We start from the raw sequence: 55,772 nt of genomic DNA on the forward strand, positions 1-55,772 counted from the left end.
CACACCCGCGGACTTCAACGCCTCCATGGCATCAGCGCCCGACATCGGCTCGTCAGTAGTCACATCCATCGATACTGCTCCATTCATCAGGAGCCACTGCTACACAAACCATCTGACACGCCCTGACCGCCAAGGCGATGATCGCGCCGATGACGACGATCAACGCCAAACCGGTCAGCGGACGCAGTGCACTGCTCTTCATCAACCAGCCCTACCCCGACAGGTTGAAGTTGCCGTTGGAACCGTAGATCGACAGTGACACCAGCAACGTCACCGAAACCACCACGATCAGACTGGTACGCACCGCGTTACCCACCGCCACACCCACCCCCGACGGGCCACCGGAAGCGAAGTAGCCGAAATAGGTGTGGATCAACAAGATCGTGATCGCCATCAACACCGCCTGCAAAAACGACCACAACAAATCGATCGGATTCAAAAACGTGTCGAAGTAATGGTCATACAGCCCACCAGACTGGCCGAACAACACCACCGTGGTGAACTGGCTGGCCACGAAACTCAAAATCACCGCGATCGAATACAACGGAGTGATCGCGATCATCCCCGCGATGATGCGCGTGGACACCAGATACTCCACCGGGCGAATCGCCATCGACTCCAGCGCATCAATCTCCTCATTGATGCGCATCGCGCCCAACTGCGCAGTCACCCCCGCACCGAACGTCGCGGCCAAGCCGATACCGGCCACCACCGGCGCAGCGATACGCACATTGATAAACGCCGCCAAAAACCCCGTCAACGCCTCGATACCGATATTGCCCAGCGACGAATACCCCTGCACCGCCAACGTCCCACCGGCAGCCAACGTCAAGAACCCGACGATGACCACCGTGCCGCCGATCATCGCCAACGTGCCCGCCCCCATCGAGATCTCGGCGATCAACCGCACGATCTCCTTGCGGTAATGCACCGAGGCATGCGGAATCCCACCCAAAGCCTTCAGGTAGAACAGCATGTGGTCGCCAACACGGCTCAACCATTGGACGGGAAGCTTGACGCTGCGGGTGGTCGGCGGATGCGTTGTCGCGACGATCGTCGCTGTGCTCATCACAGGCCCCGGCTATCCCGTCGTCATCCGGATACCGATCGCCGTGACGAGCACATTGATCACGAACAACGCCATAAATGCATACACCACGGTCTCGTTGACCGCGTTACCGACCGCCTTGGCCCCACCCCCGCTGATGAATACCGATCGCCGTGACGAGCACATTGATCACGAACAACGCCATAAATGCATACACCACGGTCTCGTTGACCGCGTTACCGACCGCCTTGGCCCCACCCCCGCTGATGACCAACCCGCGATAACACGCCACCAACCCCGCAATCAGGCCGAACAACGCCGCCTTCACACACGAGATGATCACCTCGGGCACCCCGGTCAACAACGTGATCCCCGCCGCGAACGCCCCCGGATTCACATCCTGAATGAACACCGAAAACGAATAACCACCCAGAATGCCGATCACCACCACGAAACTGTTGAGCAACAACGCCACCAACCCCGAGGCCAACATCCGCGGCGTCACCAACCGCTGCACCGGGTTGATCCCCAACACCTCCATCGCGTCGATCTCCTCACGGATGGTGCGCGACCCCAGATCGGCACAAATCGCCGTCGAGCCCGCACCGGCCACGATCAACACCGTCACGATCGGGCCGATCTGGGTCACCGCACCAAAGGCCGCCCCCGCCCCCGACAAATCCGCCGCACCCAACTCGCGCAGAAGAATATTGAGCGTGAAACTCACCAACACCGTGAACGGAATCGCCACCAACAACGTCGGCGCCAACGCCACCCGCGCAATGAACCAACACTGCTCAACAAACTCACGCCACTGAAACGGCCGCCGAAACACAAACCGCACCGCATCAGCCGACATCGCAAAAAACCCACCAACAGCCTGCATCGGCCCCGCAAAACTACTCAACTGCGGCAACCCCGGCGACCAACGCTCCGGCCCACTACCCCGCGCCACGACGATCTCATTCGTCAATGGACGGCTCCTCGGAGTGTTTGTTTGGCGGCGGCCAAGCGACAGGCAGATGTATCGACCGGGAGACTCGCATCTATCTGAGAGCGGACGCGCTGAGCGTCCCGCTTAACGGGAGGTCCGATCAGCGGAACTCACGCCCGAACAAGCGGCGCGCCATGGCACGCTGTACCGGTGGCACAATCACCCCCAGGACAATTCGAAGCTGACCTCCGCGAGATCAAGACCGACAGGGGCACGCTTCGTTACTACGATGTTGGCGACGGGCCGGCGGTGTTGTTCCTCCACGGTTCGGGGCCCGGTGTAACGGGTTGGCGGAACTTCCGCGGGGTTCTACCCACCTTCGCCGCGCACTTTCGTTGCCTGATACTGGAGTTCCCCGGGTTCGGCGTGAGCGACGACTTCGGAGGGCACCCGATGATCGACGCTCAGGGAGCGGTTGCCCCGTTCCTTGATGCAGTGAAGATCGATCGCGTCCGGATCGTAGGCAACTCGATGGGCGGTGGCGTCGGCATCAACTTCGCGATCAACAATCCGGACCGCATCGACAAGCTGGTGACGATCGGCGGGATCGGCACAAATGTTTTCAGCTCCGGACCAAGTGAGGGCATCCGACTGCTGCAGGAGTTCACGGACGATCCCACCCGGCAGCGGCTGGTCGATTGGCTCAATTCCATGGTCTACGACCAGAATCTGGTTACCGAGGAGCTGATCGAGGAGCGGTGGAAGTTGGCCACCGACCCCGAGACGTTGGCATCGGCGCGGCGTATGTACAGCAAGGCGGCGTTCGCTCAGATGATGGCGGCCATGAAAGCGGCCGATGTCCCGATGCCGTGGGCGCAGATGCACAAAGTGGCGGTTCCGACGCTGTTGACGTGGGGTCGGGATGACCGCGTCAGCCCACTGGACATGGCGCTGATCCCGATGCGGACAATTCCCAATGCGGAGCTTCACGTGTTTCCCAACTGCGGCCATTGGGCGATGATCGAGGCCAAGGCGGCCTTCGAACGCACCGTCCTCGCGTTCTTGGCCGGCTCCTAGCGGGTCCGCGCGTAGCGCACGAACCGCCAAAGATAGGCGGGCAGACCTAGGGTCGGTACACGGCTGGGCCAGTCATCGGACCGGAAATAGGCATCGGATCCTCCGTCGACGAAGATGACACTGCCGCAGAGGAATTCGGCGGCGTCAGACAGCATGAACTGCATCCAGTCGGCGAGCTGGTCCGGGTCGCCGTAGTGGCCGACGGGCAGCGGGAAGGATTCGACCGCCCTGGCCTCTTTCGGCGTCGCCAACTGCCTCTCCAGAAGCGGCGTCAGAATGGCGCCGGGCGCAACCACGTTGAGTCGGATGCCATTGGCGGACCAGTCGGGGGTGACGGCGACTCTGCGCGCCCAACGTGTCACCGCGATCTTGGACGCGGCATACGCCATCGCGGGTGCAGAGCCGCCAAACAGGCGCACCGCGCGCACTGCCCGATCGACGTCGCCGGCCAGCAGCGCGCGGATCGCGCGCCGCGGTACGGCCGGCGTCGTCGTGGTCGAGTTGCTGCCGACGACCACTACCTTTGCTCCCCCGGCGGCAAGGGCGGGTCGCCATCCGCAGAGCAGGTCGACGACGCCGAAGTAGTTGACCTGATAGATGGTTCGTGACTGATCCTTGCCCGGACTCGGCCCAACACCGGCGGCAAGGACCGCGCCGTCGAGGTGTCCGCCCGCCCGCGCCAGCACCTCGGCGCATGCAGTTCGGCGTCCCTGCGGGGTGGACAGGTCGGCGGTCACTTCGGCGGCGTGCCGATCGACACCGATGACTGTGTGCCCGGCCGCCCGCACTTTCGCAGCAGTGGCGGCGCCCATTCCGGAAGCGGATCCAGTGACCGCAAAGGTTCCCACGGTGGCCTGTATAAGGGCTGTCTGGGCTTATCTGGAAACAATCGTCCGCCCAGTGGGCACTGTGCGGCTTCCGCACGTTACCTGTTCGAGGACTGGCTTCGCCTTCTCGCGACCGGACGATCGTACCCTGGAACAGGCTGGGCCAGAGCTCTTTCCGCGGTGGAAAACGCGACCTGGGTCACCTACCGTTGAGTGGCACCCGCGTCCACCGGCAAGGTGACCGCGGTGATGTAACGGGCCTCGTCGGAGGCCAGGAACAGACAGGCATTGGCCACATCGACCGGCTCTACCCACGGGATGTCGAGCATGTTCATGGTCTTCGCGGCTTCGGCGAACTCGGCCCGCGTCGGTACGCGATCCAGATCCGGGCGAAAAGCCCTCGACACCGCATCGTTCTGGATCAACGGAGTGTCGACGTTCGTCGGATGTACAGAGTTGACCCGGATGCCGTGCGGGGAAAGCTCATGAGCGAGGCTGCGCATCAGTCCCACCACGCCGTGCTTGGCGGCCGTGTAGTGCGCAACGCCGAGCAGTCCGCGCAAGCCGGCGATGGAACTCACGAGAATGACCGATCCGGCACCGCGGGCGATGAGATGCGGTGCGACGACCTTACAGGTGTGCCACACACCGGTGAGATTCACGTCCAGCATCGCCTGCCACGCGGCTTCGGAGAGTTCCGCTGTCGATCCGCGCGATGTGATGCCCGCAGTCGCACAAGCGATGTCGAGGCCGCCGAACGTTGCGACACCTCGGTCTACGGCGTCGCGCAATGCGTCGGTGTCCCGGACGTCGACGATGGCCGTGATGACCCGTCCACCTGCTTCGCGGACCAGGCGCGCTGTCTCCTCGAGGTCGTCGGGCGTCGACGACGGCACGACGACGGTCTCGACGGGCGCGCAGATGTCCAGCGCGATGATGTCGGCACCCTCCTGGGCGAACCGCATCGCCTGTGCCCGTCCGATACCTCTTGCCGCGCCGGTGATCACCGCGGTCTTACCAGCGAGCCGCTGCGTCATGTCGTCTTCTGGGTCAGGCCGGCATCGACGACCAGCGCGGTGCCGGTGATGTAACGGGCGTTCTCCGATGCCAGGAACACGGCGGCGTTGGCGACGTCCACCGACTCCACCCAAGGTACCGGTAGCAGGTTCCGGGCCGCCAGCACTTGCGCGGCATCGGCCTCGGTGGGGTGCTCGAGGTCGGGGCACAACCGTTTGTAGGTTGCCTCGTTGCGCACCATGGCCGTTGCGACTGCGCCGGGGTGCACGGTGTTGACTCGGATGCGGCGGGGGCCGAGTTCGTTGGCCAGCGTGCGCGCGAGACCGACCACCGCGTGCTTGCTCGCCGTGTAATGGGCCGTGTTGGGGGTGCCGCGTAAACCGTTGGTGGAGCTGATGATCACCACCGACCCGCCCGATTCTCCGATGTGGGGAAGAGCCGCTTTCACCGTGTGCCAGACGCCAGTGAGGTTGATGGCGATCGTGGCTGACCACGCCTCTTCGGTGAGTTCCCATGTGGGCGCGCCCGCGGTGTGCACGCCGGCGTTCGCGATGACGACGTCAAGCCTGCCGAGTTCCGAGACCGCGTCATCGACCGCCGCTCGGATCGCCTCTAGGTCGGTTACGTCGGCGGTGGCGGCGACGCATCGCCGGCCCCGGGCAGTGACACTGCCTGCGGTCTGCCGTAATTCGTCGTCGGCGTCGGCGACGTCGAGGGCGATCACGTCGGCGCCTTCCTCGGCGAAGCGTTCACAGTGCACCCGGCCGGTGCCACGAGCAGCGCCCGTGACGACGACGACCTTGTCGAGCAGACCGGTCATCACGGGGCTTTTAGCAGGTTGAATCCCTTGTACCCGGCCGCGGCGATGTCAGCGCAGATGTCGTTGTAGGCGGCGAATCCACCGATGAACAACATGAAACCGCGCGGCTTGCCCGGCACGTTGGCGCCCATGTACCAGGAGTTCGCCTTGGTGAACAGGGTCGCCTCGGCTCGCTGCGTGAGCTCGGCGTTCCAGTTGTCGACGGCGTCGGTGGTCGCCTCGATGGCGGTGTAGGAGTGCTCGTCAAGATGACGAATGGCGTCGGCCACCCAGTTCACGTGTGCCTCGGCGTGCAGGACCATATTCGCCAGGACGGAGGGCGAGCCGGGCCCGGACAGGATGAACATGTTGGGGAAGCCGTCGACGCCTAGGCCCAGATAGGTACGGGGCCCGTCTTTCCAGTTGTCGCGCAGGCTTTCACCACCTCGGCCGACGATGTCGATCTTGCCCAAGGCACCCGTCAAGGCGTCGAATCCGGTGGCCAGCACGATCGCATCGACATCGAAGTGGCTCTCCGTCGTATTGATACCCGCGGCGTCGATCGAGACGATCGGTGTTTTACGAACGCTGACCAACGTCACGTGCGGGCGATTGAAGGTCTGGAAGTAGTTGGTGTCCGTACAAATCCGTTTGGTGCCAATCGGATGATCGTTGGGGATCAGCAGCTCGGCGACCTCGGGGTCCTCGATGACGGCGCGCACCTTCTCCTCGTAGAACTTGCGAGCCTCCTCGTTGGCTTCGAGGTTGATCATCTGATCACTGAAGGTCTTCGAGAACAGCACACCGCCGAGTTCCCAGCGTTTCTCGAAGGCGGCGCGCCGCTCCTCGGGCGTGACCTCCATGGTCAGTTTCGGGTGCGCGATATGCGGTGAGCCCCCGCCGCTGCGCCACGACAGTCGACGCCGCTCGCCGTACGTCGCCTTGATCTTCGCCATGTCCTCGGCCGTGAGCGGTTTGTTGCCCGCCGGCACGCTGTAGTTGGGAGTGCGCTGGAAGACGTAGAGCGCTTCGGCCTGTTCGGCGATGATCGGAATCGACTGGATTCCCGAGGATCCGGTACCGATCACCGCGACACGCTTGCCGGTGAAGTCGACCTCCTCGTGCGGCCAGTGCGCGGTGTGATAGACAGCGCCGGCGAAGGTGTCCAACCCCGGAAAGTCAGGCGTCAGCGCGGCGGACAGCGGGCCGGTGGCCATCACGGTGAACCGGGCCTCGATCACCTCGCCGGCGTCGGTGCGGACGGTCCAGCGCATCGTCTGCTCGTCGAGTACCGCCGACGTGACCTTGGTGTTGAAGGTGATGTCGCGTCGAAGATCGAGGCGGTCGGCGACCCAGTTCATGTAGCGCAGGATCTCGGCCTGGCTGGCGTACTTCTCGCTCCAGTCCCATTCCTGCTGCAGTTCCTCGGAGAAGGAGAAGCAGTAGTCCACGCTCTCCACGTCGCAGCGTGCACCGGGATAACGGTTGTGATACCAGGTACCGCCGACGTCGGGCGCCGACTCGAACACCCGCACCGACAGCCCCTGCGAGCGCAGCTTGTGCAGGGCGTACATGCCGGCGAATCCCGCACCTACGACGACGGCATCGACCGTCGACAGCGGTGGATCCGCACGACCATCCGTGTTCGGCTTCACACCTGGCACATTAGGCCGCTGCTGGGCGCGGCGGGGCCGATGTCCCGACCACCGGACGGTGCGGCCGAGGTTTCCCGACCATCGGACGCGGCCGACCTCCGGCGGGCACCGATCCGTTCAACTGTCGACTCATGCCGGAAGTTGAGATCGATCTGGACGGTCGGGTGCATCGGGTGACCTGTCCGAGCACCCGGACCTTGGTGGACGCCATGCTCGACGCGGGAATCGATGTCCCCCACTCCTGCCGTGAAGGCCATTGCGGGTCATGCGTCACGACCGTTGTCGAAGGCGATGTCGACATGCCTGAATGCGACCTTCTTGGCGCCGACGAACTGAGCGAGGGCTTGGTCCTCGGCTGTCAGGCCAAACCGTTGTCTGATCGTGTGCGCATCGAGTACTAACAGTAGGCGAGACATTTCCGCTGACCGGGATTGGCATCACCGCCTCGGGCTTGACGGTGGACCATCAAAGACAGCCATTGACGTAAGGACCAGACCATGACCGAGCGGGTAATTGACCGGGTGCACGCCATCGCCGACCAACTGCGCGAGCAGGCCGTCGAAGCGGAGAAGATCGGGCGGCTCACCGATGCCACCGTCAAGTCGATGAAGGCCGCCGGGTCGATCCGGTTGCTGCAGCCGCGGAAGTACGGCGGATACGAGGTGCATCCGCGCGAATTCGCCGAGACGGTGATGGCCACCGCGGCGCTGGATCCGGCCGCCGGCTGGATCAACGGTGTCGTCGGTGTCCATCCCTACCAGATGGCCTACGCCGATCCCCGCGTCGCCGAGGAGATCTGGGCCGATGACGTCGACACCTGGATCGCATCACCGTATGCACCGCAGGGTGTCGCCAAGCCTGTGGACGGTGGGTACATCTTCAACGGCCGGTGGCAGTTCAGCTCCGGTACCGACGCGTGCGAGTGGATCATCCTCGGCGCGATGCTCGGCGATGCCGACGGCACACCGCTCATGCCGCCGCAGATGCTGCACATGATCCTGCCGCGCAAGGACTACGAGATCGTCGACGACTCATGGGATGTGGTCGGTCTTCGCGGTACCGGCTCCAAGGATGTGATCGTCAAAGATGCCTTCGTGCCGACCTATCGCACGATGGATGCGATGAAGGTGATGGACGGCACCGCTCAGCTCGAAGCGGGTATGACCGAGCCGCTGTACCTGATGCCGTGGTCGACGATGTTCCCGCTCGGTATTTCAGCGGCGACTATTGGTATCGCGGAGGGGGCGCTCGCCGCTCATCTGGACTACCAGCGGGAACGCGTGGGCGCCAACGGGACCGCCATCAAAGACGACCCGTACGTGATGTACGCCGTCGGTGAAGCCGCTGCAGACATCAATGCCGCGCGGCAGGAGTTGCTGGCCAACGCCGACCGCATCTACGACATGGTGGCTGCCGGCCAGGAGGTCAGTTTCGCCGACCGTGCGGCGGGACGCAGGACCCAAGTGCGCGCCGTCTGGCGGGCGGTCTCGGCCGTCGATGAGATCTTCGCCCGGTCGGGCGGTAACGCGGCGCGAATGGACAAGCCGCTTCAGCGCTACTGGCGCGATGTACACGTCGGCCAGGCACATGCGATCCACGTGCCGGGTACTGTCTTCCACGCATCGGCGCTCAGTTCGCTCGGGGTGGACCCGCAGGGTCCGCTGCGGGCGATGATCTAGATACCGGGAGCATCCGAAGGAGCATGATGACCGACACCAGCCTGCTCAAAAGCCTTGGCTATGTCACCGTCTCGACCACTGATATCGACCGTTGGCGCCAATTTGCTTTCAAGACACTCGGTTTCGCTGAAGGAAGCGGCCCCGATCCGAATGCCCTCTACCTTCGGCTCGATGAACGGGCGGCACGCATCATCATCGTGCCCGGCGACCGTGATCGTGTCATCACCGTCGGTTGGGAGGTGCGCGACCATGCCGCGCTGCAGCGGGTAGAGGCCGCACTGGACGCGGCGGGTGTGCCGTTCAAGCAACTGTCCCTCGAGGAGGCGGACGCCCGCCGCGTCGAAGAGGTCATCACCTTCGAGGACCCCGCCGGGACGACGCTGGAGGTGTTCCATGGCGCAGTGCTCGACCACAGCCCGGTCGTCACCCCGTACGGCGCGAAGTTCGTGACAGGTGATCAGGGTCTGGGCCACGTGGTGGTGCCCGCAGTGGACGTCAACGGCTTGTTCGAGTTTTACACAGATGTCCTGGGCTTCCGGTCTCGCGGCGCGTTCCGCGTACCCGTTCCCCCGGAGTTCGGCCCGATACGCGTGCGGTTCCTCGGGATCAACGAACGACATCACAGCCTGGCGATCTGCCCGGCGGCCAGCCTCAACGATCCCGGCCTGGTCCACCTCATGGTCGAGGTGGACAGTCTCGACGCGGTCGGCCAGGCGTTGGATCGGGTGAACGCCGACGGATTCCAGCTCTCATCGACGTTGGGCAGGCACACCAACGACAAGATGGTGTCGTTCTATGTGCGCGCGCCAGGTGACTGGGACATCGAGTTCGGCACGGACGGCATGCGCGTCGACGAAACCTACTACACGGCTGAGGAAATCACCGCCGACAGCTACTGGGGTCACCAGTGGGTCAGTGATCTTCCCGCCGCGATGCGGTCATGACGCCGGTAAATCCAGCCGACGTCACCCCGGTGTCGGCGTCGGAGGTCACGTCCTGGGATCACGAAGCCGACGTGGTCATCGCCGGCTACGGAGTGGCCGGGGCCGCAGCGGCGGTGGAGGCCGCCCAGGCCGGAGCCGAAGTGTTGGTGCTAGAACGCACCGGCTCCTGGGGCGGCGCGGCTGCGATGGCAGGCGGGTTCATCTATCTCGGCGGTGGCACCCCGCTGCAGAAGGCCTGTGGCTTCGAGGATTCCGTCGAGAACATGACAGCGTTCCTCAACGTCGCGATGGGCCCGGGCGCCGACGAGCACCGGATCGCCGACTACTGCGCGGGTAGCGTCGCGCACTTCGAATGGCTCGTCGACTGCGGCGTGCCGTTCAAGGCCGAGTTCTTCGGTGAACCCGGTTGGGAGCCGATGGGCGATCAGGGCCTGATGTATTCCGGCGGCGAGAACTCCTATCCGTTCAACACCATTGCCACCCCGGCCCCGCGCGGGCATGTTCCGCAGATGTCGGATAAGAAGCAGGGCGAGGCCAGCGCCGGGTTCATGCTGATGAAGCCTCTGGTGGACACCGCGACGGCGGCCGGCGTCCGCGCCGTGTACGACGTCCGCGTGCAATGTCTGATCACAGAATCCGACGGCCGAGTCGTCGGTATGCGTGCGCGCCGCTACGGGAACGAAATCAACGTCCGGGCCCGCAGGGGCGTGGTGCTGGCGACGGGCAGCTTCGCCTACAACGACGCGATGGTGGCGCAGTACGCGCCGCGGATCGCCGGCCGACCCGCCGCCGCTATCGAGCAACACGACGGTCAGGCGATCCGGATGGCGCAGGCACTGGGTGCCGACCTCGCCCATATGGACGCCACCGAGGTCGCCATCTTCATCGATCCGCAGCAACTCGTGCGCGGCGTGCTGGTCAATGAACGCGGTCAGCGCTACGTCGCCGAGGACACCTATCCGGGTCGCATCGGACAGCTCACGCTGTATCACCAGAACAACACCGCATACCTGATCATCGACGGCGACGCACAGGAGGAAGCGATGGCGTCGCTGTCGCCGCAGATGATGATGCGCCCGCCGACCTGGGTCGCCGAGACCGTCGCCGACCTCGAGGCCGAAATCGGGCTGCCGCCGGGGGCGCTGCAGGCGACAGTCGCCGCCTTCAACGAAGGCGCTGCCCGGGGCGAAGACCCGCTGCTGCACAAGAAGGCGGAATGGCTGCGTCCGATCGGCTCACCCGTCGGCGCCATCGACCTACGCGAGAGCACCGGCGGGTTCACGCTCGGTGGCCTGCACACCACGCTGGACGCGGAGGTCTTGCACGTCAACGGCGAACCCATTCCGGGTCTGTTCGCCGCGGGTCGATCCACGGCAGGTCTTGCCGCATGGGGTTACGCCAGCGGTGTGTCGCTGGGCGACGGCAGTTTCTACGGCCGCCGGGCGGGCCGCTCGGCAGCAAAGGGCTGAGCCTCTCGTAGCCGTGCTTCTGTCGTAGCCGTACCGAAAACGTGCACGGCTAGAACCCGGGTGCCCGTCGCGAGCATCCGTGCGAAGGATTCGACACGCCGGGCTGCGGAGCGCGTCGCCGACCCGAGATAACGCTTCGTCGACCCTCGATGATGCCGATGGCGCACGCGTGAACGACGCGACGATGCACCGACCTGCCCAGATGGCGCTCGTCGCCACCCCTGGCCTGCCTCATCACCGCGACGAGAAATCAGAAGTCACTGAGCGCGGCGGTGTCGGTGCCTGTGGGGGCGCACATATTTCCGCAAGCTGTGTGACAGCGCGCACAGGCATGTGGTAGAACATCATTATTCCTATTAGTCATATTCCAAACTGGAATGCAGACCGCCGGAGGGCTTCATGACAACGACAGTCGAACAACCCACCCCGAGTGCCGTGATTGATCGCGTCTCGCTGGTCCTCGATGCCTTCGACGGACCGGGCCGGCTGACCCTCGCCCAGATCGTCCGCCGCACCGGCCTGCCTCGCTCCTCGGCTCACCGCATGCTCGAGCGCCTCGTCCAGTTGCGCTGGCTGCGCCGCAACGGCCGCGACTACGAGCTCGGAATGCGACTGGTGGAACTCGGCTCGCTCGCCGTGCACCAGGACCGCATGCACCGCGCAGCCATCCCACTGCTGCACGACCTGCACCGCGCCACCGGCCTCGTCGTCCATCTCGCGGTGCTCGACGGGTCCGACGTCGTGTACCTCGAGAAGATCGGCGACAGGATGACCACCGCCATCCCGACCCGCGTCGGCGGCCGCCAACCCGCACACTGCGCTGCGGTCGGCAAGGCGATACTCGCTGATACCCAGTCATCGGACACGGTCGATCTGTCGGCGGGGAAGACGAAGTACTCGATAAGCACCCCGGCTCAGCTCAACGCCGAGTTGGCTCGAGTCCGCGCCCACGGTGTTGCCTTCGACAAGGAGGAATCGTTGGCCGGATTCGGTTGTGTGGCAGCACCTATCGGCAGCCCCGGCGAGGCCGTCGCCGCCGTGTCGGTATGCGGTCCCATGAACATGATGAAGTTCGACCAGCGACTGGTCGCACCGGTCCGGATGACGGCCATGGGGATCTGGCGCAACATCGAGGGCGGACCGCAGCTGGTCGCGCCGACGCTGCAGCAGGTACGTCCCCTGCGCGGCCGGCCTGTGCCGCGACCGGTGCGGGAGACGGCAGCGTTGCAGTACGCATGACACAAGATCTCGATCCGCAGATCGCCGAGCTGATCGAGCAGCTCGACTCGGGATTTCCACCCGTTCATACGATGACGGGCGCGCAGGCTCGCGCCGTCATCAAGTCCAGGTTCGTCCCGTCGCCCCAACCCGAGCCGGTCCACGAGGTCAGCGATCAAAAGATCGGCGGGCCTGGGGGTGACATCGCCGTGCGTGTCTACCGTCCCGACGGCGCAGGACTGCCGATCCTGGTGTTCGCTCACGGGGGCGGGTGGGTGTTCTGCGATCTGGACAGTCACGACGGCCTGTGCCGAGATCTCGCCAATCGAATTGGGGCCGTGGTGGTTTCAGTGGACTATCGGTTGGCCCCGGAACATCCATGGCCCGCGGCCGCCGAAGATGTCTACGCCGTGGTGACGTGGGCGGCGGACAACGCATCGGCACTCGGTGGTGATCCGGCCCGCATCGTCGTCGGCGGCGACAGCGCAGGCGGCAACCTGGCGGCAGTCACCGCGCTGATGGCACGTGATCGCAATGGGCCCGCGTTGGCGGGCCAGTTGCTGTTGTACCCGGTCATCGCCGCCGACTTCGACACCGAGTCATACCGGCTCTTCGGAAGCGGCTACTACAACCCCCTCGAAGCGTTGCAGTGGTATTGGGATCAGTACGTCCCGGCGTTGGTCGACCGCGCGCATCCATACGCCGCTCCCCTGCACGGCGATCTGCATGGACTTCCTCCTGCGGTCATGGTGATCACCGGGCATGACCCATTGCGCGACGAGGGAATTGCTTATGCCCGGGCATTGCGGGATGCCGGTGTTGCAGTGAGTGAATGCTCGTATGTGGGCGGGGTGCATGGCTTCATGACCATGCCGATGCTGGACATCGCCGGGCGAGCGCGCGCTGAGGTCAGCCGTGAAGTCGCGCGACTGGTTGGGGCAGCTCGGCCGGTGGATTGACGGGTCCGGCGACCGCGCCATACCGCTGTTCGGGATCCAGCACGCAGTGGGTGCGCCCGAAAACCGTCACCATGCACTTGTTGTTGTGGGTGCACCGACTGCGAACCGAACTGTCGGCGATCATCTTGTTGACCAGATCGGGCTCACGGAGCAATGCACGGCCCATCGCCATGTAGTCGAAGCCCTCGGCCGCAGCGGTTTCCAGGTGACCGCGGTTGGTGATGCCGCCCAGTAGAACCAGTTTGGTGTTGGTCATCACGGGGACGAACTGCCGCGCCGCGGGCAGCATGTAGAGGTCCTCGTACGGATAGGAACCCATCGCCCGCTTGCCCATCAGCCGTACTGCCGGCCTCATCGCAGGTGGCATCACCGTCGCGAATTCCTTCACCGGGACGTCGCCGCGGAACAGGTACATCGGCTTGAACACCGACGACCCCTGGGTCAGCTCGATGGCGTCGAGATGGCCGTCGGCATCGAGCAGTTGCGCGGTGCGCAGCGCCTCGTCGATCCAGATGCTGCCGGGTAGCCCGTCGTCCATATCGAGTTTGGCGATCACCGCGATCTGGTTGCCTACCACCTCACGCACCCGTTGAGCGATTTCACGCACCAACCGCGACCGGTTGTCGATGTTGCCGCCGTAGCGGTCCTTGCGGCGGTTGATCAGCGGGCTGAGGAAGGAGCTCGGCAGGTACAGATGTCCGAAATGCAACTCCACCGCGTCGAATCCAGCGTCGATGGCGACCTGTGTCGCTGCGGCGAACTGGTCGATGACTGTCGCGATCTCGGCGAGGGTGATCGCCCGGCAGTAGGCGAACGACGTCGGGTTGACGAACCGGCTGGGCGCCACCGCGGTGACGCCGGTGAGCTTCTTCGGAGCGACGACGCCCGCGTGCCCCAGTTGGGCCGAGATCGCCGCCCCCGCACCGTGTACGGCGTCGGCGAGTCGGCGCAAACCGGGCAGGGCGGCCTGGCTCATGACGATCTGACCGGGTGCGCTGGCACCTTCGGGTGACACGCAGCAGTACGCGACGGTGGTCATCCCGACGCCGCCCTCGGCGAACGACAGGTGAAAGTCGATCAAGTCGTCCGTGACCAGGCCATCGGGTGAACGTCCCTCCGACGTGGCGGCTTTGATCACGCGGTTGCGTAGCGTCACCGGCCCGAGTCGGGCGGGCAGCAGCGGGTCGTGCGCTTCTGCGCTCATCCGCTTACTGTCACTGGGCTGTGGAACCTGGTCAACGGCATCTCCCGGTGGCCGGGACCGCGCGCGAAGGTGTCCGCGGCAGCTACCTAACCTTGGTGGCATGGCCGAACCCGTGGTGTTCGTCGTCGATCGGGTCGTCACGGCGCCCGGCTGCGCCAGGCAGTTCATCGACCGGTATCTCGCCGAGTACGCCCCTGGCGCGCGTGAGCGTGGGATGACGCTGCGCGACGTCCTCGTCAGTCCCCCCATCTGGTTCGACGACCGGCCCAACACCGTGACGATCACCTGGACGCTGCCGAGCGCACAGGCGTGGTGGGAGATGACATGGCAGGGCAGGCCAGACCCCACGCTGGGCCAGTGGTGGGCGCAGATCGACGAACTGGTCAGCGAACGCAGCAGGACCGTCGCCGCCCCGGCCGCCGAGGTGGACGGACTCTGCGATGTTTAGTGTGACCCGGTTGCTCGACGTCGAAGAATCCGACCGCGAGCGCATCCTGGCCGAGATCGGGGCCGCCGCGACAAGCAGCGGCGCGGTGCGCACTTTGGTCGCGCCGACACTTGCCGGTTCCCGCAACGGCGGCGACGTGCTGGTGCATCTGCGGTTCTCATCGGAAGCCGATTGGCGCAGTTGCCGTTTCGACGATGCCCTACAGGATCCGGCGATCACCCGGGTGAACGGCGCAGCGTATCCGGGCGTTCCGACGCGACGCGGCGACGGCACGGTCTACCGGACTCTGCTGTTGCGGGTGTCACCTGACACCGCAGCCGACACGGTGGCGCGCTTCGAGGATGAACTGGCGTCGATGCCCCGTTACGTTTCGACCATCCGCGCGTGGCAGCTCAGCCGGGTGTCCGAGGCCGTCGGCGCCACGGCATGGACGCACGTGTTCGAGCAGGAGTTCACCGACACGGCCGGGCTGATGGGACCGTATCTCATGCACCCGATCCACTGGGCCGTCGTGGACCGCTGGTTCGACCCGGAGACCACGGAGGTGATCATCCGCGACCGGGTGTGCCACAGTTTCTGCGCGTTGACGGCCCCCATACTCACTTAGCGCGACACGTCTACAATGCGCGAAAGCCTTCTGGCTCCGGGTGTTTCGCGACTGCCCGCGGTCAGAGCCCGGCAGGCAGAATATTGGGGTTGGCGTTGGCGGGCGGTTCCAGGGGCGGCAGCATCGACCGGCCGTCGAGTGAGTGCACCTCCAGCTTCTGCGACCACGGATAGTGCAGGCTGAACGCCACCAGCCCGGTGCGTTGCTCCGCAGGCAGATGACACATCGCCAACACCGTCTCCGCGAGATACTCCACCGGCTCTGTGGGAAACGTCTCCGGGATCAAGCTTGCGGCACCTGGTGTGCGCACGGCGGTCGACGGGCCGACACAGTTCACGGCAATGTTGTCGTCGAGCAGTTCGGCCGCCACCCCCTGGGTGAACCTGTGCAATGCCGCCTTCATCGACGCATAGATGACGTCGCCAGAGGTCTTGTTGTACTCCCGGTATGGGCGCACCGGGGCGACTCCGGTCACCGAGCCGATGTTGACGATCCAGCCGGCACCCTGTTTACGCATATGCGGTACAGCCGCTTTGGTCAGCACAAACGGCGTCCGCAGATAGTGCTCGACAGTCCGGTCGAAGGTATCCAGTGACATCTCCTCGACCACGGAGTAGTCCGCGAAGCCGGCATTGTTCACCAGGATGTCGATGCGCCCCGTGCGATCGAGCACGGTGTCGACGAGGCGGTCGCGGGCCTGTGCATCCTCGAGGTCGGCGGCGACACCGAAGGCCGAACCGCCGGCCTGCTCGATCAGCGCAATCGTCTCGCCGATGGTGCCCGGGACGGCCGTGGCGACTCCGCCGCGGACCGATGTCGACGGCTGATATGCCCGTGCGGTCACCGCCACGGTGGCGCCTTCGGCCGCCAACCGTTGCGCAATCGCCCGGCCGATACCGCGGCTGCTACCGGTCACCAGGGCCGTTTTGCCGCTTAGCAATTGGGTCATCGCAGTACGTAGTGCTCTTCAACGGGTGCCCGGTGTTGCTTCCAGAGATCGACAAGTCGGAACGGCGTTGCGACCACCACGCGGCCGGAACCCGACCGGTAATAGGTGTGCGCATTGGGCGTGTGACACCACACGGTGTCTGCCATCGCCTCGTCGACGTCGGACACGTACTCCTCATACGCCTGCTGGGTGACTTCCATCGTGGTGGCCCCGCGCAGCGCCATCAGCTGGATGGCCTCGACCACGTAATGTGCCATCACTTCCATCGAGAAGTTCGCGCCCGCACCGTGACCCGGGCTGTAATTGGGAGCCGAGTGGATGAACAGGTTGGGGAACCCGGGGACCGTACCGCCCCGGTAGGCCCGGGGGCTGTCACCCCACTCATCGGACAGTTTCTTTCCGCCGCGCCCGCGGATGTCCATCGTCGACAGGAAGTCCAGGTGGTAACCCGTCGCGTAGATGATGACGTCCAGATCGATCTGCCGACCATCCTGCGTGACAATGCCTCTGGCGTTGACCTCGGCGGGTTCGCTCGCCTCGACATCGACGTGCTCGCGGGTCAGCGCCGCGTAGTAACCGCCGGGATCGCGGATGATCCGCTTACCGTACGGCGCGAAGTCCGGCGTGACCTTCTTCGCCAACTCACTTCCCGCCCCGAACACGCGGTCGATGTACTCCAAACACATCTGCAGGAGCACATCGTTGGCCGGCGAGATCGACAGGTGATCCTTCGCCCATTCAGGGTCGCGCAGGATCACCGGATAGTTGTTGTCGGCCGTAGCCCAAAAGGACTTCAGCCGGTTCCAGTTCGCGTAGAAGGGTACGTGGCGGCCCAGATAGCGGCGGTACTCCGGAACGTCGTCGGTCAGTCGCTTGCGAGGTGCGACCCAATGCGGTTGGCGCTGAAACACCGTGAGGTGCTCGACCTCGTCAACACAGGCGTCGACGATCTGCACCGCGGTGCAGCCTGCGCCGATCACTGCGACCCGCTTGGCGGCGAGATCGACTGACGGATCCCACTGAGCGGAGTGAATACTGGTGCCCGCGAACGTATCCCGTCCCGGCACATCAGGCCAGCGCGGGCGGTTGAGATAACCCGCGGCAGTGACGACAACCCTGGCATAGCTGACGTCACGGTTGCCGGCGGCGTCGATGGAGTGGATCTGCCACTGATCGCGGTCCTCGTCCCACCACAGCGCCTCGACCTCGGTGCCGAACCTGATGTGCTCACGCAGGCCGTACTTGCCGGCCAGCGCCACCAGATAGGCCTGGTACTCCCCGCCCTGCGGGTAATAGCTGCTCCATTCGGGGTTCACTTCGCGTGACAGCGAGTAATAGGCCGATGGCGTGTCCACGCCGATGCCCGGATAGGTCGTGGTCAGCCAGGTGCCCCCGACTTCGTCGTTGCGCTCGAAAATTTCGTAGGCCACGCCGGCATCCGCGGCGGCCAGCGCAGTGATCATGCCTGCCAGGCCCGAACCGATGATGGCCACGTTCATCGTTTCGGGGATCGGCACGGTCCGCGGCAGCGTCGGCTGAGAAAGCTGGAATCCGCCCTGCTCGAGCAGCAACGGAATGAACTCATCCTCGACATCCGAACCAAGCGCGATCGGAGCGATCTTGGCGAACAACTGCGGATCATCAGGGGCCAGCCCGGTGCGGTTGGGCGCCGTCGCCAGTGCGGTGGCGACAGCTTCCACAAGCGCCTCCGCGGTTTCGGGGTCGGTGACGCCGGCACGCTCCGGCGGATCGGGCACATGGGAGATCTTGGGTCCGAAGGTCGTCACGACGTCCGGATCGCCGGTCAGCTGCGCCAGCACAGCGACCAGCACCCCCGGGTCGGCCTCGCGGAGGTTCGCCCGCAGTTCGGCCGGGTCGAAGTCGGTCGTCGCCGATTGGCCGGTGCTGACGGTGGCGCCTGAACTCATGACATCGATTATCGAAGCCACTCAGGCCCCTCGGCACCACGCCGCCTACTCAGCGGGACACGACCCGACCGTTGCTGCGACGGCCCGCCTACCGTGACCAGAATGCAGCCAGGCACCGTGATCAGCGCTGCGCGCAGTCATGCGCTCGGCCACATTCCTCGCAGGTCGGCCCGCAGGTTCCCCGACAAGACCGCGATCGTCGACGGCGATGTGACCATGACCTTCGCCGAATTCGAATACCGGGTGGACCGAGCGGCGGCGGCGCTGGCGGACCACGGCTTCACCGCAGGTGACCGCATCGCACTGCTGAGCCACAACTGCTGGCAGTACGCCGTGCTGGCCTTCGCCACGGCGCGCGCCGGGGTGGTGCTGGTACCCGTCAACTTCATGCTGACCGCCGAGGAGATCTCGTTCATCCTGGGTCACAGCGGTGCCTCCGGCTTCATCGTCGAGGCCGATCTCGTTCCCACCGCGGAGCGGGCGATGGCGCTGGGTGGTGCCGTCACCACCACTGCCGCGCTGGTCGCCCCGGGGCAGACACTGCCCGCGGGCTGGGCCGATTTCGCAGGGTGGCTGACCACGACTTCACCTGCTCCCCAACCGTTGGTCGACGACGACCAGGTGATCCGGCTGATGTACACCAGCGGAACCGAATCGCATCCCAAGGGCGCCATGCATTCCAGCCGCAGCCTGATGGGCAATTACGTGAGCACGATCCTTGCTGGATCGATGGAGTCCACGGACATCGAGGTGCACAGTCTGCCGCTGTATCACTGCGCCCAACTGGACAACTTTCTGATCACCGACATCTACCTGGGCGCGACCAGCATCATCTTGCCGCGCCCGGAACCCGAGATGGTCCTACGAGCCATCGAACGTCATGGCGCCACCAACTACTTCGCGCCGCCGACGGTGTGGATCTCGCTGTTGCGCTCACCCGTGTTCGACCAGGTGGACCTGTCCAGCCTGCGGAAGGGCTACTACGGCGCCTCGGCGATGCCGACAGAGATTCTCGCGGAGATGCGCGAGCGACTCCCCAACCTACGGTTGTGGAACTTCTACGGCCAGACCGAGATGGCGCCGCTGGCATCGGCTCTCGGTCCCGAGGAACAGGACGAGCATCCTGGCTCGGCGGGGCGACCCGCGATCAATGTCGAGACGGCGATCCTCGACGAGAATGATGATCCGGTCGGCACCGACATCGTCGGCGAAATCGCCCACCGCAGCCCACATCTGATGCTGGGTTATCTAGACGACCCCGCGAAGACCGCCGAGGCGTTCCGTAACGGCTGGTTTCATTCGGGCGACCTCGGCTACTACGACAAACACGGCCTGCTGCATGTCGTCGACCGCAAGAAGGACATGATCAAGAGCGGCGGTGAGAACGTCGCCAGCCGCGAGGTCGAAGAGGTTCTGTACCGGCACAACGGAATCGAAGAAGTCGCCGTCTTCGGGTTGGCCCATCCGGTGTGGGTCGAAGCGGTAGCGGCGGCCGTGGTCGTGCGTGACGGCGCCCACCTCGCTGAAGAAGACGTTCTGTCGCACTGCCGCACGCACCTGGCCGGCTTCAAAACGCCCAAACACGTTTTCTTTGTCGACTCGCTGCCGAAGAACCCGAGTGGCAAGGTGCTCAAGCGAGTGCTGCGTGACCAGTTCAGTCTCGAATCACCAAGTCACTGAAGGGAATACAACTGTGTTCAAGGGTCGTATAGCCAGATTCGACGCGCCGGGTAAACCGTTCGTCATTGAATCGGTCACACTGCCGGGAGTAGCTGCGGGCGAGATCCTGATCAAGGTGACGCGGGCGAACATCTGCGGCTCCGACGTGCACGCCGCCGAGGGTACGTTCGCCACCCGCGGCCTTGGCGGTCAACTTCCGACCGTGCTGGGGCACGAGATGGTCGGCGCAGTGGCAGCGCTGGGCGAGGGTGTGACCACCGATTCCAATGGCGCACCGCTTGCCGTGGGCACCAGGGTGGTGTTTCCGTACTTCTTCTGCTGCCATACCTGCCGCAATTGTCTGGCCGGCCGCCGTAACGCCTGCCAGAACCTGAAGATGGCGATGCTCGGACGCGCGGACGAACCACCGTATTTCGTCGGCGGCTACGGCGACTATTACTTGCTGCCGGCGGGCGCTGTCGTCTACACGGTGCCCGACGCAGTTTCCGACGAGATCGCCGCCGGCGCCAACTGCGCGCTCTCACAGGTGATGTACGGCCTCGAACGGGTGGATCAGCAGTTGGGCGAATACGTGGTGGTACAAGGCGCCGGCGCCCTTGGCCTCTACGCAGTGGCCGTTGCCAAGGCGCGTGGCGCCGCCCGTGTGATCGCCATCGATGGAGTGCCCGAACGACTGGAGATGGCAAAGGAATTCGGGGCCGACGAGGTAATTGACATCACCGAGGTGACCGAGGAAAAGGATCGTGTCAAGGCCGTACGCAACCTGACCGACGGTCTGGGTGCCGATGTCGTCGTCGAGGTGGTCGGGCATCCGTCGGCCATCGACGAGGGCCTCAAGATGCTCGGGCAGTTCGGCCGTTACGTCGAGATCGGCAACATCGGCATCGGCAAGACCTTCGAGTTCGACCCGTCGCGATTCGTCTTCTCCAACAAGACGATGGTCGGCGTTTCGCTTTATGACCCAGCGGTGCTGTCGCGGGCGTTGACGTTCCTCGAACAGCATCAGGACAAGTTGCCGTTCGACCGGCTGGCGGCGGCTTGCTATCCGCTGGATGACATCAACGACGCATTCGCCGCCGCCGCCGAGAAGCGCGACGTGCGCGCCAGCGTCATCCCCTGACCAAACCGAGACACCCTGACCAAACCGAGACACCCTGACAAACCGACACGGAAGAAACCCCACATGCACAACTACACCCGAACCGAACTCTTCATTGAAGGAAAGTGGGTGAGCCCGGTCGGATCGGGACGGATCGAGGTCATCGATCCCGCGACCGAGAAGGTGATCGGCAGCGTGCCCGAGGGCACCGAGGCCGATGTCGACGCCGCCGTGGCCGCCGCCAGACGCGCCTTCGACCCGACGATCGGTGTCGCCGAACGCCGGGATCGGCTGGGTGCCGTGATCGCCGCGCTCAAGGAGCGCCTGCCGCAGATCGCGGAGACGATCACCGCCGAGATGGGGGCACCGGTGCGCATCGCGCAGAGCGTGCAGACCCAGGTCCCGCTGGCCGTGGCCCACGGGTTCGCTGCCGCCCTGGACGCGTTCGAATTCGAAGAGCGTATTGGCAATTCGCTGGTCATCCGTGAGCCATACGGCGTCGTCGCTGCAATAACGCCGTGGAACTATCCCCTCTATCAAGTGGTGGCCAAGGTGCTGCCGGCCATCGCGGCCGGGTGCACCGTGGTGCTCAAACCGAGCAACGAGGCGCCGCTGTCGGTGTTCGAATTCGTCGATGCGATCGAAGATGCCGGGTTGCCCGACGGTGTGGTGAATCTGGTGTCGGGACCCGGCCGGGTGATCGGCGAGCGGATGGCAGCACATCCAGATGTCGACTTCGTCTCGTTCACCGGCTCCACCGGGGTTGGCAGCCGCGTCGGGGAGCTCGCCGGACGGACCGTCAAGAAGGTGGCGCTGGAACTGGGTGGCAAGTCCGCCAACGTCATCCTCGACGGCGCCGACCTTGCGACTGCGGTCAAGGTGGGCGTCGGCAACTGCTTCCTCAACGGCGGCCAGACCTGCATGGCGTGGACCAGAATGCTGGTACCGCGGGCCCGATACGGTGAGGCACTCGAGCTCGCCGAAGCCGCGGCGGCGCGTTACACCGTCGGCGATCCGTGGGATCCCGCCACCCGACTCGGACCGTCGGCATCGCAGTCGCAATACGAGACAGTGCTCGGGTTCATCGAACGAGCCCAGCGCGACGGAGCACGGCTGCTCACCGGCGGCACCGACAAGGTGAGCGAGGTCGGGTACTACGTCGCGCCGACAGTCTTCGCCGACGTCGATCCGGATTCCGAGTTGGGCCAGGAAGAGGTATTCGGACCCGTGTTGGCCGTCATTCCGTTCGACGACGAAGCCGACGCCCTGCGCATCGCCAACGGCACACCCTACGGCCTGTCCGGTGCAGTCTGGGCGGCCGACGACGACACCGCGATCGCATTCGCCCGCCAGGTGCAGACCGGGCAACTCGACATCAACGGTGGCGCTTACAACCCGGCGGCACCCTTCGGCGGATACAAGAAGTCGGGCATCGGGCGTGAGCTCGGTCGGTTCGGTTTCGAGGAGTACCTGCAAACCAAGTCCCTGCAGCTGCCCGCATGAACGCCCCGCTGACCATCGAGACATCCGGCGCGGTGCAGGTCTGGACCATCAACCTGCCCGAAATGGGTAACGCCATCACCGACAAGGCATTCATCGCGGCCTTCGAGGAGGCGGTCGATGCGGCGAACGGGGACAACGGTATTCGCGCTGTCGTACTGACCGGGGCGGGGAAGATCTTCTCCGCAGGCGGCAACGTCAAGGAGATGGCCGACCGCGAAGGCATGTTCGGTCTCGAGGCCATTGAGCAGCGCTATGCCTACGTCGACGGTATCCAGCGGATCCCACGAGCGTTGGCGCGCTTCGAGATCCCGCTGATCGCGGCGGTCAACGGTGCAGCCATCGGTGCGGGCTGCGATCTGGCGATGATGTGCGACATCCGGATCGCGTCCGAACGGGCCTCGTTCGCCGAAAGCTTCGTGACACTGGGTCTGATCCCCGGCGACGGCGGCTCATGGTTTCTGCAGCGCGCCATCGGATTCGAGCGAGCCGCAGAGATGACATTCACCGGCGACCGGGTCGACGCCGCTACGGCGCTGGAGTGGGGCCTGGTCAGCCGGGTCGTGCCCCACGACGAGCTACTTCCCGCAGCACACGCCCTCGCCGAACGGATCGTCAAGAACCCGTCGCACTCCTTACGGATGGCCAAGCGTCTGCTTCAGGAGTCGCGAACCGGCCTACTCGAGTCGACGCTGGCCATGGCTGCCGCGATGCAGCCGCTGGCGCATCACGATGCAGAACATGAGCGGCGCATCGCGCGGTGGCGAAGCGAGGGGAAGAGCTGATGTCGCTGCCCCGATTGGTGCCCCCCGCTAGCGTCGATCCCACTGCAACGTCGGTGTTGCGGGCCGAGGTCCGCGCATTCCTCGCCGAACAGCTCGAGAACGGTAACTACACCCCCTCTGTCGACGCCTGGCTGTCGGGCTGGGACGAGGACTTCACCGCAGCGTTGGCGGCACGCGGCTGGTTGGGAATGACGGTGCCAGTCGAGTACGGCGGACACGGGCGTTCGTTCCTCGAACGGTTCGCCGTCACCGAGGAGCTGTTGGCCGCAGGTGCTCCGGTCGCCGCACATTGGATCGCCGACCGGCAGATCGTGCCCTCGCTGCTCAAATACGGGACCGAAGCGCAGAAGACGCGCTTTCTGCCCCAGATCGTCGCCGGCAAGTGCTTTTTCGGTATCGGGATGAGCGAACCGGATTCGGGTTCGGATCTGGCCAGCGTGCGTACCAGAGCGATCCGCGTCGACGGCGGTTGGTCGCTGACCGGCACCAAGGTCTGGACCTCGGGAGCCCACCTCGCGCACGCCTTCATCGTGCTGGCCCGCACGGCGCCGGTGGATTCGGCGAACAGGCACGCCGGACTAAGTCAGTTCATCGTCGACTTACGCGGCGCCGGAGTGGATATCCGTCCGATCGTGTCGATGAACGGCGCCCACCATTTCAACGAGGTGATCCTCGACGAGTGCTTCGTTCCGGACGACATGGTGTTCGGTGAGATCGGCGACGGCTGGCGGCAGGTGACCTCGGAGTTGAGTTTCGAGCGCAGCGGGCCCGAACGGTTCCTGTCGACGTTCGCTCTCCTCGGCCGGACAGCCGATGCCGTCGCGGCACAACGCATCTCACGAGACGTCGATCTGGGCCGGCTGGTCGCCCGCATCGCAGGACTGCATCAGATGTCCACCGCGGTCGCGGGCGCGCTGGAACGCCACGAACCGGCCGACGTGCCCGCCGCGGTGGTCAAGGTGCTCGGCACCACCACCGAAGGCGATATCGCCGACTTCGCCGACCTGATCGCCGATCCGGAATCGACGCCCCTGGTGGCACGCGCCGTCGACCAGCGACCTGGTTTCACGCTGCGCGGCGGGACCAACGAAGTACTGCGCGGTGTGATCGCGCGCGGATTGGGGCTGCGATGACGACGAGTATGAGCAAGCTTTCCACTGAGGTGGACCCGGATCTGACCGCGATGATGGAGGCGGTGTTCGCCGACCACCGCCGGGCGCATTCGCGTTCGGCTGCCGTAACCCGCGACGCCGACCTGTGGCAGGCGCTCGACGAGCTCGGTCTGGTTCGTCTCACCGCACCCGAGACCGAAGGTGGCAGCGGTGCCGGCTGGGCGGAGTCCGCCGAGCTGCTGGCCGCTGCGGTCCGCAATGGTGTGCGAATTCCGTTGGCCGAACACGACTTGCTGGCATGCTGGTTGTTGCGGTCGGCTGGTTTGCCCGTCGACGCTGCCCCGCGCACCGTGTGCGTGCTCGACGACGCCGCGACAGCCCGCGACGTCCCGTGGGCGGTCGGAGCTGACCGGATCGTCGTCGTGTGGCGCAGCGGAACACAGCATCTGGTGGCCGACGCAGATCCTGCGGCGCTAACCATCAACCCGGGCGCCAACGCGATCGGCGAACCACGCGACACCGTCGTGGCCGATATCGACACGCTGTCCGGCACCCCCATCGGCGAGCATCTGCTCGCTCGGCTGTGGCTCAAGTCGGCTCTGGTGCGCTCGATCCAGGTGTGCGCCGCGCTGGACGCGATCCTGCAGTCGTCGATCGAGCATGTGACGTCGCGCCACCAGTTCGGTCGACCACTGTCGAAATTTCAAGCGATTCAGAACCTGATCGCGGACATCGCGAGCGAAGCGGCCTTGGCACGCGCCGCGACCGAGGCGGCACTGAGCGCGGCCATCGCCAGCGACTGGACCGCCGCCGAACTCGACTTCCTGGTCGCGGTCGCACGCTCGTGCACGGGTCACGCGGCGTCAGTCGTGGTACGCAACGCCCATCAGGTCCACGGCGCGATCGGCACCACCCTGGAGCACCGGCTGCACGAGTTCACCCGCTCAGCCCTGACGTGGCGGTCCGAGTTCGGGTCGGTGCGGCACTGGGACGACGCGGTGACCGAGATGGCGGTGCGGGCGGGCAGCGCCAGGTTGTGGCACCTGATCACCGGATAACCGGCGTTCCACTGACCGGGCACGTGCGCTGTCAGACTCGTCACCCCGCGGTTGACTCGCAGGCATGAGCAACGACATCACGCTGTCCGAACTTTCCGAGTTCATCGCCGGCTTCTGGTACCACTACGACGAAGCCCACCGCGACGAGCTGGCCGCCGCCTTCGCCGAGGACGTGCGCTACATCAGCCGCAGCGATTCGGGCGCCAGCCCGTTCGAGGAACTGATGTCGCCCGAGCTCACCGGCCGCGAATCGGTGATGGAATGGATGTGGCAGCACCGCCAGGACAGCCCGTATCCGCTGCGCCACCACGGCACCAATATCCACCGGACCGGCACCGACGGCGACACCGTGCGGGCACGCTTCTACATCTTCGTCAACCAGATCGCGAACTACGTGCCGTTCGCGGTGTCCAGTGGGGTGGCCAACGTGGCCGTTCGCCGCGGCGCCAAGGGCCTGGAGTTCACCGAGATGGAGGTCATCCTCGACACCACCAATTCGGTGAACCTGTCCGAACTGACCGCCGACAGCGCTGCCGGCTCGTAACAGGTGGACGCTCGCGACGCATTCTCTGGCGGCGTCGCCGTCATCACAGGGGCGGGCGCCGGTATCGGTGCGGGGCTGGCCCGCCACGCCAACGCGCTCGGGATGACCGTGGTGCTCGCCGATGTCGATGCCGATGCAATCGCCGCGCTGCGTGAGGAACTGAACGCACGAGCCGGTTCGGCAGACTCGGCCGTTGGCGTCGTCTGCGACGTGCGCGACGCCGATGCGGTGGTCGACCTCGCCGAGCGCACCTACCGCGATGTCGGTCCGGTGCGACTGCTTGTCAACAACGCAGGCGTCGAACAGTTCGGCTACCTGTGGGACACGCCGGTCGCCAATTGGCAGCGCGTCGTCGACGTCAACATCAGCGGGGTGTTCAACGGCATCCGGGCGTTCTTGCCGAAGATGATGGCATCCGACGAGAAGGCCTGGGTGTGGAACCTTTCGTCGATCGGCGGCGTCGCGGTGGTGCCGCTGCAGGCGCCCTACATCATGAGCAAGCACGCGGTGTTGGCACTGACCGAGTGCCTGCATCTAGAGGTGGCTGCTGCCGGGCACGATCATCACATCCATGTCCAGGCCGTGCTGCCTGGAGCGGTCAAGTCCAACATCTTCGAATCGGCGGGTGGCGTCGACCCGGATTCGGCCGGCGACGTCACCGCCGCGGAATCGCAGCGTGCGGCAATGCTTGAGATCAAAGCCGACGCCATGGATCCGCTAGCCGCCGCCGAAGTGGTGTTCGATCAGGCCGTCGAGGACTCAGCACGCCGGTTCTACCTGCTCACGCAGCCCGACTACGTCGGGTCGGCGATGACGGAACGCGCGAATGTGCTTGCCGAACAACGCCCTCCGATATTGCGCACGAAGCGCCGATTCGACCCGGCGGCACAGTGATACCCGCACTCGACCCCGATGCCGCGGCGCGGATCGCCTCATTCGGGCCGGTACCTTCGATGCGCGAGCGCGGACTGGCCGCGGTCCGGCAGGCAATCGAATCGGCTCCCCTGCCTGAGGACATGCCCGCGATGGCCGCCACCGTCGAGATGTCCATACCGGGGCCGGTGACTCCGATCCCGCTGCGGATACACCGTCCGACAAGGGATTCCAACGCACCGGTGATCGTGTACTTCCATGGCGGCGGGATGGTCATGGGGTCCAACCACTCCTTCGAACCACTCGCCCGCGAGCTCGCGGCAGCGGCCAGCGCTGTCGTCGTCGCCGTCGACTACCGGCTGGCGCCCGAGTCGCCGCCGCCGGCCCAGTTCGAGGACGCCTATGCGGCGACGCAGTGGGTGGCCGACAATGCCGCAGCGCTCGATGTCGACGCCGGTCGGCTGGCCGTCGTCGGCGACAGCGCGGGCGGATCGCTCGCCGCCGCGGTGTGTCTGGCCGCCCGGGACGGGGATGGTCCTGACATCTGCGCGCAGGTGCTGTTGTATCCGGGACTCGACCGCGATATGACGGTGGAGTCGATCAGCGCACTCGCCGATGCTCCGCTGCTGACCCGCGACGATATCGACTACATGCACGACCTCGCCGATGGCGGCGCGACTGCCCCGCACGACCAGTACCGTGTCCCGGCGCTGGCCACCGATCTGGCCGGATTGCCGCCGGCGGTGGTGTTGACCGCCGAATGCGACCCGATCCGAGACTGGGGCGAACGCTATGCCGCCCGATTGCGGGACGCCCGCGTGCAGGTCACGGTGACCCGATATCCGGGTATGTACCACGGCTTCCTGATGCGTTCGGACGCCACGGCCCGCGGCAGGTTGGCACTCGCCGAGACCGGGGCGCTACTGAGGGCCAAGTTCGCCAACCCCCTGCCCCACTAGCCCGGCGATTGCCATCCCGATCACCGGACAACTCACCACCGCAAGGTGGTGACGCTACGCACAATCAAAAGCAACCAAGCACCGCAGAAGGAGACACAGATGCTCACCGATGAGCGCCGGATGGCACTTTCCGACATCCTGCGTCCCGTGGCCCCGCCGCGCGAGATCGACCAGGTGTACACCGCCGACCAGCGCGAGCGCCTGCTCGGCGTGGTCCGCGACAACGGACCGTGGAAACTGATCATCGCCCAGCATTTCGCCTCGGCGGAGGAGCTCATGGCGACCATGAGCGGTATGTTCCCGGAGGGTTTCGAGCCCTCCCTTGACCTGTTCCTCACCCCGACGTTCCGCGGTTATCTCGCCAACTACGGCACCGTCCTGTACCCCGAACTGCACGACTGCTTCTATAACGCGCAGTTCCTCGAGATGGCGAAGAGTTACTGGAACGCGGAGTACGCGAAACCCGAACTCATGCTGTTCAACATCAATGGGCCGTGCGCCAACCGCGACCCGGGCCACCTCGATTCACCGAGCTTCCGCGGTATCCGTCACGAGAACGCGCCGACGTGGCTGTGCAGCGTGATGGGCAAGTCGGGGCTGTTCTCCGACTACCTGATCAAGATGGCTCAGGTCATCACGTGGTTTTCGCTCGACGAGGGCAGCGGCTTCACCTACTGGCCCGACGGACCGCTCAAAGCGCCGCGGCGGGTACTGCCCCCGATCAACAACCGCGGCGTGGTGGTTCAGAACGAAATGATGGTGCACCGCGGCGAGGCGAACGGCCCACTGGAGCAACAGGTTCCGGCCGGCCTCTCATTCGACACGGTCTTCTCCGGCGACCCGGCCGACCGCGACCACTGGCTGCTGCGCAACGGTGACGACGTGATCGCCCGGCACCACACCGATGAACTGCGCTTCCTCGTGCACTGGTCGGCCGAGGTCTTCACCGACTTCGACGAGCTGAAGAAGAACATGGAGGGCTCCGACGACCTGACGATCGAGAAGGCCATCGACATGATGGTCGATGACCTCACCTCCAAGGGCATCAAGCTCGACGTGCCCAGCGAGCCACTGCATGACGCGGCTTTCATTGCGGCGCTCAACGCGGCCTACGACCTGGGCGGTCCGACGACCTACCCGGAAGAGGCGCCGATCAGCGCGTTCCAATTGGCCTAGCGACTGCGGCAGTGAATGCCGCCGACCCTAGGAGTGTGCGCGATGGGCTGTGACTGTGCCGACCGTCAGGCGATCATCGACGTCCTCAACACCTACGCGACGTCCCTCGACGCTCGGGACTGGCAGGGCTTGACGGACGTGTTTCATCCGCAAGCCACGGCAGACTACGGCGGTGAAGTAACCGGACAAGGCGCCGTCATCGACACCATCCGTAGTTTCCTGGGTGGCTGTGGACCGTCGCAGCACCTATTGGGCAACTACCAGATTGCGATCGACGGTGATCACGCGGAATCGGCGACGAAGGCCCGCGTGCTGCACGTCGGTGCGGGCGAACGCGCGAAGCTGACCCCGTACGAGGCCATCGGCGTCTACCGGGACCGCCACATTCGAACCGCGGAAGGATGGCGAATCCTGCACCGTCACTTCGACGTTCAGATCACCCTGGGGGACTTCAACGTCCTCGGGCCGGGCTGATCGGCCGTCTAGCGCACTATCACCGAGCTCGGCTCCCGCGGTGCGCCCATCATGTCGCGGTGCGACGGCGGTTGCCTGCCCTCGACGTCGGTGATGCCGTACCGCTGCGCGATCTCGGCCCCGATCACGGTGTGACCGGACAGCTGCACGATGTCGGGATCGCGGTAGAGCGCGTTGATCACATGACCGGTGAACTCAGGGGTTTCGGCGTGCTTGGCGGTCTCGGCCAGCGCATCGGGATGACCGTCGAAGGCACTGCGGAAACGTTCGGTGAGCAGGATGCCCATCCAGATCGACACCGTCGCCACCCCGGTGCCGCAGAAGTCGACCGCCATATCGGCGGCCATCTTGTCCACGCCCGCCTTCTGCGCCCCGTAGGCCGGGCCGTGCATGTAGCACACCGATCCCGGCGACGACGTGAACGCGATCAGGCCGCCGCGTCCCCCGCGCACCATCAACGGCGCTGCATACCAGGACGCCACATACGCCGACCGCAGACCCACGTCCAGAATGTCGGCCAGCTCGAGCGGCTTGTCCCAGAACGGCTTCGGGCTGACCAACTCGTCGTGAACGGCCGCGGCGTTGTTCACCAGCAGGTCCAATCGGCCCTGTTCGTCGTTGACTCGCTTGAACAGTGCGGCCACCGCGTCGTCGTCGCGGTGGTCGACGGATACGGCGATCCCACCGTCACCCGGGTCGGTCACCGTTCTGCCGGTGAGGTACACCCGCCAGCCGTCGGCGACGAGCGCGGCGCCGATGCCGCGCCCCGCGCCTCGACTTGCCCCTGTCACGACCGCTACCGGCGGCCCAGTTCCTGTCACAGGGTTGAAGCTACGTCGTCACCCGCTCCGATTCATCCACCACAGGCAATTCGCCGTTGCGAACCGCATCGGTGATCGAGGCGGTCAGCGCCGAGCAGGCCAGAAACACGTTCCGTCCCGCGTGCACCGACAGCTTGTTGGCCTGCCGGCGCTCGGCGCAGCGATCCATCGCTTCGGCATCCCACTGCACACTGGTCTGATTCCAACTGCTCTTGCGCGCCCATACGCTAGCGCCGCAGTTGCGGCACGCGACGGGCACCATCGGAGCGTCCGCGAGGCGGTTGTCCTCGCGGACCCGCGAGGTCATCCGGGTTGCCCCGCAGCAGCACCCGCGGTCCGCGCCTCGATGTTGGCCTCGACCTCCTTCATCCACGCTTCGTACGGTTTGGTGGTGTCGAGTTCGAACTCGAAGCGCGCCACCATATCCGGTTCGATGTCGGCCACGTCGACGTAGAACTGCTCGTACCACCGACGCAGCTGATAGACCGGCCCGTCCTCCTCGACCAGCAGCGGGTTGTCGATGCGAGTCTTGTTGCGCCAGATCGCAACATCCTGCTCGAAGCCCATCTTCACGAAGTCGCCGAGGCCGATCGCGGTCTGCATCGCCAAATCGTCGGGCAGCGATTCTGACTTCTTCACGATGATTCCGTACTGCAGCACAAAGGAATTCGTATCGATCGGATAGTGGCAGTTGATCAGGACGGTGTGGTGATCGACGTCGGTGTAGTGGTAGGTCAGGTCGTCGATCATGAATGACGGGCCGTAATACGAGGCGACCGACGTGGTGCCCAACATCTGCGTCTCGCCGGGCTCACTCAAGTCTGGCCGCCCGGCACTGTTCATGTACTGCGTGGCAACGTGACCCTCGAAGATGTTCTTGAAATGCGTCGGCAGCGATCCATGGATGTAGAAGAAATGCGCCATGTCCACGACGTTGTCGATGATTTCGCGACAGTTGGTGTGGACCACGGTGGTGTACCAGTGCCAGTCCGTCCACTCGTCACTCGTGGCACCCTCGATGCGGGGAATGGTCACATCGTCGGGCGGCGGATTGCCCTCCGGGTCGTTCCAGACGAACAGCATGCCGTCCTGTTCGAGCGTGTGCCATGTCGCGGTGCGCGCCAACCGCGGAGTCCGCCGGGCATACGGCACCTGCTTACACCGGCCGTCGCCGCCCCAGCGCCAGTCGTGGAAGGGGCACGCAATCTCGTTGCCCTTCACGGTGCCCTGTGACAAGTCGCCACCCATGTGGCGGCAATAGGCGTCCAGCACGTTGATCTTGCCGTCACCGCTGCGGAACACAACGAGCTTCTGCCCGAAAGCGGTGACGGCATGCGGCTTACCGTCGCCGAAGTCTCTGATCAGGCCAAGACAGTGCCAGCCGCGGGCAAACCGGGTCGGCGCGCCTTGTGTCTCGATGAGCCGAATCTCGTCGGCCGAGGGCTGCGATGTCATACCTCCGATTGAACCGCTCCCCGCGCCGTTCGACCGGTAAATGTTCCGCTCACCAGGAGACCGATCCGTCCCCGTACTGGGTCTGCACCTACGGTGTCACCCGTGACCAGCCACAGCATGACCATTCCCGCGGGCCTTCCGGTCGGTGACACCACTGTCGACCTGCTCATAGTCGGCTCAGGCACGGGGGCGGCAGCCGCGCTGGCCACCTCTGAACTGGGGCTGTCGGTGCTGATCGTCGAGAAGTCGTCGTATTTCGGCGGGTCCACCGCCCGTTCGGGTGGGGCCCTGTGGCTGCCCGCCAGTTCGGTCCTGCGCGGGGACCGAGGCAACGACACTGCCGAGCGTGCACGGACCTACCTTCGATCGGTGGTGGCAGGCACCGCACCGGAGCAGCGGTCGGACGCCTTCGTCGCCAATGTCGACGCCACCATCGCCTTGCTGGCGCGCCGAACCCCGATGAAGCTGTTCTGGGCACGGGACTACTCCGACTATCACGCGGAGGCGCCGGGCGGCTCGGCGGCCGGCCGCACCTGCGAATGCCGTCCACTGAACACCTCGATTCTCGGCGAGTACCGCGACAGGCTGCGACCGGGCGTCATGGAAGCGTCGATGCCCCTTCCGACGACCGGTGCCGACTACCGCTGGATGAACCTGGTGGCCCGCGTCCCGCGTAAAGGCATTCCCACGATCGCCAAACGGCTTGTCCAGGGGGTGGGCGGCCTGCTGGCGGGCCGCCGCTACGCCGCCGGCGGTCAAGCGTTGACGGCGGGCCTGTTCGCAGGTGTCCTGAAAGCCGGGGTTCCGATCTGGACGAATACCACGTTGGTCAAGCTGATCGGGGACTCCGATCACGTCACCGGTGCGGTCGTCGAACAGGGCGGACGCGAAATCACCGTCACCGCGCGCCGCGGTGTGGTGCTGGCCGCCGGCGGCTTCGACCACAACATGGAGATGCGGTGGAAGTTCCAGTCCGAGACGCTGGGCCCGAATCTCAGCCTCGGTGCCGAAGCCAACACCGGCGACGCCATCCGAATCGCCCAGGACATCGGCGCGGCAACGGATCTGATGGACCAGGCGTGGTGGTTCCCCGCCGTGGCACCTCTTCCGGACAAGGCGCCGGCGGTGATGCTGGCCGAACGCTCACTGCCGGGATCGTTGATCGTCGACCAGCACGGCAAGCGGTTCGCCAACGAATCGGCCGACTACATGTCATTCGGCCAGCGACTCCTGGAGCTCGACAAAGAAGGCAACCGGGTCGAAGACATGTGGATCGTGTTCGATCAGCAGTACCGCAACAGTTACGTCTTTGCCGCAGAGCTGTTTCCACGCATGGCAATACCGAAAGCCTGGTACGACGCCGGCATTGCGGTACGAGCGGACACGCTGGCAGAACTCGGCGCCAAGATGGGGGTCCCTGTCACCAGCTTCACCGAGACCATGACGCGATTCAACGAGAATGCTTGTGCCGGTGAAGATCACGACTTCGGACGTGGTCGCGGCGCCTATGACCGGTACTACGGCGACCCCACCGTGACACCGAACCCGAACCTACGTCCGCTGCTCGAGGGTCCCTTCTACGCGGTCAAGATGGTGCTCTCCGACCTGGGCACCTGCGGCGGTTTGCGCGCAGACGAGCGCGCCCGGGTGCTTCGCGAGGACGGCACGGCGATCGACGGGCTGTATGCGATCGGCAACACGGCAGCCAACGCATTTGGTGCGACGTATCCGGGGGCGGGAGCGACGATCGCCCAGGGATTGGTATTCGGCTATGTCGCAGCCAAGGACGCGGCGGCCCGAATCTGACCGCGGCGCTCAGTCCGCGTCGTCGGCATCCGCCTGGCGTTCGATTTCGTACCAGTAATCCGGTGCGGGCCACGCGATACGGCCGCGCTCGTCGCGGGCCGCTTGAGGAAAAGCAACTTCGGCTTCGTCGAGTTCCTTGATCATCTGCAGCGCGAGCTCACGCTCATTGGTGTAGTAGCGTTCAGCCCACCGCAATGCGACCCGCGCATACGCCCATGACGGGTCTGCCCCTGCCCATTTCGCGTCCTTGGCCGCCTTGCGCTCCATCTCGTCCGTGTAATCCACGTACTCCTGGAGGATTTCCTTCAGCCGGGAGGGCGTGGTGAGATGCCCGAATGTCATCCGCAGCAGCGGACCGTGCTTGAGGGAAGGCGGGTCAACCGGAGATTCGTTGGCCCACTTGGTCACCGCCTCGAGGCCTTCCGGCGTTATCTTGTACAACCGCCGACTGCGCGCCCCGCCGGTTGTCTCCACCCGGGATGTGGCCAAGCCGAGTCGCTCGAGTTTCTTGAGTTCCGAGTAGATCTGACTGTACGCAGGACTGCCGTAGAAAAACCTCATGCTCCAGTCGATCCACTTCCGGATGTCATAACCCGAAAGCTCGTGTTCATAGGAGAGCAAACCGAGCAGCGCCCAACTGGTCGATGCCAGATTCGGCTTGTCTGGCTGCTCGCTGCCGCCCATCGTTACAGCGTAACAACCCTGGTCAGTCGCGACAGCCCACTCACCACTGGCCGGGAGAAGACGTTGCGCACCACATGTGTTTGCACACATCCTTCCTTTTGTAGCGACCTTTTTTCGGTACCCGACATCAGATCGGAGGACGATGGCACTGATGTCTCTCAGTCGGCAGCCAATTCGGCCCGCAATGCGTCTTGCGATCACCTACACACAGACCACTGCGCTGCACTCTCAAGAGGCGCCGCACCCCGTAATTGTGCGTGCCTCCGGCGGAGTCGCATGACCGCTCCCGACGACGACGCCGACTCGAGGGCGGTCTATGAACCGCTAGCCGAATCGATCCGAAGGCTGATCGATGTCGGTATACGGACCGAAGCCGACGCGACCGTGGTGGCGAATGTAAGGGCCAAAATCGAAGCGGCGATAGACGAACTGAGCGTGTCACTCATGCCGGGCTCATTCGGTGTACAGACCGCACCTGACGGCGCTCCCCGCGCCTGGGGCAACGTGCTCATCGGGTTGCGCAACCCGGTCGCTCCTCCGCTGACGATTCGGCACGACCCCGACGGCACGGTCCACACGGAGTTCACGTTGGGCGCCGCCTATGAAGGGCCGCCTGGCCATGTTCACGGCGGTGTCTGTGCGCTGATCCTCGACCACGTCCTCGGCGCCACCGCGCATCTGCCCGGCAAACCCGCCGTCACGGGCACTCTGACGCTGCGCTATCTGCGTGGCACACCGCTGGGACGGCCACTGCGCGCATCGGCGCATGTCGATCGGATCGAGGGCGCGAAAACGTTCGCCGTCGGCCACATCGCCGGTCCCGACGGCGTCACCGTCACGGCAGAAGGTGTCTTCATTCATCCGAAAGGAGGTCAGCGAGATGGCTGACAATCAGGGTTCGACACAGCAGGATCTGCCTATGACATCCCTTCAGCGATACGCGGACCGTCGAGTCCTGATCACCGGCGGCGGCTCGGGCATCGGCCAGGCGACCGTCCTGCGGATACTGGCCGAAGGCGGCCGGGTGGCCGCGGCGGACATCAGCGAATCGGGACTCAAGGACACCGTCGCCAAGGCCGAATCGCACCGCGACCGCCTGACGACGGTGGTCCTCGACGTGGCCAGCGAGGACTCCGTCAAACAGGGTGTGGCCGACGCCGTCGAGGCCCTCGGCGGCCTGGATGCGCTCGTCAACGCCGCGGGCATCTTGCGGTCGGTGCATTTCCTCGAGACCACACTCGCCGACTTCGAGCACGTGCTGCGGATCAATCTCGTCGGCACGTTCCTGATGACGCGGGAGGCCCTCCCCGCGTTGCGCAACGGGACCCATCCCGCCGTCGTCAACTTCAGCTCCACATCCGCTGCCTTCGGCCATCCCTACATGTCCGCCTATGCGGCATCCAAGGGCGGCATTCAGGCGATGACGCACACGCTCGCACTGGAGTTCGCCAAAGAAGGGATCCGGTTCAACTCGGTGCAGCCCGGCTCGATCTCCTCCGGAATGACCGACGGCACCGGCGAATCCAAGCAGAGCATCGGCCCCGGGCTGCCTACCGATGCCGACTTCTCGCTGTTCGGCAAGATCACGCCGGTCCTGCCCGTGGACGACGGCGGGATGTTCGCCAAGCCGGACGCCGTCGCCGCGGTGGTGGCGATGCTCGCCTCTTCCGACGCCTACTTCGTGACTGGGACGGAAGTACGGGTCGACGGCGGCACCCACATGTAACGTGCGTCGAATGACGACCCTCGATCGGCCTATTCGCGTCATCCAGTGGACCACCGGAAACATCGGCCGACGGTCGCTGCACGCGATCATCGGCCGCGACGACATGGAACTGGTCGGCGTGTACGCCCACGGCGCGGACAAGGTGGGAGTCGATGCCGCCGAGCTCTCCGGCTGGCCCGAGCCCACCGGCATCACGGCGACCAACGACATCGACGCGCTGCTGGCCGCCAAGCCCGACGCCTGTTGCTACAACCCGTTGTGGCCCAGCATCGATGAACTCGTCCGGCTGCTCGAAGCCGGCGTGAACGTCTGCACCAGCGCCGCCTGGATCACCGGCGGCAAGCAGACACCCGAGGATCTGGACCGCGTCCGGAAAGCCTGCGAGAAGGGCAATTCCACGATCTTCGGCAACGGCGCCCACCCCGGCATGACGAACATGGTGGGCATCGTGCTGTCCGGCGCGTGTGAACGCGTCGACGAGATCCGCATCACCGAGTCGGTGGACTGCTCGACCTACGAATCGGCGGGCACCCAGACCGCGATGGGGTTCTCGCAGGACCCCGACACCCCCGGCCTGGCCGAAAGCGTGCGCCGCGAGAGCGAGGTGTTCGCCGAGTCCGCCGCGATGATGGCCGACGCCATCGGCGCCAAGCTGGACAGGATGACGTTCGACGTCACGTTCACGGCGGCCACGGGTCATACCGACCTGGGCTTCATGGAGATTCCCGAGGGCACCGTCGCGGGGGTCATGGGCTATCACCGCGGCTGGGTCGGCGACAAGAACGTCGTCAGCGTCGGGTTCAACTGGATCATGGGTAACCACGTCACCCCGCCCAAGCCGCTCGAACACGGTCACGTCATCCAGGTGTTCGGGCTGCCCAATATGCGCACGGTGCTGCACTGCCTGCCGCCAAAGGACTGGACCGAACCCGGGTTCATGGGCCTCGGCATGATCTACACCGCGATGCCGGTGACCAACGCGGTGCCCGCGGTCGTCGCGGCCGAACCGGGCATCGTCACGCTCAAGGATCTCCCACCGGTCACCGGCCGCGTCGCACCCTAGTTTGGCGGCCCGTTTGAAGTCTTAACGGGTTGATCGCAGGCATCCCGTGGCTGTAATCAACCTGTTAAGCGCGCCGCGACGCTGGCTACTCAGCCGTCTGCACCACAACGCCGACGGCGCCCGCACCCAGGTGGATAGACAGCACCGGACCCATATCGGCGACGGTGAGCGATTCGATCTGCGGCAGGCGGTCCGTCAGCGCGGCGCCCAGTTCGTCGGCGCCGTCGTGGTTGTCGACGTGGTGGATGGCGATGCACGCGCGGCGCTCACCGACGATCTCGACGACCCGGTCGACCATGGCCGCATGCGCCTTGGTGATCGTGCGGATCCGCTGATCCAGCACCAGCCGACCGTCCACGTCGAGCGTCAGCAACGGCTTGAGCGACAGCGCCGTGCCAAGCCACGACGCGGCGGTGCCGATCCGCCCGCTGCGCCGCAGGTTGTCCAGGCGGTGCACGACGATGAACGCGTGGGTGCGCGGCACCGCCGAACGTGCCGCGGCCTCAACGGCTTCCAGATCGGCACCCGTCTGCGCCACCTCGGCCGCCGCTCGCGCGATGAACCCGACACCCATCGCGGCGCTTCGCGAGTTGACGACACGGACCGACGACCCGAACTCTCGCCCGGCCTGAACGGCGGTGCTGAACGTGCCCGACAGCGCGGCCGAGAGGTGGACGGCGACCACACCGGCGCCGTCGCTGTCGCCCAGCGCCTGCTGGTATGTCTCGATCAGCTCTGCAGGCGATGCACCCGAGGTGGTGGCGCGCACTTTCTCGTGGACGTCGTAGGGCACGTCGTCGACGCCGTCGCGCAGGTCGACGCCGTCGATCAGGACGTGCAGCGGCACCTGACGAATGTCGTACTGCTTCAGCTCATCTGACTGCAGCCGCGACGACGAGTCCGTCACGACGATCACGGACACGGCACGCCAGCCTCGGCCAGGGCCTTGAGCATCAGGTCGGCCACCGCCTGGTGCGCTTCGAAGTTCCAGTGGATACCGTCTGGATTGCCCCGGCCGCTCATGACCTCTTCGCCGACCGCGGCCTTCAGATCGACCAGCGGAATGTCATGTTCGGCAGCCCAAGCGGTGATCGCCTTGACGGTGGGCTCCCGGCCGTGGTGCGCGCGTCCGTACGTGTCGGCGATGTGCACCGACGGCAGCGACGCCACGACAGGTATCCCCGGCCGGTTGAAATCGATGGCGCCGCGGGTCATCTCGAGATATTCCACCGACACGTGCGGCGGGAGCGCCGATCGCGATACCGGCGACAGTCGCGGCTGCAGCCAGCCGTAGCCGTCGCGCACCCAGCGCCGAAGCCACGACGGACGGATGTAGCGGATCAACTCCCGCAGCGCCGTCGGCAACGGGGACGGCAGCGAATCCATGCCGCCCGTCGCGAATACCACCGCACCCGCACGCGGCAACGCCGCCCACGCCCTCGGGTCCTGGGTCGCAGCCCACCAGACGTCGCGACACGTCCACCCGATGCGGCCGATCAGTTCGACGTCCCAACCCAACTGGGCGGCAACGATATTGGGCCAGATCCGCGGGTCGTCGGACGGCAGACCACCGGTCGGGCCGTAGTACGACAACGAGTCGCAGAACAGCAGCAGCGTCGGCCTCGAATCAGAGGACATCGTTGGCCACCTGCGCCGAGGCGTTCCAGACATCGAGGCGCCATCGGATATCCGCTGGCGGAGCGTCGATTTCACTGTGCGCCGACAGCTGCACCCAGCTGCAGTTACCCATGCCCCCGAGGATCGGCCAGTTGTCGACGGGCAGTCCGAGCAGTGCGGCGGTCAGCGCTGCGATCAGTCCACCGTGCGTGACGAGCACGACGGGGCGATCGGGTTCGTCGACGCCCCAGTCCGGGTGCTGGTCCAAAAGCTCCTGCACCAGCGGGACGCTGCGCGCGGCGACGTCGACCCGGCTCTCTCCCCCGTGCGGCGCCCACCGGGCGTTCTCCCGCCATGCCAGCCGGGCGCCCGGCGCCTCGGCGTCGACCTCGAGATGGGTCAACCCCTGCCAGTCACCCAGGTGGGTCTCGCGCAGCCGCACGTCCACCTCCACCGGCATGCCGGCACGCTCGCCCAGGCTGATCGCGGTGTCCAGCGCGCGCCGCAGATCCGAGGACACGATGAGCAACGGCTGCCGTTTGGCCAGCACTTCTGCCGCGGCGACCGCCTGGTCCCTGCCCAGATCGGACAGGTCGGTGTCGAGTTGGCCCTGCATGCGGCTGCCTGCGTTGAATTCGGTCTGCCCGTGCCGGAGCATGACCAGGCGGCGGATCCTCACGACCCCGTATCCAGGTCCACGGCGACGGCGGGGCAGTCGCGCCACAGCCGATCCAGGGCGTAGAAGTTGCGCTCGTCCTGGTGCTGGATGTGCACCACGATGTCGACGTAGTCCAGCAGCGTCCAGCGTCCCTCACGGGCGCCCTCGCGGCGGGCGGGCTTGTGCCCCGCGATGCGCATCTTCTCTTCGACCTCGTCGACGATCGCGTTGACCTGTCGCTCGTTGGACGCCGACGCGATCACGAAGCAGTCGGTGATGACCAGCTGCCCGGACACATCGATGACGACGACGTCGGTGGCGAGCTTGGAGGCCGCCGCGCGCGCGGCGACAGTGGCCATGCCGATCGCCTCTTCGGATGCGCTCATCGGGTGGGCTCCTCAGGTACCAGCGAATGGGCTTGGTAGAGCTTGCGTTTGGCCACGTACTGGACAACGCCGTCGGGCACCAGATACCAGATGGGCCTGTTCTGCTCGGCGCGCTTGCGGCAGTCGGTCGACGAGATCGCCAGCGCAGGCACTTCGACGAGCGTGAGCGCATCGTTGGGCAGTTCGGTCATCGCGGTCTTGATGTGCTGACCGTCGAGTTCGTAACCGGGTCGGCTGACTCCGACGAACTTGGCTATCGAGAACATCTCCTCCCAGTTCTGCCAGGACAGGATCGACGCCAGCGCGTCGGCTCCGGTGATGAAGTACAGGTCCGCGTCCGGGTTGAGGGCATGCAGGTCGCGCAGGGTGTCCTTGGTGTAGGTCGGTCCACCGCGGTCGATGTCCACCCGGCTGACCGAGAACATCGGATTGGACGCGGTCGCGATCACGGTCATCAGATAGCGGTCCTCGGCGGCGGTGACGTAGCCCTCGCGCTTCTGCCACGGCTGGCCGGTGGGGACGAACACGACCTCGTCGAGCTCGAACAGGTCGGCCACCTCGCTGGCCGCGACCAGGTGACCATGGTGAATGGGATCGAACGTCCCACCCATCACACCCAGCCGGCGTCGAGAAACCACGATTTGCCAGCTTACTTGCCGCGCCGAACGCGGGCTTGCGCCACGTTCGCGCTGTTACTAGACCGGCAGCAGCGCATCGATGACCGAGGCCAGCTGCTTGGCGGACCGACATTCGTGCATGGTGATGACGTCCTGATAGCGCGGCACCGCCGAGTCGCCACTACCCCACAGGTGCCGGGGTTCGGGGTTGAGCCAGTGCGCGTGCCGAGCGGAGTTGACCATGTGGGCCAGCAGTTCGATCTCGGGGTTGCGGTAGTTGTTGCGACCGTCGCCGAGCACCAGCAGGGAGCTGCGCGGCGACAGCACGTTGGGCCAGCTCTCCATGAACGACACGAACGCGTGGCCGTAGTCGGAGTGACCGTCACGGGTGTACACCCCGGCCTCACGGGTGATGCGCTGCACGGCGACGGCCAGGTCGGCGTCGGGCCCGAACAGTTCGGTGACCTCGTCGGTAGTGTCGATGAACGCGAACACCCGAACCCGCGAGAACTGCTGTCGCAGCGCGTGCACGAGCATCAACGTGAAGTGGCTGAAGCCGGCCACCGATCCGGACACATCGCACAGCACCACCAGCTCGGGGCGGGCCGGGTGCGGCTTCTTGAGCACCACGTCGATCGGCACGCCACCGGTGGACATGGATTTGCGCAGCGTCTTGCGCAGGTCGATCTCGCCCCGACGCGACCGTCGCCGCCGCGCCGCCAGCCGCGTCGCCAACATGCGCGCCAAGGGCTTCACCACGCGTTGCATCTGACGCAGCTGCTCGCCGGACGCCCGTAGGAACTCGACGTTCTCGGCGAGCTGCGGCACGCCGTACATCTGGACGTGGTCGCGGCCCAGCTGTTCGGCGGTGCGGCGCTTGGTCTCCGCCTCCACCATGCGACGCAGTTGGTTGATCCGTTGCGCCGCCATGGCTTTCGCGATCTGTTCCTGAGTCGGCGTCGGCTCGTCTCCGTAGGGCGCGAGCAGCCCCGCCAGCAGTCGGCCCTCGAGGTCGTCGAGATTCATCGCCTTGAGCGCCTGATACGACGAGTACGAAGGGCCGCGGCTGGAGTTGTAGCGCCCGTACGCCTCGACGATCTGGGCGATCATCCGCTGCAGCCGTTCGTCCAGATTGGCCAGATCCTCGTTGTCTTCCAACAGGTCCAGCAGGGCCTGACGCATGGCGTCGACGTCCTCGGGCGGCAATCCCTCGTCGGAGTCGTCCGACTCGTCGTCCTCGAGCGTGACCGTCTTCGCGCCCAGCGCGGCGGGGAACCACAGGTCGAACATCGCGTCGTAGGTCTCGCGGTGGTCGGGGCGGCGCAGCACCGCACAGGCGAGGCCCTCCCGTAGCTGTTCGCGGTCCCCGAGGCCGAGCACCGACATCACCCGTCCGGCATCGACGGTTTCGGATGGGCCCACCGATATCCCGCGCCCGCGCAGCGCTTCGACGAACTCGACCAGATGGCCGGGAATTCCGTGCGGCGCCAATGGCTGCGGCGGGCGGGTTCGGCGGAGGGCCATCAGTTCAGCCTTAACTCGCCGGAGGCCTTGATCTGATCGGACTGGTGTTTGAGCACCACGCCGAGCGTGGCCGCGATGGTCTCGTCGGTGATCGTGTCCAAGCCCAGCGCCAGGATCGTGCGCGCCCAGTCGATGGTCTCCGCGACCGATGGCAGCTTCTTGAGCTGCATGGCGCGCAGCACGCCGATGATGCGAACCAGTTCCTCGGCGATGTGCTCGGGCAGCTCCGGCACGCGGGACAGCAGAATGCGCCGCTCCAGCTCGGCATCGGGAAAGTCGATGTGCAAAAACAGACACCGGCGCTTGAGCGCCTCCGACAGTTCGCGCGTGGCATTCGAGGTGAGCACGACGAACGGCTTGCGCTCGGCGACGATGGTGCCCAGTTCCGGGACGGTCACCGCGAAGTCGCTGAGCACCTCGAGCAGCAGACCCTCGATCTCGATGTCGGCCTTGTCGGTCTCGTCGATCAGCAGGACCGTGGGGTCGGTGCGGCGGATCGCGGTCAGCAGCGGACGCGTCAGCAGGAACTCTTCGCTGAACACATCGGTTTTCGTCTGGTCCCAGTCGCCGGAGCCCGCCTGGATCCGCAGGATCTGCTTGGCGTGGTTCCACTCGTAGAGTGCGCGGGCCTCGTCGACGCCCTCGTAGCACTGCAGCCGAACGAGACCCGAACCGGTGGCTTGTGCCACCGCGCGGGCGAGTTCGGTCTTGCCCACACCCGCGGGACCCTCGACCAGCAGCGGCTTACCGAGCTGATCGGCGAGGAATACCGCTGTGGCGGTTGCGGTGTCGGGCAGGTAGCCGGTTTCGGCGAGCTTGTTCGCGACATCGTCGATGTCGGCGAACAGCGGTGCCGGGCGTGCGGGGACGCTCACTGGGTTTCTCCTCGGGTCATGGTCACGCGGGCCGGGTGTGGCCGTCTCCCCACACGATCCACTTGGTCGATGTCAGTTCGGGCAGGCCCATCGGGCCTCTGGCGTGCAGCTTCTGGGTGGAGATGCCGATTTCGGCGCCGAAACCGAACTGCTCGCCGTCGGTGAACGCGGTCGATGCGTTCACCATCACCGCTGCGGCGTCCACCCGTTCGGTGAATCGTTGTGCAGCAGCAAGATTGGTGGTCACGATGGCTTCGGTGTGCCCAGTGCCGTATTCGTTGACGTGATCGATCGCGGCGTCGAGACCGTCGACAACCGCGACGGCGATGTCCATCGACAGGAACTCCGCGCGCAGCTCGTCGTCAGAGGGGTTGTCGTGCACGGTCACGCCGGCATCCTGCAGCGCCTTGGTCAGCCGGGGCAGCGCACGGTCGGCGATGGCGGCGTCGATCAACAGCGATTCGGCGGCGTTGCACACGCTGGGCCGACGCGTCTTGGCATTGAGCAGAATGCGTTCTGCGACATCGAGATCGGCGGCCTCGTGCACGTACACGTGACAGTTACCGACCCCGGTCTCGATGGTGGGGACCATCGCGTCGCGCACGACGGCGTCGATGAGCCCTGCTCCCCCACGCGGGATCACCACGTCGACGAGTCCGCGGGCCTGGATCAGGTGCGTCACGCTGGCGCGGTCCGCACTGGGCAGCAGCTGCACGCAGTCCGGGTCGAGTCCCTCGTCGGTCATCGCGGCGCGCAGCGCGGTGACGAGCGCGTCGTTGGACTGTGCCGCCGATGAACTTCCGCGCAGCAGCACCGCGTTGCCCGATTTCAGCGTCAGCCCGAACGCGTCGACTGTGACGTTCGGTCGGCCTTCGTAGACGATTCCGACGACGCCGAGCGGGACGCGCTGCTGGCGCAGCTGCAGGCCGTTGGGCAGCGTGCGGCCGCGCAGCACCTCGCCGATCGGGTCGGGCAGGCCGGCAACCTGACGCAGTCCGGCGGCGATGCCGTCGATGCGTTGGGGGTTGAGCGCCAACCGGTCGAGCATGGCGTCGGGGGTGCCCGCCGCCCGGGCGGCGTCGAGATCCCGCTCGTTGGCGGCGAGGATTTCGTCAACTCCGGCGAGGACGGCGTCGGCGGCGGCGTGCAGCGCGCGGTTCTTGGTCTCGGTGCTCAGTGTCGCCAGGGCGCGGGCGGCGACGCGGGCCCGTCGAGCGGCGTCGTGCACCTGCGAGCGCAAGTCGGTGAGCACTGGGGCTTGCACACTCATTAAGCCAGCGTATCGAACCTCTCTCCCACGTTCGACACGTGTCAGGTAGCGGGGCTGAGCTAGCTTGACAGTTATGACCGCGCGGGTCTGTGTAGTGGGCAGTGTCAACGCCGATCTCACGTTCACCGTGAACGCCCTGCCGCGCCCCGGCCAGACCGTTCTGGCCTCGTCGCTGTTGTCGTCGCCCGGCGGGAAAGGCGGCAACCAGGCAGTGGCCGCCGCGCGCGCCGGGGCGGCCGTGCAGCTGGTCGCGGCGCTGGGCAGCGACAGCGAAGCCGAGCGGCTGCGTGCGCACCTCAGCGCCAACGACGTAGGCCTCGACGGTGTGGTGACGGTGCCGGGGCCGAGCGGCACGGCGGTCATCGTGGTCGACGCCGCCGCCGAGAACACGATCGTGGTCGCGCCGGGCGCCAACGCGCAGTTGTCCGTCGGCTCCGCCGATGTCCGCAGCGTCATCGCCGACAGCGACGTCGTCCTGCTGCAGTTGGAGATCCCGATCAGCACGGCCATCGCCGCGGCACGAGTCGGACGGACAGCGGGTGCGACGGTGATCGTCAACGCGTCGCCTGCGGGTGCGCGGCCGCACGATCTGCTGGCGCTGTCCGAACTTGCCGACGTCGTCGTCGTCAACGAGACGGAGGCGCGCGAATGGCATTGGCCCGTAGCCCATCTCGTGATCACCCGTGGCAGACGCGGCGCGAGCTACCTCGGTGAGGACGAGCGGTTCGACGTGCCGGCACCGCGCGTGACGCCGGTGGACACCACGGGTGCGGGCGATGTCTTCGCCGGCGTGCTGGCCGCCGCCTGGCGGGACGGTCACGAACTCGCGCTGCGGCGGGCGTGCGCGGCGGGCGCGTTGTCGACGCTGGTGCCGGGGGCGGGCGATTGTGCACCATATGCCGAAGCCATCGACGATGCGGTGGCGAACCGAAAGGCAAGTGAGGGCCATCTATGACGACAGCTGAGACGACGAACGCACCGCGACCCCCCGAGGGCGACTGGCTGGGTACGCCGTACCTGCGGTTCACCCGGGAGGGCGCGTTCGGCGTCTGCACGCTGGATCGGCCGCAGGCCCGTAACGCGATGACGCCCGCGATGTACTTCGGGATCCGCTACGCCGTCCGGCACGTCGACGCCGACCCCGACCTGGCGGGTCTGCTGATCACCGGCACGGGTGACGTGTTCGCGCCCGGCGGCGACATGGGCGGCGGCGACGGCAGCGACAACTGGCTGACGTTCGGTTCGGCGCTGGGGATGGACGTGACGCCGTTCGAGACGCTGCGCCAGTCGGTGAAGCCGGTGGTGGCGGCGGTCAACGGGTTGTGCCAGGGCGGCGGGCTGCAGATCGCGCTGTGCAGCGATATGGCGGTGGTCAGCGACCGGGCGACGTTCCGGGTGCCCGAGCTGATGCGCGGCATCGCCGACACCTGTTACAGCCAGATGTTGACGCGCCTGATCGGCCCGGTCCGCACCCGCGACCTGATGTTCACCGGCCGCACGCTGACCGCCCAGGAGGCGCAGGAGTGGGGCATGGTCGCGCGGGTCGTCCCGCATGACCAGCTGCTCGACGAGGCCCGCGAGGTGCTGACGCAGTGCTGCCGGACCGCTCCTGCGGCTCGAAGCGTCGTGAAGTCGAGCCTGGACAACTATCTCGGCCTGTTCGACCGCATCGGCATGCAGGCCAGCTTCTCCGCACCCGAGGCGCTCGAGGGCTTCCGCGCGTTCAAGGAGCGGCGCTCGCCGGACTGGGTGCACCCGGAGCTGCGGGTCGAGGGTCGACTCTAAGTTGCGATTTCGGCGTGCTCAGTCTCGCTGAGCGTGACCCAGCACGCCGAAATCGCTCGGATTAGTACAGATTCTGCTGTACTATCGGCGACGTGCAGACGGTCACGCGCAGCGACGCCCTCTCCCGCTTCGGGTACGCCCTTTCCGACGCGACGCGTGCCGAGATCCTGTTGATGCTGCGCGACGGGCCCGGCTATCCGTCCGAGCTGGCCGACAGGATCGGGGTGTCGCGCCAGATCCTGTCCAACCACCTCGCGTGCCTGCGCGGCTGCGGCCTCGTGGTGACGCAGCCCGAGGGGCGGCGCAACCGCTACGAACTGGCCGACGAGCGGATCGCCCACGCCCTCGACGACCTGCTCGGCCTGGTGCTCGACGTCGACCCCGCCTGCTGTCCCGCCGCCGAAACGAACGACTGCTGCTGATGACCTCGATCAGCGCAGCACGTAGCGCGGTTCTGAGCCGTCGTATCCGCCTGCTAACGGGCCGGTCGTGGGCTGCATGGCGCGGAGATCCGTGCTGCCCATGAATCCAGGAGGAATCGACATGCCAATCGCCGCCCTAGTGCTGTTCGTTGTGTTCGCGGCGCTCGGATTCGGTTGGCGTAGTTGGGAACAGCGACGCCGTACCGGGTCCACCGGATTTCACGGGATCAGCGGCCGTCCTGGTTCGATCGAATGGTTCGCCGGAATCGGGTTCATCGTGTCGATGGGCGTCGCGGTCTTCGCGCCGATCCTTCAGTTGCTCGGCATCGTGTCACCGCTCGGCTTCTTACACGTGCCCTGGATCCAGATCACAGGCACTGCCATCGCGGTATTCGGCATCGCTGCGACCGTCTATTCCCAACTGGACATGGGCGATTCATGGCGGATCGGCGTCGACAAGAGCGAAACGACGACACTGGTGCGCAGCGGGGTCTTCGGATGGGTGCGCAACCCGATCTTCACCGCGATGATGGCCTTCGGTCTCGGATTCGCGCTGATGACACCGAATCCGGTGGCCGTCGCGGGTTTCGTGCTGCTTGTCGTCACGATCGAGTTGCAGGTCCGCGCCGTCGAGGAGCCCTACCTGCTTGCCACACACGGCGATTCATACCGCGACTATCTGGCCGGCGTCGGACGCTTCGTCCCCGGTGTGGGACGGCGGCGCTAGTCTTCGGGGATTTCGCGCTCGATCTCGTGCAGCCAGATGCGCGCCGACATGTCCGACGGCGCCCGCCAATCAGCACGCGGCGACAACGATCCGCCGGCCGACACCTTCGGGCCGTTGGGCATCGCCGATCGCTTGAACTGGGCGAACGAGTAGTACCGCTGCGCGAACACCTGCAGCCAGTGGCGAATCTCCTTCAGCGAGAAGGCCGGTCGCTTGTCCTCCGGGAAGCCCGTCGGCCAGTCGCCGCGCTCGGGATCGCTCCAGGCGTGCCAAGCCAAAAACGCGATCTTCGAGGGCCTGAACCCGTATCGCAGCACGTTGAACAGCGAGAAGTCCTGGAGCACATACGGTCCGACCTTCGCTTCACTGCTCTGGATCTCCTCGTCCTCGCCGGTGGGCACCAGCTCGGGCGTGATCTCGGTGTCGAGCACCGACTGCAGCACCTCGTTGACGGTGTCATCGAACTGGTTCGACGAGATGACCCAGCGGATCAGGTGCTGGATCAACGTCTTGGGCACGCCGCCGTTGACGTTGTAGTGCGACATCTGATCGCCGACGCCGTAGGTGGACCAGCCGAGCGCGAGTTCGGAGAGATCGCCTGTGCCCAACACGATTCCACCGCGCTGATTGGCGAGGCGGAACAGGTAGTCGGTACGCAGACCTGCCTGCACGTTCTCGAAGGTGACGTCGTAGACCTTCTCGCCGCGTGAGAACGGATGCTCCATCTCCTTGAGCATCAACTCCGCGGTCGACTTGATGTCGATCTCTTCGAACGTGACGCCGAGTGCGTCCGCCAGCCGGGTCGCATTGTTCTTGGTGCGGTCACCGGTGGCGAAGCCCGGCAGTGTGAACGCCAGAATGTCGCTGCGCGGCCGCTCTTCTCGGTCCATCGCGCGGGCGGCGACGATCAACGCATGCGTCGAATCGAGACCGCCGGAGAGCCCGAGTACGACCTTCGGGTAGTCCAGCGCGCGTAGCCGCTGCTCCAACCCGGAGACCTGGATGTTGTAGGCCTCGTAGCAATCCTGTTCCAGCCGTGACGGATCCGCCGGCACGAACGGAAACCGCTCGACCTCACGTAGCAGCCCGATGTCGCCGCCCGGCGGGTCGAGCGTGAACTCCACCCACCGAAACGAGTCGGCGTCGAGATCGTGGTGGATGCGGTTGTCGTCGAAGGTGCCCATCCGCAGCCGCTCGGAACGCAACAGTTCCAGATCGACGTCGGCGGTCGAGCGCCGCTCGCCCTTGGGGAAGCGTTCGGACTGCGCGAGGCATACGCCGTTCTCCCACACCATGGTCTGGCCGTCCCAGGCGAGGTCGGTGGTGGACTCGCCTTCCCCGGCCGCCGCGTAGACGTATGCGGCCAGGCAGCGCGACGAGGCGGAACGGGCCAGCAGGCAGCGGTCGTCGGCGCGGCCAATCGTGATGGGGCTGCCGGACAGGTTCGCCAGCACCGTCGCCCCCGCGAGCGCAGCCTCCGCACTCGGCGGCACGGGCACGAACATGTCCTCGCAGATCTCGACGTGCAGCACGAACCCCGGCAGGTCGGTCGCGGTGAACAACAGGTCCGAACCGAACGGCACCTCCGACCCGGCCACCCGGATCTCGCCCCGCACGAGATCGCCTGCAGCGATCTGGCGTCGCTCATAGAACTCGCGGTAGGTCGGCAGGTACGACTTGGGAACCACGCCCAGCACGCGGCCGCGGTGGACGACGACCGCGGTGTTGTAGATCCGGTGCGCGTACCGCAGCGGAGCGCCGACGACCAGGACCGGCATCAGCCCGGCGGAGGCCTCGACGATCTGCCGCAGCGCGTCCTCGACCGAGGCGAGCAGCGTGTCCTGCAGCAGGATGTCCTCGATCGAATAGCCCGACAGCGTGAGCTCGGGAAACACCGCCAGCGCGACGCTGTCGTCGTGGCAGTCGCGGGCGATCCGCAGCACCGACTCCGCGTTCGCCGCCGGGTCGGCGAGGGTCGTGTGATGCGTGCAGGCTGCGACGCGGACGAAGCCCTGGCGGTATGCCGAGTAAAACTCCATGCCACATTGTTGCCCGAAAAGAGATCGGGGTATGCAAGTCCCCATGAGTCAAGCTGCGCTGCTGGTCATCGACATGCTGAACACCTATCAACACGAAGATGCCGACGTCCTGGCGAAAAACGTCGCCGAAATCGTCGATCCGTTGGCCGATCTGATCTCGCGGGCCCGCGACCGCGACGACGTCGACGTCATCTATGTCAACGACAACTACGGCGACTTCAGCGCCGACTTCGAGGAAATCGCCGACGCCGCGCTCAACGGCGAGCGGCCGGATCTCGTGACGCCGATCGCCCCCGACAAGGACTCTTTACGGGTCCTCAAGGTGCGACACAGCGCGTTTTACGCCAGCTCGCTGGACTACCTGCTCGGCCGGCTCGAGCCTCAGCAGTTGATCATCACCGGTCAGGTCACCGAGCAGTGCATCCTCTACAGCGCGCTCGACGCCTACGTGCGGCACTTCTCGTTCGTCGTCCCGTCGGACTGCGTGGCCCACATCGACCCCGAACTCGGCGATGCGGCGCTGACCATGATGAACAAGAACATGCACGCCGAGATCGTGCCCGCGAAGGAGTGTCTGAGCTGACGACGGGCTGATCGCTACTCTCGACGGTGTGGACGCTCCCGAGCTCGTAGCCCTGCTTCGGGGGCGGCGCGTAGCGGTGTTGACCGGCGCGGGGATGTCGACGGATTCGGGGATCCCCGACTACCGCGGACCCGACTCGCCGCCGAGCAACCCGATGACGATCCGGCAGTTCACCTCCGACGCGAAGTTCCGCCAGCGCTACTGGGCGCGTAACCACATCGGCTGGCGGCACATGGACGAGACGCTGCCCAACGCGGGGCATCGAGCGTTGGCGTCGCTGGAACGCGCAGGCGTCGTGTCGGGTCTGATCACTCAGAACGTCGACCTCCTGCACACCAAGGCGGGCAGCACCGCCGTCGTCAACCTGCACGGCACGTACGCCCAGGTGATCTGCCTGGATTGCGGATTCACCATGCCCCGCGCCGCGCTGGCCGATCTGCTCGAAGCCGCCAATCCGGGCTTCCTCGAGCGCGCGGAGGCGGTCGGCGGTATCGCGGTGGCCCCCGATGCCGATGCGGTCGTCGGCGATACCGAGTCGTTCACGATCGTCGACTGTCCGCGCTGCGGAGGAATGCTGAAGCCCGACATCGTGTACTTCGGCGAGAACGTGCCCAAAAATCGTGTGGAGCAAGCCTATTCGTTTGTCGATGAAGCGGACGCACTGCTGGTGGCCGGTTCGTCGCTGACGGTCTTCTCGGGTTTCCGGTTCGTCCGTCACGCAGCTGCGCTGGGTATCCCCGTCGCGATCATCAACCGTGGGCGCACGCGCGGCGACGATTACGCGGCGGTCAAGGTCGACAGCGGGTGCTCCGAAATGCTCACCCTGCTGGCGGATGAACTGCCCGCCGTCGCGCTTAGATGAGTACGTGACCACTGACGACGACGCCTCGTGGCTGCGGTCGCTGCTGGAGAGCCACCGGCCCCCGCCGGGACCCGTCTCGGGCCGCTGGGCTCTCGGCGTCGGCGACATGATCGCGAACCACTCGCTGACACCGGACACGCTGAGCGGACTGGTCCGGAAGCTCAACTACTTCGGCGGCGTCGCGATCAGCGAGGGCACCGTCGAGTTCGACGGTGACAAAGTCGAATGGGCCGACGTGGAAGAGGTCCGCACCCGCAGCCTGATCGAGTACATGTTCACCGGCGGCCTGGACAGCCAGATCGACAAGCTGCCGGTGCCGTGGTTCCCGTTCCGCCGGAAGGTGCTCGGCGCGATCTCGCGCGCTGCGCTGACACTGCTGTTGGCCGCCGCGAAGCAGCAGCTCGAGGGCGGTGCGATGGACATTCGCATCCCTGCCGAGGTGCACTACCGCGGCACGCTGTTCAAGCGTGAGCTCACGCCGGGCATGCTCGCCGCGGTGATACTGGCCGACCCCGCCGTCCGCGCCTGCTTCGAGGCGACCGCCCAGGCGAACAACGTGACGGTCTCCCCCGCCGAGGACGACGTCATGCACGACGCCGACGAGCGGGCCGAACAGATCAAGTCGATGTTGGCCAAGCTCCGTTCATAGCGATTTGTGTGCGTTAAGGAGCGCTCACCGCTCTCGATTGCACACAAATCGCAGTTAAACGGCGACCAGATCGTCGGCGTGCACCGCGGGACGACGCATGTCGGCGGGCAGGTCCGACGTCGACCGGCCCAACATCTTGGCCAGCTCGGCGTGGTCGTAGGCCACCACACCGCGGGCCACCATCGTCGCGTCCTGGGAGCGTAGTTCGACGACGTCTCCGCCGTAGAACCGGCCCGATACCGCCGTGATACCCGCGGGCAGCAGCGACCGCCGCTGCTGCACGACGGCCCGCACCGCGCCGTCATCGAGGGTGAGCGCCCCCGATGCCTCGGCGGCGTAGCGGACCCAGAACCTGCGCGCCGACATGCGTTCGGGCCTCGGCGCGAACACCGTTCCGACGGACGCGTCCACGAGCGCCGTGGCAGCGTCGGACGCCGCAGCCAGCAGTACCGGAACGCCGGCGTCGGCGGCCAGCAGCGCCGACGACAGCTTCGACGCCATCCCGCCGGTACCGAGATGACTGCCTCGGCCTGCGACCACGCCGTCGAGATCGACGGGTCCGGAGACCTCGGGAATGAAGCGCGCGTTGCCTTTTCGCGGATCCGAGTCGTAGAGCCCGTCGATGTCGGAGAGCAGCACCAGCGCGTCGGCGCCGACCAGGTGAGCCACCAGGGCCGAGAGCCGGTCGTTGTCGCCGAACCGGATCTCGTTGGTGGCGACGGTGTCGTTCTCGTTGACGATCGCGACCGCGTGCAGCACACGCAACCGGTCCAGCGTCCGTTGAGCGTTGGTGTGCTGCACCCGCATCGAGATGTCGTGCGCGGTCAGCAGCACCTGGCCGACGGTGCGGTTGTAGCGGGCGAACGCCGTGTTCCACGCGTTGACCAGCGCAACCTGCCCGACGCTGGCGGCGGCCTGTTTGGTGGCCAGATCCGCGGGCCGTTTGGACAGCTTGAGTGGTTCGATGCCCGCAGCAATGGCTCCCGAAGACACGATCACCACGTCCGAACCCGCCTTCATGCGGGCCTCGATCGCATCGGCGAGCGTCGCCAATCTGTCGACGTCGAATACACCCGACGGCGTAGTCAGCGCGGTGGTGCCGATCTTGACGACGACGCTTCGCGCGGTCCGGATCGCCTCGCGGTGCACGCTCATGACTCACCACCGGGGCGGCGACGCTCGCGTCGGGCGGCCTTTCGCTCGTCGGCGCGGGGGCGATCCGTCTGCTCGAGTCGCGCATCGGTGCCGCGGCCGGACAACGGCAGGTCGACCCCAGCAGGCGTCTGCGGCTCCCAGTCGAACGTCATGTCGCCGATCGTCACCGCACAGCCGGGTTTGGCGCCGAGGCGCAGCAACTCGTCCTCCACACCGAGCCGGGCCAGCCGGTCGCCGAGATATCCGACGGCCTCATCGTTGGTGAAATCCGTTTGAGCGATCCACCGTTCGGGTCGAGCACCGCGCACGATGAAGCCGCCCTCGCCGTCAGATTCGACGGTGAATCCTGTCTCGTTCACCGGGATGGGACGGATCACCGGCCGGCGCGGCACGACGGCCGGTTGCGAACTGCGATACGCCGACACCATGTCCCACAGCGCAAACGTCAACGGCCGCAATCCCTCTCGCGATACCGTCGACACCTCATAGACGGGCCATCCGAATCGGCGGGTGACATCTTCGCGGACGAAGTCGGCCAGTTCGCGCGCATCCGGCACGTCGATTTTGTTGAGGACCACTGCCCGTGGCCGCGTGGCGAGGTCGCCGAGTGTCGAATCACCCTGCAGCGTCGGGGTGTATGCGGCCAGTTCGGCTTCGAGCGCCTCGATGTCGGAGACCGGATCGCGGCCGGGTTCCAGTGTCGCGCAGTCGATGACGTGCACCAACACCGCGCATCGTTCGATATGCCTGAGGAATTCCAGCCCGAGGCCACGTCCCTCGGACGCTCCGGGAATGAGACCGGGCACATCGGCGACGGTGAAGGTGTGCTCCCCCGCCGACACCACACCCAGGTTGGGTGTCAGCGTGGTGAACGGATAGTCGGCGATCTTTGGCTTCGCCGCCGAGATGGCCGACACCAGCGACGACTTACCTGCCGACGGGAACCCGACCAGGCCGACGTCGGCGACCGTCTTCAGTTCGAGAGTGAGGTCGCGGACCTGCCCCTTCTCGCCGAGCAGCGCGAAACCGGGTGCCTTGCGCGCCCGCGAGGCCAGCGCCGCGTTGCCCAGCCCGCCGCGACCGCCTGCGGCCGCCTCGAATCGGGTGCCCGCACCGACCAGGTCGGCAAGGAGGCGGCCGTGCTCGTCGAGCACCACGGTGCCATCGGGCACCTTCACCTCCAGGTCGGCGCCCGCCGCCCCGTCACGGTTGCCGCCCATGCCCTGCTTGCCGGACGGCGCGACGACATGGGGGTGAAAGTGGAAATCGAGGAGAGTGTGGACCTGTGGGTCGACAACCAGTACGACGCTTCCGCCGCGTCCGCCGTTGCCGCCATCGGGTCCCCCGAGCGGTTTGAACTTCTCGCGGTGGACGGAGGCACAGCCGTTACCGCCGTTGCCCGCCTTCGCGTGAATCACGACGCGGTCGACGAACCGAGGCATCGGGCTTCCTTTCCATCACGAGTGTGGAGCTACTGCGGAAAATTCAGCCGAGAATCGCAGTAGCTACACATTCGCGGCAGGAGCTAGGCCTCCGAGGAAACGGGCGGTCGCACGACGCTGACCGTCTTGCGTCCGCGCTTGGTGCCGAACGTGACGGCACCGGGGGCCGTGGCGAACAGCGTGTCGTCGCCGCCGCGCCCGACGTTCACGCCGGGGTGGAAGTGAGTGCCGCGCTGGCGGACGATGATCTCGCCAGCCTTGACGATCTGGCCGCCGAAGCGCTTGACGCCGAGCCGCTGGGCAGCGGAGTCGCGACCGTTACGTGAGCTGGAAGCGCCCTTCTTGTGTGCCATCTGTCGCCTCCTACTACTTGATTCCGGTGACCTTGAGGACCGTCAGCTGCTGACGGTGACCCTGCCGCTTGTGATAGCCGGTCTTGTTCTTGAACTTGTGGATGCGGATCTTGGGGCCCTTGGTGTGCTCGAGCACCTCGCCGGTGACGGCGACCTTCTCCAGCGCCTTCGCGTCGCTGGTGACCTTCGCGCCGTCGACGACGAGGGCGACGGGCAGCGACACCTTCGCGCCGGGCTCGGAGTCGAGCTTCTCGACCTTCACGACGTCGCCGACCGCGACCTTGTACTGCTTGCCGCCGGTCTTGACGATCGCGTACGTGGCTTTCTCGGCTGCCATCAGGTCCTTCTTCTTCTCGTCTCTGGGCGCGCGCTACTGGTGGCTGCGCATGTCTGGGTTTCCGACTGCCGCCGGCAGGGCCTGGCGACAACTGCTCAAGGTTACTTGAGCCGCGCTGCGAGGGTCAAATCACCGCAGGTCACGCATCGTCACTGCTCATTGATGGGTGGCCCCGCAGGCCTGGCGGCGGCGCGGCGGCGGTGCCGACCGGCCGGACGGGCTACCCGGACGGGTTCGACGTCGTCGTACTCGTCCTCATCATCGTCGGAGTCGTCCTCATCGTCGTCGGAGTCATCCTCGTCGTCGTCCTCGTCGTCGGAGTCGTCCTCGTCAGAGTCGTCGTCAGACCCGATGACCTCGATGTCGTCGTCGTCTTCCTCGTCGTCGTCATCGTCCAGGTCGATATCGTCATCGGCCTCGTCCTCATCGGACTCATCCGACTCGTCGTCCTCGGTGTCCGTGTCGTCGAAATCCTCGTCCGCGGTCTCGGCGACGGCCTGCCGGATGGTTTCCGAATCGACCTCGGCGACTTCCTCCGCGGTCTTCTCCGCGTCGTCCTCGTCGTCCTCGTGGCGACCGTTGGCAGCGGCCATGGCCTTGAACATCGGGTGCTCGCCGGCGGGATGCGGCGGCACCTTGGCCACAGCGACGTCGTCCGCCTTACCGCCGCGTTTGCCGCGCTTACCGCGCCGCCCGCCCGACTCCGTCTTGCGTCCGCCGGTGGCCGTGGAGTCGACCGGATCGCCGTGCAGCAGGATTCCCCTGCCGCCGCAGTCCGGGCAGGTCGTGGAGAACGCCTCGATGAGACCCGTTCCCAGACGCTTGCGCGTCAGCTGGACCAACCCGAGCGAGGTCACCTCGGAAACCTGGTGGCGCGTGCGATCGCGCGCCAGC

At 65.9% G+C, this 55,772-nt stretch carries 60 protein-coding genes (1 of these 60 running past the window's edge); 31 read left to right on the forward strand and 29 right to left on the reverse strand.

The window, feature by feature from the left end; translation table 11 throughout:
- Positions 1–52: 52 nt before the first annotated feature.
- The 4 genes from H7J93_RS28750 to H7J93_RS28765 are packed head-to-tail and all read right to left on the reverse strand — an operon-like array spanning position 53 to position 1,934.
- Positions 53–202, reverse strand: a complete 150-nt coding sequence (locus tag H7J93_RS28750) for a hypothetical protein (protein WP_267309674.1) — start codon at positions 200–202, stop codon at positions 53–55.
- Between the two features lie 9 nt (positions 203–211).
- Complete coding sequence (locus H7J93_RS28755) at positions 212–1,069, reverse strand: MlaE family ABC transporter permease (RefSeq protein ID WP_267309675.1); 858 nt, start codon at positions 1,067–1,069, stop codon at positions 212–214.
- Positions 1,070–1,081: 12 nt separating this feature from the next.
- Positions 1,082–1,234, reverse strand: a complete 153-nt coding sequence (locus H7J93_RS28760; RefSeq protein WP_372508067.1) for an ABC transporter permease — start codon at positions 1,232–1,234, stop codon at positions 1,082–1,084.
- On the reverse strand, positions 1,176–1,934 hold the full coding sequence (locus H7J93_RS28765) for an MlaE family ABC transporter permease (RefSeq protein ID WP_267309737.1): 759 nt from the start codon (positions 1,932–1,934) through the stop codon (positions 1,176–1,178). The genes H7J93_RS28760 and H7J93_RS28765 overlap by 59 nt, the downstream gene beginning before the upstream one ends.
- A gap of 258 nt (positions 1,935–2,192) precedes the next feature.
- Between H7J93_RS28765 and H7J93_RS28770 the strand changes: the two genes are divergently transcribed.
- Positions 2,193–3,059: an alpha/beta fold hydrolase gene (locus tag H7J93_RS28770; RefSeq protein ID WP_267309676.1), complete on the forward strand. Its 867-nt coding sequence runs from the start codon at positions 2,193–2,195 to the stop codon at positions 3,057–3,059.
- Here H7J93_RS28770 and H7J93_RS28775 read toward each other — a convergent pair.
- The 4 genes from H7J93_RS28775 to H7J93_RS28790 all read right to left on the reverse strand — a co-directional run bounded on the left by H7J93_RS28775 (position 3,056) and on the right by H7J93_RS28790 (position 7,357).
- The gene (locus H7J93_RS28775; RefSeq protein WP_267309677.1) at positions 3,056–3,907 is read right to left on the reverse strand and encodes an SDR family oxidoreductase; all 852 of its coding nucleotides are present in this window, start codon (positions 3,905–3,907) and stop codon (positions 3,056–3,058) included. The genes H7J93_RS28770 and H7J93_RS28775 overlap by 4 nt on opposite strands.
- Positions 3,908–4,089: 182 nt before the next feature.
- The gene (locus H7J93_RS28780) at positions 4,090–4,923 is read right to left on the reverse strand and encodes a mycofactocin-coupled SDR family oxidoreductase (protein WP_267309678.1); all 834 of its coding nucleotides are present in this window, start codon (positions 4,921–4,923) and stop codon (positions 4,090–4,092) included.
- Entirely contained in the window at positions 4,920–5,723 is an 804-nt protein-coding gene (locus H7J93_RS28785) for a mycofactocin-coupled SDR family oxidoreductase (RefSeq protein ID WP_267309679.1), read from the reverse strand. Before H7J93_RS28785 ends, H7J93_RS28780 begins: the two co-directional genes overlap by 4 nt.
- A complete protein-coding gene (locus tag H7J93_RS28790) occupies positions 5,723–7,357 on the reverse strand; it encodes a flavin-containing monooxygenase (RefSeq protein ID WP_267309680.1) in 1,635 nt (544 codons plus the stop codon). Before H7J93_RS28790 ends, H7J93_RS28785 begins: the two co-directional genes overlap by 1 nt.
- 131 nt (positions 7,358–7,488) lie before the next feature.
- On the opposite strand from H7J93_RS28790, the gene H7J93_RS28795 reads away from it, so the two are divergent.
- The 6 genes from H7J93_RS28795 to lipP1 all read left to right on the forward strand — a co-directional run bounded on the left by H7J93_RS28795 (position 7,489) and on the right by lipP1 (position 13,626).
- A complete protein-coding gene (locus tag H7J93_RS28795) occupies positions 7,489–7,758 on the forward strand; it encodes a 2Fe-2S iron-sulfur cluster-binding protein (RefSeq protein WP_267309681.1) in 270 nt (89 codons plus the stop codon).
- Between the two features lie 96 nt (positions 7,759–7,854).
- Positions 7,855–9,036: an acyl-CoA dehydrogenase family protein gene (locus H7J93_RS28800; RefSeq protein ID WP_267309682.1), complete on the forward strand. Its 1,182-nt coding sequence runs from the start codon at positions 7,855–7,857 to the stop codon at positions 9,034–9,036.
- A gap of 26 nt (positions 9,037–9,062) precedes the next feature.
- Complete coding sequence (bphC, locus tag H7J93_RS28805; protein ID WP_267309683.1) at positions 9,063–9,980, forward strand: biphenyl-2,3-diol 1,2-dioxygenase; 918 nt, start codon at positions 9,063–9,065, stop codon at positions 9,978–9,980.
- The gene (locus tag H7J93_RS28810) at positions 9,977–11,449 is read left to right on the forward strand and encodes an FAD-dependent oxidoreductase (RefSeq protein ID WP_267309684.1); all 1,473 of its coding nucleotides are present in this window, start codon (positions 9,977–9,979) and stop codon (positions 11,447–11,449) included. The genes bphC and H7J93_RS28810 overlap by 4 nt, the downstream gene beginning before the upstream one ends.
- Before the next feature lie 399 nt (positions 11,450–11,848).
- Positions 11,849–12,688, forward strand: coding sequence for an IclR family transcriptional regulator (locus tag H7J93_RS28815; protein WP_267309685.1), 840 nt, complete (start codon positions 11,849–11,851; stop codon positions 12,686–12,688).
- A complete protein-coding gene (lipP1, locus tag H7J93_RS28820; protein ID WP_267309686.1) occupies positions 12,685–13,626 on the forward strand; it encodes a LipP1 family hormone-sensitive lipase in 942 nt (313 codons plus the stop codon). Before H7J93_RS28815 ends, lipP1 begins: the two co-directional genes overlap by 4 nt.
- On the opposite strand, the gene H7J93_RS28825 is transcribed toward lipP1, so the two are convergent.
- Positions 13,577–14,830, reverse strand: a complete 1,254-nt coding sequence (locus H7J93_RS28825; RefSeq protein ID WP_267309687.1) for an NADH:flavin oxidoreductase — start codon at positions 14,828–14,830, stop codon at positions 13,577–13,579. The genes lipP1 and H7J93_RS28825 overlap by 50 nt on opposite strands.
- Before the next feature lie 100 nt (positions 14,831–14,930).
- Between H7J93_RS28825 and H7J93_RS28830 the strand changes: the two genes are divergently transcribed.
- Together H7J93_RS28830 and H7J93_RS28835 are read left to right on the forward strand one after the other, a co-directional pair.
- Positions 14,931–15,278 carry a hypothetical protein gene (locus H7J93_RS28830; protein WP_267309688.1) on the forward strand — a complete coding sequence of 116 codons (348 nt, stop codon included), beginning with the start codon at positions 14,931–14,933 and terminating at the stop codon, positions 15,276–15,278.
- Positions 15,271–15,885: a Dabb family protein gene (locus H7J93_RS28835; RefSeq protein WP_267309689.1), complete on the forward strand. Its 615-nt coding sequence runs from the start codon at positions 15,271–15,273 to the stop codon at positions 15,883–15,885. The genes H7J93_RS28830 and H7J93_RS28835 overlap by 8 nt, the downstream gene beginning before the upstream one ends.
- Positions 15,886–15,946: 61 nt before the next feature.
- On the opposite strand, the gene H7J93_RS28840 is transcribed toward H7J93_RS28835, so the two are convergent.
- A complete protein-coding gene (locus H7J93_RS28840; protein WP_267309690.1) occupies positions 15,947–16,834 on the reverse strand; it encodes an SDR family NAD(P)-dependent oxidoreductase in 888 nt (295 codons plus the stop codon).
- Positions 16,831–18,762: a flavin-containing monooxygenase gene (locus H7J93_RS28845; RefSeq protein ID WP_267309691.1), complete on the reverse strand. Its 1,932-nt coding sequence runs from the start codon at positions 18,760–18,762 to the stop codon at positions 16,831–16,833. Before H7J93_RS28845 ends, H7J93_RS28840 begins: the two co-directional genes overlap by 4 nt.
- 102 nt (positions 18,763–18,864) lie before the next feature.
- On the opposite strand from H7J93_RS28845, the gene H7J93_RS28850 reads away from it, so the two are divergent.
- The 11 genes from H7J93_RS28850 (at position 18,865) to H7J93_RS28900 (ending at position 30,022) form a co-directional block, all read left to right on the forward strand.
- Positions 18,865–20,442: an acyl-CoA synthetase gene (locus tag H7J93_RS28850; RefSeq protein ID WP_267309692.1), complete on the forward strand. Its 1,578-nt coding sequence runs from the start codon at positions 18,865–18,867 to the stop codon at positions 20,440–20,442.
- Positions 20,443–20,455: 13 nt separating this feature from the next.
- Positions 20,456–21,562, forward strand: coding sequence for a zinc-binding dehydrogenase (locus H7J93_RS28855; protein ID WP_267309693.1), 1,107 nt, complete (start codon positions 20,456–20,458; stop codon positions 21,560–21,562).
- A gap of 63 nt (positions 21,563–21,625) precedes the next feature.
- Complete coding sequence (locus H7J93_RS28860; protein WP_267309694.1) at positions 21,626–23,044, forward strand: aldehyde dehydrogenase family protein; 1,419 nt, start codon at positions 21,626–21,628, stop codon at positions 23,042–23,044.
- Positions 23,041–23,826, forward strand: coding sequence for a crotonase/enoyl-CoA hydratase family protein (locus H7J93_RS28865; RefSeq protein ID WP_267309695.1), 786 nt, complete (start codon positions 23,041–23,043; stop codon positions 23,824–23,826). Before H7J93_RS28860 ends, H7J93_RS28865 begins: the two co-directional genes overlap by 4 nt.
- On the forward strand, positions 23,826–24,959 hold the full coding sequence (locus tag H7J93_RS28870) for an acyl-CoA dehydrogenase family protein (protein ID WP_267309696.1): 1,134 nt from the start codon (positions 23,826–23,828) through the stop codon (positions 24,957–24,959). Before H7J93_RS28865 ends, H7J93_RS28870 begins: the two co-directional genes overlap by 1 nt.
- Before the next feature lie 8 nt (positions 24,960–24,967).
- Entirely contained in the window at positions 24,968–25,996 is a 1,029-nt protein-coding gene (locus H7J93_RS28875) for an acyl-CoA dehydrogenase family protein (RefSeq protein WP_267309697.1), read from the forward strand.
- 64 nt (positions 25,997–26,060) lie between these two features.
- Complete coding sequence (locus H7J93_RS28880; RefSeq protein WP_267309698.1) at positions 26,061–26,540, forward strand: nuclear transport factor 2 family protein; 480 nt, start codon at positions 26,061–26,063, stop codon at positions 26,538–26,540.
- A gap of 3 nt (positions 26,541–26,543) precedes the next feature.
- The gene (locus tag H7J93_RS28885; RefSeq protein ID WP_267309699.1) at positions 26,544–27,434 is read left to right on the forward strand and encodes an SDR family oxidoreductase; all 891 of its coding nucleotides are present in this window, start codon (positions 26,544–26,546) and stop codon (positions 27,432–27,434) included.
- 59 nt (positions 27,435–27,493) lie between these two features.
- Entirely contained in the window at positions 27,494–28,372 is an 879-nt protein-coding gene (locus tag H7J93_RS28890; RefSeq protein ID WP_267309700.1) for an alpha/beta hydrolase, read from the forward strand.
- A 99-nt stretch (positions 28,373–28,471) separates the two neighbouring features.
- Positions 28,472–29,548, forward strand: a complete 1,077-nt coding sequence (locus H7J93_RS28895) for a hypothetical protein (protein WP_267309701.1) — start codon at positions 28,472–28,474, stop codon at positions 29,546–29,548.
- A gap of 42 nt (positions 29,549–29,590) precedes the next feature.
- Positions 29,591–30,022, forward strand: coding sequence for a nuclear transport factor 2 family protein (locus H7J93_RS28900; protein WP_267309702.1), 432 nt, complete (start codon positions 29,591–29,593; stop codon positions 30,020–30,022).
- Between the two features lie 8 nt (positions 30,023–30,030).
- On the opposite strand, the gene H7J93_RS28905 is transcribed toward H7J93_RS28900, so the two are convergent.
- The 3 genes from H7J93_RS28905 to H7J93_RS28915 are packed head-to-tail and all read right to left on the reverse strand — an operon-like array spanning position 30,031 to position 32,298.
- Positions 30,031–30,843 carry an SDR family NAD(P)-dependent oxidoreductase gene (locus H7J93_RS28905; RefSeq protein WP_267309703.1) on the reverse strand — a complete coding sequence of 271 codons (813 nt, stop codon included), beginning with the start codon at positions 30,841–30,843 and terminating at the stop codon, positions 30,031–30,033.
- 10 nt (positions 30,844–30,853) lie between these two features.
- Complete coding sequence (locus H7J93_RS28910; RefSeq protein ID WP_267309704.1) at positions 30,854–31,150, reverse strand: ferredoxin; 297 nt, start codon at positions 31,148–31,150, stop codon at positions 30,854–30,856.
- On the reverse strand, positions 31,147–32,298 hold the full coding sequence (locus H7J93_RS28915; RefSeq protein WP_267309705.1) for a 3-ketosteroid-9-alpha-monooxygenase, oxygenase component: 1,152 nt from the start codon (positions 32,296–32,298) through the stop codon (positions 31,147–31,149). Before H7J93_RS28915 ends, H7J93_RS28910 begins: the two co-directional genes overlap by 4 nt.
- A gap of 102 nt (positions 32,299–32,400) precedes the next feature.
- Between H7J93_RS28915 and H7J93_RS28920 the strand changes: the two genes are divergently transcribed.
- The gene (locus H7J93_RS28920; RefSeq protein ID WP_267309706.1) at positions 32,401–34,104 is read left to right on the forward strand and encodes a 3-ketosteroid-delta-1-dehydrogenase; all 1,704 of its coding nucleotides are present in this window, start codon (positions 32,401–32,403) and stop codon (positions 34,102–34,104) included.
- A 9-nt stretch (positions 34,105–34,113) separates the two neighbouring features.
- Here H7J93_RS28920 and H7J93_RS28925 read toward each other — a convergent pair whose 3' ends face one another.
- The gene (locus H7J93_RS28925) at positions 34,114–34,788 is read right to left on the reverse strand and encodes a PadR family transcriptional regulator (RefSeq protein ID WP_267309707.1); all 675 of its coding nucleotides are present in this window, start codon (positions 34,786–34,788) and stop codon (positions 34,114–34,116) included.
- Between the two features lie 276 nt (positions 34,789–35,064).
- Here H7J93_RS28925 and H7J93_RS28930 point away from each other — a divergent pair, with 276 nt between their 5' ends.
- From H7J93_RS28930 to H7J93_RS28940, 3 genes are read left to right on the forward strand one after another with little or no spacing between them, the layout of a single operon-like run.
- Positions 35,065–35,676, forward strand: coding sequence for a PaaI family thioesterase (locus H7J93_RS28930; protein ID WP_267309708.1), 612 nt, complete (start codon positions 35,065–35,067; stop codon positions 35,674–35,676).
- Positions 35,677–35,707: 31 nt separating this feature from the next.
- Positions 35,708–36,514 carry an SDR family NAD(P)-dependent oxidoreductase gene (locus H7J93_RS28935; protein ID WP_267309709.1) on the forward strand — a complete coding sequence of 269 codons (807 nt, stop codon included), beginning with the start codon at positions 35,708–35,710 and terminating at the stop codon, positions 36,512–36,514.
- A gap of 10 nt (positions 36,515–36,524) precedes the next feature.
- Positions 36,525–37,577 carry an NAD(P)H-dependent amine dehydrogenase family protein gene (locus tag H7J93_RS28940; protein WP_267309710.1) on the forward strand — a complete coding sequence of 351 codons (1,053 nt, stop codon included), beginning with the start codon at positions 36,525–36,527 and terminating at the stop codon, positions 37,575–37,577.
- Positions 37,578–37,662: 85 nt separating this feature from the next.
- Here the strand turns inward: H7J93_RS28940 and H7J93_RS28945 are convergent, their stop codons facing one another.
- From H7J93_RS28945 to H7J93_RS28980, 8 genes are all read right to left on the reverse strand, one after another.
- On the reverse strand, positions 37,663–38,499 hold the full coding sequence (locus tag H7J93_RS28945; protein WP_267309711.1) for a DegV family protein: 837 nt from the start codon (positions 38,497–38,499) through the stop codon (positions 37,663–37,665).
- Positions 38,490–39,215 carry a diglucosylglycerate octanoyltransferase gene (gene octT, locus H7J93_RS28950; RefSeq protein WP_267309712.1) on the reverse strand — a complete coding sequence of 242 codons (726 nt, stop codon included), beginning with the start codon at positions 39,213–39,215 and terminating at the stop codon, positions 38,490–38,492. The genes H7J93_RS28945 and octT overlap by 10 nt, the downstream gene beginning before the upstream one ends.
- Positions 39,205–39,873: a glucosyl-3-phosphoglycerate phosphatase gene (gpgP, locus tag H7J93_RS28955; protein ID WP_267309713.1), complete on the reverse strand. Its 669-nt coding sequence runs from the start codon at positions 39,871–39,873 to the stop codon at positions 39,205–39,207. The genes octT and gpgP overlap by 11 nt, the downstream gene beginning before the upstream one ends.
- Complete coding sequence (gene rsfS, locus H7J93_RS28960) at positions 39,870–40,238, reverse strand: ribosome silencing factor (protein WP_267309714.1); 369 nt, start codon at positions 40,236–40,238, stop codon at positions 39,870–39,872. Before rsfS ends, gpgP begins: the two co-directional genes overlap by 4 nt.
- Positions 40,235–40,858, reverse strand: a complete 624-nt coding sequence (gene nadD / locus H7J93_RS28965; RefSeq protein WP_267309738.1) for a nicotinate-nucleotide adenylyltransferase — start codon at positions 40,856–40,858, stop codon at positions 40,235–40,237. The genes rsfS and nadD overlap by 4 nt, the downstream gene beginning before the upstream one ends.
- A 75-nt stretch (positions 40,859–40,933) precedes the next feature.
- Positions 40,934–42,379, reverse strand: coding sequence for a vWA domain-containing protein (locus H7J93_RS28970; RefSeq protein WP_267309715.1), 1,446 nt, complete (start codon positions 42,377–42,379; stop codon positions 40,934–40,936).
- Complete coding sequence (locus H7J93_RS28975) at positions 42,379–43,254, reverse strand: AAA family ATPase (RefSeq protein WP_267309716.1); 876 nt, start codon at positions 43,252–43,254, stop codon at positions 42,379–42,381. Before H7J93_RS28975 ends, H7J93_RS28970 begins: the two co-directional genes overlap by 1 nt.
- Before the next feature lie 22 nt (positions 43,255–43,276).
- A complete protein-coding gene (locus H7J93_RS28980; protein ID WP_267309717.1) occupies positions 43,277–44,524 on the reverse strand; it encodes a glutamate-5-semialdehyde dehydrogenase in 1,248 nt (415 codons plus the stop codon).
- Positions 44,525–44,597: 73 nt separating this feature from the next.
- On the opposite strand from H7J93_RS28980, the gene H7J93_RS28985 reads away from it, so the two are divergent.
- From H7J93_RS28985 to H7J93_RS29000, 4 genes are all read left to right on the forward strand, one after another.
- Positions 44,598–45,479 carry a ribokinase gene (locus tag H7J93_RS28985; protein WP_267309718.1) on the forward strand — a complete coding sequence of 294 codons (882 nt, stop codon included), beginning with the start codon at positions 44,598–44,600 and terminating at the stop codon, positions 45,477–45,479.
- Positions 45,476–46,309 carry an enoyl-CoA hydratase/isomerase family protein gene (locus H7J93_RS28990; RefSeq protein ID WP_267309719.1) on the forward strand — a complete coding sequence of 278 codons (834 nt, stop codon included), beginning with the start codon at positions 45,476–45,478 and terminating at the stop codon, positions 46,307–46,309. Before H7J93_RS28985 ends, H7J93_RS28990 begins: the two co-directional genes overlap by 4 nt.
- Before the next feature lie 92 nt (positions 46,310–46,401).
- On the forward strand, positions 46,402–46,731 hold the full coding sequence (locus H7J93_RS28995; protein ID WP_267309720.1) for an ArsR/SmtB family transcription factor: 330 nt from the start codon (positions 46,402–46,404) through the stop codon (positions 46,729–46,731).
- 121 nt (positions 46,732–46,852) lie between these two features.
- Positions 46,853–47,458 carry a methyltransferase family protein gene (locus tag H7J93_RS29000; protein ID WP_267309721.1) on the forward strand — a complete coding sequence of 202 codons (606 nt, stop codon included), beginning with the start codon at positions 46,853–46,855 and terminating at the stop codon, positions 47,456–47,458.
- On the opposite strand, the gene H7J93_RS29005 is transcribed toward H7J93_RS29000, so the two are convergent.
- Entirely contained in the window at positions 47,455–49,497 is a 2,043-nt protein-coding gene (locus H7J93_RS29005; RefSeq protein WP_267309722.1) for an NAD(+) synthase, read from the reverse strand. The two genes, H7J93_RS29000 and H7J93_RS29005, sit on opposite strands and share 4 nt — an antisense overlap.
- A gap of 43 nt (positions 49,498–49,540) precedes the next feature.
- On the opposite strand from H7J93_RS29005, the gene H7J93_RS29010 reads away from it, so the two are divergent.
- From H7J93_RS29010 to H7J93_RS29020, 3 genes are read left to right on the forward strand one after another with little or no spacing between them, the layout of a single operon-like run.
- Positions 49,541–50,080, forward strand: coding sequence for a cysteine hydrolase family protein (locus tag H7J93_RS29010; RefSeq protein WP_267309723.1), 540 nt, complete (start codon positions 49,541–49,543; stop codon positions 50,078–50,080).
- Positions 50,081–50,108: 28 nt separating this feature from the next.
- Positions 50,109–50,942, forward strand: coding sequence for an NAD-dependent protein deacetylase (locus H7J93_RS29015; protein WP_267309724.1), 834 nt, complete (start codon positions 50,109–50,111; stop codon positions 50,940–50,942).
- A gap of 4 nt (positions 50,943–50,946) precedes the next feature.
- Positions 50,947–51,591 (forward strand): hypothetical protein, encoded by a 645-nt coding sequence (locus H7J93_RS29020; protein WP_267309725.1) that lies wholly within the window; start codon positions 50,947–50,949, stop codon positions 51,589–51,591.
- Between the two features lie 54 nt (positions 51,592–51,645).
- Here the strand turns inward: H7J93_RS29020 and proB are convergent, their stop codons facing one another.
- The 5 genes from proB to rne form a co-directional block, all read right to left on the reverse strand.
- Positions 51,646–52,746 (reverse strand): glutamate 5-kinase, encoded by a 1,101-nt coding sequence (gene proB / locus H7J93_RS29025; RefSeq protein WP_267309726.1) that lies wholly within the window; start codon positions 52,744–52,746, stop codon positions 51,646–51,648.
- The gene (gene obgE, locus H7J93_RS29030; RefSeq protein ID WP_267309727.1) at positions 52,743–54,188 is read right to left on the reverse strand and encodes a GTPase ObgE; all 1,446 of its coding nucleotides are present in this window, start codon (positions 54,186–54,188) and stop codon (positions 52,743–52,745) included. Before obgE ends, proB begins: the two co-directional genes overlap by 4 nt.
- An 83-nt stretch (positions 54,189–54,271) precedes the next feature.
- A complete protein-coding gene (rpmA, locus tag H7J93_RS29035) occupies positions 54,272–54,541 on the reverse strand; it encodes a 50S ribosomal protein L27 (RefSeq protein WP_267309728.1) in 270 nt (89 codons plus the stop codon).
- Positions 54,542–54,554: 13 nt separating this feature from the next.
- A complete protein-coding gene (rplU, locus tag H7J93_RS29040) occupies positions 54,555–54,878 on the reverse strand; it encodes a 50S ribosomal protein L21 (protein ID WP_083150150.1) in 324 nt (107 codons plus the stop codon).
- A 149-nt stretch (positions 54,879–55,027) separates the two neighbouring features.
- Positions 55,028–55,772: the 3' end of a ribonuclease E gene (gene rne, locus H7J93_RS29045; RefSeq protein ID WP_267309729.1), read on the reverse strand. It continues 2,030 nt past the right edge of the window; the window shows 745 of its 2,775 coding nt (coding positions 2,031–2,775); its start codon lies beyond the right edge, outside the window; its stop codon occupies positions 55,028–55,030.

Origin of the sequence: Mycobacterium barrassiae (assembly GCF_025822765.1) — a bacterium.
Lineage (GTDB): Bacteria > Actinomycetota > Actinomycetes > Mycobacteriales > Mycobacteriaceae > Mycobacterium > Mycobacterium barrassiae.

What these genes read in the sequence shown, in the direction of transcription:
- H7J93_RS28940 (WP_267309710.1), top strand. Translation starts at nt 36,525, where the DNA reads ATGACGACCCTCGATCGGCCTATTCGCGTCATCCAGTGGACCACCGGA.
- H7J93_RS28835 (WP_267309689.1), top strand. Translation starts at nt 15,271, where the DNA reads ATGTTTAGTGTGACCCGGTTGCTCGACGTCGAAGAATCCGACCGCGAG.
- bphC (WP_267309683.1), top strand. Translation starts at nt 9,063, where the DNA reads ATGACCGACACCAGCCTGCTCAAAAGCCTTGGCTATGTCACCGTCTCG.
- H7J93_RS28865 (WP_267309695.1), top strand. Translation starts at nt 23,041, where the DNA reads ATGAACGCCCCGCTGACCATCGAGACATCCGGCGCGGTGCAGGTCTGG.
- H7J93_RS28850 (WP_267309692.1), top strand. Translation starts at nt 18,865, where the DNA reads ATGCAGCCAGGCACCGTGATCAGCGCTGCGCGCAGTCATGCGCTCGGC.
- H7J93_RS28890 (WP_267309700.1), top strand. Translation starts at nt 27,494, where the DNA reads ATGCGCGAGCGCGGACTGGCCGCGGTCCGGCAGGCAATCGAATCGGCT.
- rplU (WP_083150150.1), bottom strand. Translation starts at nt 54,878, where the DNA reads ATGGCAGCCGAGAAAGCCACGTACGCGATCGTCAAGACCGGCGGCAAG.
- H7J93_RS28815 (WP_267309685.1), top strand. Translation starts at nt 11,849, where the DNA reads ATGACAACGACAGTCGAACAACCCACCCCGAGTGCCGTGATTGATCGC.
- H7J93_RS28925 (WP_267309707.1), bottom strand. Translation starts at nt 34,788, where the DNA reads ATGGGCGGCAGCGAGCAGCCAGACAAGCCGAATCTGGCATCGACCAGT.
- H7J93_RS29005 (WP_267309722.1), bottom strand. Translation starts at nt 49,497, where the DNA reads ATGGAGTTTTACTCGGCATACCGCCAGGGCTTCGTCCGCGTCGCAGCC.
- H7J93_RS28755 (WP_267309675.1), bottom strand. Translation starts at nt 1,069, where the DNA reads ATGAGCACAGCGACGATCGTCGCGACAACGCATCCGCCGACCACCCGC.
- H7J93_RS28930 (WP_267309708.1), top strand. Translation starts at nt 35,065, where the DNA reads ATGACCGCTCCCGACGACGACGCCGACTCGAGGGCGGTCTATGAACCG.
- H7J93_RS28825 (WP_267309687.1), bottom strand. Translation starts at nt 14,830, where the DNA reads ATGAGCGCAGAAGCGCACGACCCGCTGCTGCCCGCCCGACTCGGGCCG.
- H7J93_RS28870 (WP_267309696.1), top strand. Translation starts at nt 23,826, where the DNA reads ATGTCGCTGCCCCGATTGGTGCCCCCCGCTAGCGTCGATCCCACTGCA.
- rpmA (WP_267309728.1), bottom strand. Translation starts at nt 54,541, where the DNA reads ATGGCACACAAGAAGGGCGCTTCCAGCTCACGTAACGGTCGCGACTCC.
- H7J93_RS28895 (WP_267309701.1), top strand. Translation starts at nt 28,472, where the DNA reads ATGCTCACCGATGAGCGCCGGATGGCACTTTCCGACATCCTGCGTCCC.
- H7J93_RS28810 (WP_267309684.1), top strand. Translation starts at nt 9,977, where the DNA reads ATGACGCCGGTAAATCCAGCCGACGTCACCCCGGTGTCGGCGTCGGAG.
- H7J93_RS28990 (WP_267309719.1), top strand. Translation starts at nt 45,476, where the DNA reads ATGACGACAGCTGAGACGACGAACGCACCGCGACCCCCCGAGGGCGAC.
- H7J93_RS28880 (WP_267309698.1), top strand. Translation starts at nt 26,061, where the DNA reads ATGAGCAACGACATCACGCTGTCCGAACTTTCCGAGTTCATCGCCGGC.
- H7J93_RS29000 (WP_267309721.1), top strand. Translation starts at nt 46,853, where the DNA reads ATGCCAATCGCCGCCCTAGTGCTGTTCGTTGTGTTCGCGGCGCTCGGA.
- H7J93_RS28845 (WP_267309691.1), bottom strand. Translation starts at nt 18,762, where the DNA reads ATGAGTTCAGGCGCCACCGTCAGCACCGGCCAATCGGCGACGACCGAC.
- octT (WP_267309712.1), bottom strand. Translation starts at nt 39,215, where the DNA reads ATGTCCTCTGATTCGAGGCCGACGCTGCTGCTGTTCTGCGACTCGTTG.
- H7J93_RS28785 (WP_267309679.1), bottom strand. Translation starts at nt 5,723, where the DNA reads ATGACCGGTCTGCTCGACAAGGTCGTCGTCGTCACGGGCGCTGCTCGT.
- H7J93_RS28800 (WP_267309682.1), top strand. Translation starts at nt 7,855, where the DNA reads ATGACCGAGCGGGTAATTGACCGGGTGCACGCCATCGCCGACCAACTG.
- H7J93_RS28875 (WP_267309697.1), top strand. Translation starts at nt 24,968, where the DNA reads ATGAGCAAGCTTTCCACTGAGGTGGACCCGGATCTGACCGCGATGATG.
- lipP1 (WP_267309686.1), top strand. Translation starts at nt 12,685, where the DNA reads ATGACACAAGATCTCGATCCGCAGATCGCCGAGCTGATCGAGCAGCTC.
- H7J93_RS28970 (WP_267309715.1), bottom strand. Translation starts at nt 42,379, where the DNA reads ATGGCCCTCCGCCGAACCCGCCCGCCGCAGCCATTGGCGCCGCACGGA.
- H7J93_RS28760 (WP_372508067.1), bottom strand. Translation starts at nt 1,234, where the DNA reads ATGTGCTCGTCACGGCGATCGGTATTCATCAGCGGGGGTGGGGCCAAG.
- H7J93_RS28935 (WP_267309709.1), top strand. Translation starts at nt 35,708, where the DNA reads ATGACATCCCTTCAGCGATACGCGGACCGTCGAGTCCTGATCACCGGC.
- H7J93_RS28860 (WP_267309694.1), top strand. Translation starts at nt 21,626, where the DNA reads ATGCACAACTACACCCGAACCGAACTCTTCATTGAAGGAAAGTGGGTG.
- H7J93_RS28830 (WP_267309688.1), top strand. Translation starts at nt 14,931, where the DNA reads ATGGCCGAACCCGTGGTGTTCGTCGTCGATCGGGTCGTCACGGCGCCC.
- obgE (WP_267309727.1), bottom strand. Translation starts at nt 54,188, where the DNA reads ATGCCTCGGTTCGTCGACCGCGTCGTGATTCACGCGAAGGCGGGCAAC.
- H7J93_RS28750 (WP_267309674.1), bottom strand. Translation starts at nt 202, where the DNA reads ATGAAGAGCAGTGCACTGCGTCCGCTGACCGGTTTGGCGTTGATCGTC.
- H7J93_RS28985 (WP_267309718.1), top strand. Translation starts at nt 44,598, where the DNA reads ATGACCGCGCGGGTCTGTGTAGTGGGCAGTGTCAACGCCGATCTCACG.
- H7J93_RS28900 (WP_267309702.1), top strand. Translation starts at nt 29,591, where the DNA reads ATGGGCTGTGACTGTGCCGACCGTCAGGCGATCATCGACGTCCTCAAC.
- H7J93_RS28765 (WP_267309737.1), bottom strand. Translation starts at nt 1,934, where the DNA reads ATGCAGGCTGTTGGTGGGTTTTTTGCGATGTCGGCTGATGCGGTGCGG.
- H7J93_RS28795 (WP_267309681.1), top strand. Translation starts at nt 7,489, where the DNA reads ATGCCGGAAGTTGAGATCGATCTGGACGGTCGGGTGCATCGGGTGACC.
- H7J93_RS28980 (WP_267309717.1), bottom strand. Translation starts at nt 44,524, where the DNA reads ATGAGTGTGCAAGCCCCAGTGCTCACCGACTTGCGCTCGCAGGTGCAC.
- H7J93_RS28910 (WP_267309704.1), bottom strand. Translation starts at nt 31,150, where the DNA reads ATGACCTCGCGGGTCCGCGAGGACAACCGCCTCGCGGACGCTCCGATG.
- H7J93_RS28780 (WP_267309678.1), bottom strand. Translation starts at nt 4,923, where the DNA reads ATGACGCAGCGGCTCGCTGGTAAGACCGCGGTGATCACCGGCGCGGCA.
- H7J93_RS29010 (WP_267309723.1), top strand. Translation starts at nt 49,541, where the DNA reads ATGAGTCAAGCTGCGCTGCTGGTCATCGACATGCTGAACACCTATCAA.
- proB (WP_267309726.1), bottom strand. Translation starts at nt 52,746, where the DNA reads ATGAGCGTGCACCGCGAGGCGATCCGGACCGCGCGAAGCGTCGTCGTC.
- H7J93_RS28915 (WP_267309705.1), bottom strand. Translation starts at nt 32,298, where the DNA reads ATGACATCGCAGCCCTCGGCCGACGAGATTCGGCTCATCGAGACACAA.
- rsfS (WP_267309714.1), bottom strand. Translation starts at nt 40,238, where the DNA reads ATGAGCGCATCCGAAGAGGCGATCGGCATGGCCACTGTCGCCGCGCGC.
- H7J93_RS28840 (WP_267309690.1), bottom strand. Translation starts at nt 16,834, where the DNA reads ATGACCCAATTGCTAAGCGGCAAAACGGCCCTGGTGACCGGTAGCAGC.